The organism is Pseudoxanthomonas sp. SL93 (assembly GCF_026625825.1).
GTDB lineage: Bacteria > Pseudomonadota > Gammaproteobacteria > Xanthomonadales > Xanthomonadaceae > Pseudoxanthomonas_A.
Map to the genome: position 1 here is coordinate 3,277,501 of NZ_CP113065.1, position 56,673 is coordinate 3,334,173.

Sequence of the window (56,673 nt, forward strand, 5' to 3'; positions counted from 1 at the left end):
ACCATCCTCCAAGGCTAAATACTCCTGACCGACCGATAGTGAACCAGTACCGTGAGGGAAAGGCGAAAAGAACCCCGGAGAGGGGAGTGAAATAGACCCTGAAACCGTGTGCGTACAAGCAGTAGGAGCCCGCAAGGGTGACTGCGTACCTTTTGTATAATGGGTCAGCGACTTACTGTTCGTGGCAAGCTTAACCGTATAGGGGAGGCGAAGGGAAACCGAGTCTGATAAGGGCGCATAGTCGCGGGCAGTAGACCCGAAACCGGGTGATCTAGTCATGCCCAGGGTGAAGGTGCCGTAACAGGTACTGGAGGCCCGAACCCACTCCCGTTGCAAAGGTAGGGGATGAGGTGTGATTAGGAGTGAAAAGCTAATCGAACCCGGAGATAGCTGGTTCTCCTCGAAAGCTATTTAGGTAGCGCCTCGTATGAATCTTCTTGGGGGTAGAGCACTGTTATGGCTAGCGGGACATCGCGTCTTAGCAAACCATGGCAAACTCCGAATACCAAGACAGAATGTACGGGAGACACACGGCGGGTGCTAACGTCCGTCGTGAAAAGGGAAACAACCCAGACCCACAGCTAAGGTCCCAAATTCATCGCTAAGTGGAAAACGATGTGGAAAGGCACAGACAGCCAGGAGGTTGGCTTAGAAGCAGCCACCCTTTAAAGAAAGCGTAATAGCTCACTGGTCGAGTCGGTCTGCGCGGAAGATTTAACGGGGCTAAGCGATGAACCGAAGCTTGGGGTGCATAACTTTGTTATGCGCGGTAGAGGAGCGTTCCGTAAGCCGTTGAAGGTGACTTGAGAAGGTTGCTGGAGGTATCGGAAGTGCGAATGCTGACATGAGTAACGATAATGCGGGTGAAAAGCCCGCACGCCGAAAGCCCAAGGTTTCCTTGCGCAACGTTAATCGACGCAGGGTTAGTCGGTCCCTAAGGCGAGGGCGAAAGCCGTAGTCGATGGGAAGCAGGTTAATATTCCTGCACCTCGCGTGAGTGCGATGGAGGGACGGAGAAGGTTAGGTGTACCGGGCGTTGGTTGTCCCGGGGAAAGGCGGTAGGTTTGGATCTTTGGCAAATCCGGGATCCTTTAAGACCGAGCACCGAGACGAGTCCTTTTGGACGAAGTCACTGATACCACGCTTCCAGGAAAAGCTCCTAAGCTTCAGCTCACGCAGACCGTACCGTAAACCGACACAGGTGGGTAGGATGAGAATTCTCAGGCGCTTGAGAGAACTCGGGTGAAGGAACTAGGCAACATGGCACCGTAACTTCGGGAGAAGGTGCGCCCTTGATGGTGGCTACATGCGTAGCTGAGCTGTCGAGGGCCGCAGAAACCAGGCCGCTGCGACTGTTTATCAAAAACACAGCACTCTGCAAACACGAAAGTGGACGTATAGGGTGTGACGCCTGCCCGGTGCTGGAAGGTTAATTGATGGGGTCAGCCGCAAGGCGAAGCTCTTGATCGAAGCCCCAGTAAACGGCGGCCGTAACTATAACGGTCCTAAGGTAGCGAAATTCCTTGTCGGGTAAGTTCCGACCTGCACGAATGGCGTAACGACAGCGGCGCTGTCTCCACCCGAGACTCAGTGAAATTGAAATCGCTGTGAAGATGCAGCGTTCCCGTGGCAAGACGGAAAGACCCCGTGAACCTTTACTATAGCTTTACATTGAACGTTGAGTTCGTCTGTGTAGGATAGGTGGGAGGCTATGAAACCGAGGCGCTAGCTTCGGTGGAGCCAACCTTGAAATACCACCCTGATGTGCTTGACGTTCTAACCTAGGTCCGTAATCCGGATCGGGGACCATGTATGGTGGGTAGTTTGACTGGGGCGGTCTCCTCCCAAAGAGTAACGGAGGAGCTCGAAGGTACGCTCAGCGCGGTCGGACATCGCGCACTGTGTGCAAAGGCATAAGCGTGCTTGACTGCGAGATCGACGGATCAAGCAGGTACGAAAGTAGGACTTAGTGATCCGGTGGTTCTGTATGGAAGGGCCATCGCTCAACGGATAAAAGGTACTCCGGGGATAACAGGCTGATACCGCCCAAGAGTTCATATCGACGGCGGTGTTTGGCACCTCGATGTCGGCTCATCACATCCTGGGGCTGTAGTCGGTCCCAAGGGTATGGCTGTTCGCCATTTAAAGTGGTACGCGAGCTGGGTTCAGAACGTCGTGAGACAGTTCGGTCCCTATCTGCCATGGGCGTTGGAGATTTGAGAGGGGCTGCTCCTAGTACGAGAGGACCGGAGTGGACGAACCTCTGGTGTTCCGGTTGTCACGCCAGTGGCATTGCCGGGTAGCTATGTTCGGAAGCGATAACCGCTGAAAGCATCTAAGCGGGAAGCGCGCCTCAAGATGAGATCTCCCGGGGCACAAGCCCCCTAAAGGAACCATCAAGACTAGGTGGTTGATAGGTCAGGTGTGTAAGTGGGGCAACCCATTGAGCTAACTGATACTAATGATCCGTGCGGCTTGACCATATAACCTCAAGTGGCCTTGGACTCGACGATATCGTCAGAGAAAATCCAATGCCCGCTACGTCACAAGACCCTATGAGAGATTGGCGCCTTAATCCGTTCCTTGGATGGCGACGCTCCAACCCTCTCCCTGGTGAAATTAGCGCTGTGGTCCCACCCGTTCCCATCCCGAACACGGAAGTGAAACGCAGCCGCGCCGATGGTAGTGTGGCTTAAGCCATGCAAGAGTAGGTCATCGCCAGGGGCTTTACCCCAAACCCCCGTCCGTATGGACGGGGGTTTTTTATTGCTCCGCTTTCGCCAACAATCGAGGCTTGACCATCTCAAGGGCGATGCGCATGAAGTTTTCTCCGGGACTGGCGGCGGCGTTGGCGTTGCTTTGTTGCTCGCCCAGCGTGGCAGCCGTCGATCAGGTGTCGCCGCGCGCGCGTCAGGTACACGACGCGGCACTGGTGCTGGACACGCACCTCGATACGCCCGCCAATCTCCGCCGCCCCGGCTGGAGCATTGCAGACAACCACCAGCACGAAGGAGACCTGTCGCAGGTCGATCTGCCACGGATGAAATCCGGTGGCCTGGATGGCGGTTTCTGGGTGGTCTACACCGCGCAGGGTGCGCGCGACGTGGAAGGCAATCGCGCCGCCCGCGATCATGGCCTGGAGAGGCTCACCAGCATCCACGAGATGCTGGCCGCCCACGCAGACGCCTTGGAGCTCGCCCTGACGGCCGAGGATGCCGAACGTATCGCCGCATCCGGCAAGCGCGTGGCCTTCATCAGCATGGAGAACGCCGCACCCCTCGCCTCGGATCCCAGCCTGCTGACGGCGTACCACCGCCTCGGCCTGCGGATGCTGGGCATCACGCATGTGCGCAACAATGACTTCGGTGACTCCTCCACGGACCCCAAGGGTGCGGAATGGAACGGACTCAGCCCGGCGGGCAAGGCGCTCGTGGGCGAGGCCAACCGGCTGGGCATCGTGCTTGATGCATCCCATGCCAGCGATGCGGTGTTCGACCAGTTGCTGGCGTTGTCGCGGGCGCCGATCGTCCTGTCGCACACAAGTGCGGACGCGGTCTACGATCATCCACGCAACATCGACGATGAGCGCATCCGCCGCCTGGCAGCCAAGGGAGGCGTCATCCACGTCAATGCCTTTGGTGGTTACCTGATCCCGACGCCTAAGATTCCCGCGCGCGAGCAGGCGTTGGACGTGCTGAGCAAGGAGTATGGCCCCGAAGGGAAGATGCCGGTCGACCGCATACCCGCCTACCTTGCGGCACGACGCGCCATCGAAGCGCGCTACCCGGTGAAGCGTGCCACGCTCGACGACTACATGGCCCATCTGTTGCACATACTGAAGGTGGCGGGTCCGGAACACGTGGGCATCGGTGCCGATTGGGATGGCGGCGGCGGCGTGGTGGGGCTGGAAGATGTCGCCGCATTGCCGTTGATCACGGAGCGTCTGCTGCGCGCCGGCTACAGTGAGCAGGATGTCCGCAACATCTGGGGAGGCAATCTGCTCCGGGTGCTCCGTCAGGCGCAGGCGGCGGGCAGTGCAGGGAATCAGAACGCTCCGGGTTCGTCCTTGTAGCTCCACGCCGGCGTCGCTGGGCAGCGCGACCCCGCCTGCAACGGCGGGCGAGCGGTTACGGGCGCTTCGCCGTCCCGCCGATGCATGCGAGTGGAAATGAAGTCAGCTCATGATCGAAACCATCACGCCTCGCCGATTCGCACGGCCGTTTGCCGGCGATATCCCCAAGCACTGGCTGCCGGACAACGAGGTGGTGTCTTCCATTCTCAACGCCTACACGATTCTGGTGCCGGCAAACGAGAGCTTCTACATCCGCACCTTGAAGGCATGTCTGTCGCGCATCGACAGCAGCGAGCTGCGCGCCCGCTGCCAGGATTTCATCCTTCAGGAGGCGCAGCATGGCGTGGCGCACAAGCGCTACTGGCGCAATCTCGATGCGCAAGGCTATCGCTTCCGCGGCTTTGAGGCGCAGGTCGACAGGCTGGTGTTCCGCCTCATCGAACGGGTGGCACCGTTGGGGCTCCGCCTGTCGCTGGTGAGCTGCGTTGAGCACATCAACGCGTATCTGGGCCATGAGTTCCTGTCACAGCACATCCTTGCCGACGCCGATCCGCGCATGCGCGACCTGATGGAATGGCACTTCGCCGAAGAGATCGAGCACCGGCGCGTCGCCTTCGACGTGCTGCAGGCCGTCTCACCCCGTTACCCCACACGCGTGCTCGGGTTTGCGCTGACGGCGGGCCTGTTCTATGCGCTGCTCACCAGTCTGTCGATCGCCTTGCTGGCGCAGGACGGCATCCTGTGGCGCAAGGCGACCTGGGTGCAGTGGTCGCGGCACCTGGGCGCGTCGCACCACATGTTCCGCCGCACGCTGCGGCACCTGCGGGATTACCTCCGTCCCCGGTTCCACCCTTCCACCATGCAGAATGACGCCATGGCAGCGGCGGTGCTGGCCCGCCAGTTCTCCCAGCGCCCGCCTGCCGTGACGCCGCTACCTTCCCGGCCCGCGCGCGATCGCTCACGAGGCTGAACGCGCGGAAACCATGCCGCAGCTCGCTGCAGGTCCCTCTCGCTCACGTCGCCACTAAGTGCCTGATATCCATTGATTTTATCGTAGGGCGCAGGGAACTTCCGGCCGACGTCATCGTTCCAGTGGCGGGACGATACGGAACTTTCCATGCGGTTAGCAGTCGAACCACCCGACTGCTAAGATGAGTGCCATGAGCCAGAACACCCCCACTACCGCACTGGTTTCCCACAACCTCCCGATCCCCAGCGCGCTGGGCTCGCTGGACGCGTACATCAGCGCCGTGCACCAGATCCCGGTGCTGACGGTTGATGACGAACGCGCCTTGGCGACCCGCTTCCGCGAAGAGGAAGACCTCGATGCCGCCCGTGAGCTGGTGCATTCGCACCTGCGTTTCGTCGTGCACGTGGCACGCGGCTACAGCGGCTACGGCCTGCAACTGGGCGACCTGATCCAGGAAGGCAACATCGGCCTGATGAAGGCGGTGAAGCGTTTCGATCCCGACATGGGCGTGCGCCTGGTCAGCTTTGCCGTGCACTGGATCCGTGCCGAGATGCACGAATTCATCCTGAAGAACTGGCGCATCGTCAAGGTCGCGACGACCAAGGCGCAGCGCAAGCTGTTCTTCAACCTGCGCAAGTCCAAGACGCGCCTGGGCTGGATGAATGCGGCCGAAGTCAGTGCCGTCGCCAAGGACCTCAATGTGTCCGAGCGCGAAGTGCTGGAAATGGAGTCCCGCCTGTCGGGCCGCGACATCGGCTTTGATGCGCCTTCCGACGAGGATGAGGACCATGCGCCGCCGTCCCCGGCGAGCTACCTGGTCGCGCATGACGAGGATCCCTCGCAGGCCTACGAACGCGCGGACAGCCAGGACAACCAGCTGGAACTGCTGCGTGAAGGCCTGGCCGGGCTGGATGATCGCTCGCGCGACATCATCAAGCGCCGTTGGCTGGACAGCGAAAGCAAGATCACGCTGCAGGAGCTCGCCGACGAGTACGGCATCTCCGCCGAACGCGTACGCCAGGTGGAAGCCAATGCGCTGAAGAAGATGAAGGCATTGTTCGCCGCGTGACATCACGCTTCGCGTCATCCGGAAAAGGCCCCTCATCGGGGCCTTTTTCATGGGCGGAAAACGCACTCGCACGGCCGGAACTGTGCTCAACTACGCCACGATTTGCAGACCACAAGGAGCAGGCAATGCGTTTGGGGGAAGGAAGACTGGGGAATCTCTGTCGTGCGGCGCTGATCGCGCTGATGCTGCAGGTACCGATGGCCATGGCGGCCGACGCGGATTCCAATACGAAGACGGCACAGGGCGGCATCCGGTTCGGCATGGACCGCGAGGAGTACGACGCGCAGGCCCGCGCGGCGATGCAGGTGGACCCCATGGTGGCCGCGCACATCGGTGCGATCCGCAAGGCCACGCTGGACGAAGCCGCCAGCATGGACGCGCCCGGTCCCGACGTGCTGGTGTACGACGTGGAAGGCAACCGTGGCAAGGGCCGCGTGACCGCACGCTTCATCACCGTCAGCGCGAACGCCGAGGCGCTTGGGCCGGGCACGCTGGTGATGGCGGACGGTACCGAACACGCCATCGAAGGCGATGCCGACGCCGTCGCGAGTGAGCACGATGGCCATGACCACCACGAAGAGGTCGCGGCCGGCGAAGGCGAGGACATCTTCATCCGCCAGGCGCGCGAAGCGGCCCAGCGTTATCCGCTGGTGCAGCAGCATGTGGGCCAGATCGAGAGCTTCACGATCAACGCGCAGGAAACCGGTGCCGCGCCGGGGATCAACGAGTTCGTGTTCGATGTGGTGGGCAGCAAGGGGCGTGGCCGCCTGCAGGCGGACTTCATCACCGTGAGCGCGGAGACCGAACGGCTGGGCAAGGGCGTGCTGACGCTGGCCAACGGTCGGCGCTATCCGTTCGAAGGCGAAGCGCCGGGTCCGGATGAAGACGATGCCGCTTCCGACGACGATGGCCTGAGCGGCCTGCAGGACAACATCTTCACCCGCCAGGCGCGCGCCGCCGTGCAGCGCTATCCGCTGGTGCAACAGCATATCGGCGACATCACCGCGTTCGACCTCGACCTGATGGCCAGCGGTGAAGCCGAAGGCGCCACGGAGTTCGTGTTCGACCTGAAGGGCAGCAAGGGCAACGGCCGCATCCTGGCGGACTTCATCACCGTGGACGCCGACACCGAACGCCTTGGCAAAGGCGTGTTGACGCTGGCGGACGGGCGTACGTTCCCGTTTGAAGGAGAAACCGCCCCGGCGCGCAGCGCCGCCGATGCCATCCCGGCGACGTTCGCCACCCAGGATGGCATCTTCGTGAAGCAGGCGCGCGTGGCCATGCAGGCCAACACGACGGTGCGCCAGCACATCGGCGACCTGCGCCAGGTCGTGTTCGACCGCGAAACATCGTGGGCACTCGCGGGTGACCGGTATGTCTTCGATCTGGTCGGCAGCAAGGGAAGCGGCCGGCTGGAAGCCGAATTCATCACCGTGGATGCCGATACCGAAGCCCTGGGCGACGGCGAACTGGTGATGGCCAACGGGCGCAAGCACACCTTGTCCGCACAGTGACGCTCGCCTGGCGTGTCGCAAGATCCGGATAGCGACGCCGCTCCGCACGCAGGACCATGACGCCATTCCCTTCCCGGAGTGGCGTCATGCGTTTTACCGTCAGTGGATTGTCCGTGCAGCCCTTCCAGCCGCTGTTTGCGTTGGATGACGCGGCACTCGCTTCCCGCAACATCCGGCGCGTCACCGCCGACAGTGACCGCGGCTTCCCCTGCCGCATCTCGCTGCAGGACGCGGTCGTCGGGGAGTCGTTGCTGCTGCTGCCGTATCGGCACCACGATGCCGATGGACCCTATCGTGCCAGCGGGCCGATCTTCGTCCGCGAGGCCGCCACCGTCACCGCCGTGTTCGACAACGAGGTGCCGCCCTTCCTGTCGCGGCGCCTGCTCTCGCTACGCGCCTACGACATTGGCGGCTGGATGCATGCAGCCGACGTCGTGGAAGGCGTCGATGCGGACGCGTGCCTGCGGCGCATGTTCGCGGATGAGCGCATCGCCCGCATCCATATCCACAATGCGCGGCCGGGATGCTACGCCTGTCGCGTCGATCGCGCCTGATCGTCGCGGTCCGCGCCCAGGATGATGCGTGCGCCGCGCTGGTAGCTCCAGTACGCCCAGAACCAGTTCAGCAGCACGATCATCCGGTTGCGGAAGCCGATAAGGAAGAACACGTGCGCGGTCAGCCAGAACCACCACGCCAGCAGCCCCGAGAATTTCAGTCGTCCGAAATCCACCACGGCGGCCATGCGGCCGATCGTGGCGAGGTTGCCGTAGTCCTGATAGCGGAACGCACTGGTTGCCTGGCCGGCGAGGCGCGCGCGCAACGCCTGCGCCACATGGCGCCCCATCTGCTTGGCGGCCGGCGCTACGCCGGGCACCGGCTTGCCGTCGGACGCCACCGCGGCCAGATCGCCGGCCACGAAAATGTCCGGATGCCCCGGCACGCTCAGGTCGGGCAACACCGGCACACGCCCCGCCCGATCCAGCGGCACGCCCAGTGAACGCGCCAGCGGCGAAGCCGCCACGCCCGCCGCCCACACCACGGTCTTCGCGGGGACGAAGGTGTCGCCCAGCCGGTAGCCGTCGCCGGTGATGTCGCTGACCGGCGTGCCGGTCGACACGTCGACGCCCAGCTTTTCCAGCTGCCGCCGCGCTTTTTCCGACAGCGCGTCGGGAAACGACGCCAGCACGCGCGGTCCCGCTTCGATCAGCCGCACGCGGGCCTGCGAGGGATCGATGTGGCGGAACTCGTTCTTCAAGGTATGCCGCGCGATCTCGGCCAGCGTGCCGGCCAGTTCGACCCCGGTGGGGCCGCCACCGACGATGGCGAAGTTCAGCCACGCCGCGCGCCTGGCGGGGTCGGGCTCCGCTTCGGCGCGTTCGAATGCCAGCAGCAGGTGGCGACGCAGGCGCAGGGCGTCATCCAGCGTCTTCAGGCCCGGCGCATGCTGCGCCCATTCGTCGTGGCCGAAGTACGCGTGCGTCGCGCCGGTAGCCAGCAACAGATGATCGAAGGCCACCGTGTCGCCGTCGGCCAGCGTGATGCATTTGTCGTGCGGTGCGATCGCCACCACGTCGGCAAGGCGGACTTCCACGTTCTTCTGCCTGCGCAGGATATGGCGCAGCGGCGCGGCGATGTCGGGTGCCGACAGGCCCGCCGTGGCCACCTGGTACAGCAAGGGCTGGAACAGGTGGTGGTTGTGGCGGTCGATCAGGGTGATCCGCACGGGCAGATCGGCCAGGGCCCGCGTGGTCCAGAGGCCGGCGAAGCCACCACCGACGATGACGATGTGGGGAAGTGCTGCTTGCATGCTCCGTGCTCCAGTCATCGGGTGCGATTGTCGCATGCCGTCAGCCGCCATCCCGGTCGATCAGCGATGTCCTGCGCGTATCGGGCATCCACAGGTACACCAGCAGCGAGCAGGCGATGCAGGCGGTGACATACCAGTAGAAGCCGGTCTCCATGCCGGCCTGCTTGAACCACAGCGCCACCATGTCCGCCGTGCCGCCGAAGGTGGCCACGGTGAGCGCGTAAGGCAGTCCCACGCCCAGTGCGCGGATCTCCACCGGGAACAGTTCCGCCTTCACCACCGCGTTGATCGCGGTGTAACCGCTCACGATCACCAGTGCCGCCATCACCAGCCAGAACGCCTGCGTGGCGCTCTGTGCGTTCTGCAGCTGGCTGAGGATCGGCACGGTGAACAGGGTACCGAGCACGCCGAACGCGATCAGGATGGGACGCCGGCCGATGCGGTCCGACAGTGCGCCGACCACCGGCTGCAACAGCATGTAGAAGAACAGCGTGGAGGCATTGATCAGGCTTGCCGTTTCCGCCGCCATGCCGGCGCTGTTGACGAGGAATTTGTGCACGTAGGTCGTGTACGTGTAGAACGCCAGCGTGCCGCCCATGGTCAGGCCCACCACCGTCAGCAGGGCGCGCGGATGACGCATCAACTGGCGTAGCGTGCCCTGCCGTTGCTGCTGGTCGCCGGACGCATCGGCTTCGGCGCGCACGAAGGACTCGGTCTCGCTCATGTTCCGTCGCAGCCAGAGCGCGATGACCGCTGCCACGGCGCCGATGAAGAACGGGACGCGCCAACCCCATTCGCGCAGCTGGTCGTCGGTGAGGAACACGCGCTGCAGCGCGATCAGCACGCCCAGCGCGATCAGATGACCCATCACCAGCGTCACGTACTGGAAGCTGGACCAGAAGCCCCGATGCCCGCGCGTCGCCATCTCGCTCAGGTAGGTGGCCGACGTGCCGTACTCGCCGCCGACCGACAACCCCTGCAGCAGCCGCGCCAGCACCAGCAGGACCGGCGCGGCGATGCCGATGCTGGCATACCCCGGCGTGCACGCGATGATCAGCGAGCCCGTGCACATCATCAGCACCGAGAGCATCAGGGCGCGCCGGCGGCCGTGGCGGTCGGCATAGCGGCCCAGCAGCCAGCCGCCCAGCGGCCGCATCAGGAAGCCCACCGCGAAGACCGCCGCGGTCTTCAGCAGCTGGCTGGTGTCGTCGTCGCCGGGGAAAAAGACATCGGCGAAGTAAAGCGAGAAGGCGGCGTAGACGTACCAGTCATACCACTCGACCAGGTTGCCCACCGAGCCGCTGAAGATGCTGCGCAGGCGCTGTGCGGGTGTCATCGGGGGAACGGTCGTGAACGTCGCTGTCATCAGTACAGGTCCATCGGATCGATATCGAGCGACCAGCGCGTGCGCCGCGCTTCGGGCAATGCGTGGATGTCGGGCAAGGCCGCGTCCAGCAGGCGATGCAGTGGCCGGCGCTCCGGCGACGACAGCAGCAGCTGCACGCGATGCAGGCCGGCGCGGCGCGGCATCGGCGCGGGCAGCGGGCCGTGCATCTCCAGCGAGGCATCGTGCTTGCGCAGCGCCTGCTTGGCCGCCTGCAGGAACTGGTGCGCCGCGTCCACGTGCTGGGCTTCGGCGCGCATCAGCGCCAGGTGCGCGAACGGCGGGAAGCCGGCGGCTTCCCGCTGCTCCAGTTCGGTTTCGGCGAAGGCGTGGTAGCCACCGTTGATGAGGGTGTTGAGCAGCGGATGGTCGGGGTGGTGCGTCTGCAGCCAGACCTGTCCGCGCTTGCCGGCGCGGCCCGCGCGGCCCGCGACCTGGATCAGCTGCTGCGCGAGCTTCTCGCCCGCGCGGAAGTCGGTCGAGAACAGGCCTTCGTCCACGCCCACCACTGCCACCATCGTCAGGTGCGGAAGGTCGTGCCCCTTGGCCAGGATCTGCGTGCCCACCAGGATGCCGGGGGCTTCACCGAGCTGCGCCAGTTGCTTGGCCAGGCCGTCGCGGCGTTGCGTGGTGCCGCGGTCCACGCGCAGCACGGGCACGTCGCCGAAGCGTTCGGCCAGCATTTCCTCCAGCCGTTCGGTGCCGATGCCCTGGGGTTGCAACGCCAGGCCGCCACAGTCGGGGCACGCGGGCGGTGCGGGTTGGCGCGCGCCGCAGTGGTGGCATTGCAGGCGGCGTCCCGCGCCATGCACGGTCATCGGGGTATCGCAGCGCTTGCAGCGCGCGCTCCAGCCGCAGTCGTGGCACAGCAGCACCGGCGCGTACCCGCGACGGTTCTTGAACACCAGCACCTGTCCGCCCGCATCCAGCGCGGCGCGGATCGCCTGCAGCGTGTCCGGCAGCAGGCCGGCATCCTGGTGCCGCTTGCGCATGTCCAGCACCCGCACGCCGGGCGGCTGTGCTTCGCCGGCGCGGCGCGACAGCCGCAGGTGCGCATAGCGTCCGCTGCGCGCGTTGTGCAGCGTTTCCAGCGACGGGGTGGCGCTGCCCAGCACCACCGGCACGTCCAGCGCCTTGGCGCGCACCAGGGCGAAGTCGCGGGCGTGGTAGCGGATGCCGTCCTGCTGCTTGTAGCTGCCGTCGTGTTCCTCATCCACGATCAACAGGCCGGCCTGCGGCAGCGGCGAGAAGATCGCCGAGCGGGTGCCGACGATGACCCGCGCTTCCCCGCGCAGGCAGGCGGCCCAGGTGCGTGCGCGTTCGTTGTCGTTGAGCCCCGAATGCAGCGCGTGCACCGGAATGCCCAGGCGCTCGCGGAAACGCGCCAGCGTCTGCGGGGTGAGCCCGATCTCGGGCACCAGCACCAGCGCCTGCCTGCCGCGTGCCAGGCAGGCGGCGATGGCCTGCAGGTAGACCTCGGTCTTGCCGCTGCCGGTGACGCCGTCCAGCAGCAGGGCGCCAAAGCCCTGGGTGGACGTGATGGCATCGGCCGCCACCTGCTGCTCGGCATTCAGCGCGGGACCCGCGCGCGGCGCGGGCACGGGCGGGTTGGCCGGCACGGCGTGCCGTTCGGCCAGGTCGCGTTTTGCCAGTGCGCGTGCCGCGGTGCGCCAGTCGTCCATGCGCAGGTCGAGTGCATCCTCGCCCAGGGCTTCGGCTTCCAGCAGGTCGGCCAGCCGGCGGGGGCGGCTGCCGGTGCGCAGGCGCTCGCGCTGCACGACACCCTCGGCGGTCAGCCGCCAGGCCCAGGCATGGGTCTCCGGGAGGGGCTCGCCCAGACGCAGTGGGGTCGGCAGCGCGGTGGCGACCACCTCGCCCAGGGGCGCGTGGGTGTAACGGGCCAGCCAGCGCAGGGAGTCGAGCAGTTCGCCGGCCAGCAGGGGCGCGGGGTCGAGCAGGGCCAGCGCCTGGCGCAGCTCGGGGCCCTCGGCGGTGGCGGCGCCCACGCCGGCCACCAGCCCGGTCAGCTCGCGGTTGCCGAACGGCACCTGCACCCGCCGGCCGACGTCCTGGCCGGAGACGGCATGGCCGTCCGGGGGCAGGTAGTCGAAGGTGCGGGGCAGCGGTACCGGCAGGGCGACGTGCAGGACGGAAGGGGTGGGCATCGCGCGCAGTTTATCGGGCCTGCCGGGTCCCGGTGAGGGCATGTGCAGTTGCACCCACTAGCTGCCAATAAATTGACGAAGATCACGCAAGTGCCGGCCAGCTAAGGGGATTCCGGTTTATCCACACAATCTGTGGATAAATCTGTGCATGGCGGCTTTGCTTCACGCCGTGAAGAGCCAGTTGCAAGCGTGCGCGCCGGGTTGGCGAAAAAAACGCCAAACAGATATTTCCCTTTAGAATCATCAAGTTGGGCGTGAAACCGGTTTGCAACAAAGCGCCTGCACCTGTCCCCGGGTCACAAGGTGACAGTGAAGTGACGGCTGTGCACAACGCATTTCCCGGAAACCCTTGTGCCGCCGAAGAGAGCAGATTCCGGACGGCTGTCAAGCGTTCGTTGGAGGGGCCCGGCTGGCTATGATCCGGGGGTCCGCCACCGGTTCCATGATGACGTCCTCGCCCGCTTCCACCCCCCCGCCGCCGGCCGCCCTCTCCGCCTTCCTGCGGGGGTGCGAGCGGCGTGGCGCCGTCTTTGCCGAGTTGCAGGCCGGGGACCCGGAGCGCGGTGACGTGGCGCTGGCCGCCACCCTGAGGGCCTTCCGTGCCCACGCCGCGGCACTGCCCCTGGCGGACTGGCCGCGTCGCTTCTGGGCGCTGCTGGTGGCCACCCCGCCGCTGCGGGCCGCCGCACCGGGCGCCCGCTGGCCGCCGGCGCTGCAGCCGCTGTCGCTGGCGGCACCGGCGGACCGCGCCGCGCTGCTGCTGCGGCTGGTCGCCGGCCTGCAGGAAGACGATGCGGCGGCCGTACTCGGCTGGACGATGGAGGCCTACCAGCAGGCGCTGGCGCGCGCGTGTCCCCGCGGCGCTGCCGGCGAGCCCGACGCGGTGGCCTGGCGTGGGCTGGCCGACGCGGTACAGCAGCACCTGCGTGACCTGCCCCCCGCGCGGCTGACGCGTCTGGCGCGCCTGCGCGAAGACGCCCTGGCCGGCACCCGGATTCCCCCCTCCGCGCCGGCCCCGTTACGCGCCCCACCGCCGCAGGGGATGGAGCGCCTGCCGGCCGCGCGCCGCCGTTGGCCGTGGGTGGTGCTGGTGCTGGCCCTGGTGGCGGCCGCGCTGGCCGCGACCTGGTTCTGGCCGCCGGCGGTGCCGGGCGCGCGCTCGCCGTCCGGTGCGGCGCGTGCCGGGGAAGGCGTGCCGGAGGCCGCACCCGCACTGACGGAGCCCCTGCCTGCCGCGGAAGCCCCCGCGGCCCGCTTCGATGCCCAGGTGGCCATCACCACCCACGCCGATTTCGAACTGCTGGCCGATCCGGACGGTGAGGCCATCGCCCGCCAGGCGGATTTCCTCGCCTGGTACATCGCCCAGGCCGGCAACGATCCGGCCGTGCCGGCGCAGGAGGTCCCGCATGCGGCGCCGTGATGCCAACGCAGGGCGGCTGGCCTTGTGCCTCGCGCTGTCGGTCCTGTGGCCCGTCGCCGCCCAGCAGGGCGACCCGCAGCGGCAGTGGGACACGATGAGCGCGGAACAGCGCCAGGCATGGCAGCTACGCCAGCGCGCCTGGGATGCCCTGCCGCTGGCAGAGCGCGAAGACCGGCGCGCGCGTTATGCCGCCTGGCGCGGGCTGGACAGCGTGCAGCAGGCGCGGCTGCGCACCGCGGCCGAGGCGTTCGCTGCGTTGCCGGTGGCGGAACAGGCGGCCTTGCGCGCGCGCTTCGACACGCTCGACGCCATGCAGCAACGCGGCTGGCGCCTGGGGCCCGCCCTCGGCGCGGACTGGCCGCGGCTGCAGCCATTGTTCGCCTTCGTCCCGCCCGACGAGCGCGTCGCGTCGCTGTCGCTGCTGCGCCAGTTGGATGCGGAACAGCGCGATGACCTGGCGGCGTTGGCGCAACGGCTGCCGCCACAGGATCGCGAGGCCTTCCGTCGCGACCTGCTGGCCGTGCCGACGGAGCAACGCGGCGCCTGGCTGCGCGCGCGACGCGCGCAGTAACGGTCAGGCGTTGCCGAAGCGGTGCAGGATGCGCCGGCGCGCGCGGAAGCGATCCCCGAAACGCTGCTGGGCGTCCGCGCGCATGCCGGCTGCGTGCGTGCGCAGGTAATCGTCCAGCGCCGCGCGGTCGCGCAGGTGGTACTGCACGCAGAAGACGACGCGGTCGGGGTCGGGCGCGGGGTCGTGCTGTTCGTAGAGGGAAGCACCGGTGAAGCCGGGCAGGGCCAGCATCTGCTCGACGTGCCCGCGCAGCCAGGCGACGTAGGCATCGCGGACAGCGGCTTCGACGTCGAGCGTCACTTCATAGATGACGGGCTGCATGTTCAGGCATTCATGAACGTGCTGAAGACCAGGAAGACGATCGCCGACACCAGCATCATGAAGTAGAGCGTTCCCAGCAGCGTGTACTTCACCAGCGTGATGATCCAGAGCTGGCGATAGACGCGCTGTTGCATCCAGAAGAGGTACACCGGCATCCAGGCGCAGATCAGCATCTGCATCAGCGTCATCGGCAGCCGGGCCAGCGACTGGGTCTCGGGGATCAGCGCGTTCAACGCGGACAGGATGCAGATCACCAGCACGCACAGGCAGAGATACGCGTGGCTGTACAGCGCCACCACCAGGTGTTCCAGGTATACCCGCCGCGTTTCCACGTAGAAGATCTTCAGCAGCAGCGCGAAGACCGGCACCAGCACGAACAGGGCCGACGGGATGGAACCGATCAGCACGTTCTTGAAATGCTCGCCGTCGCTCTGCAGGCGCGGGATGTTCTTCTCGGCACGCGCGATCTTCTTGTTGAGCCAGCGATTGGCGAAGTCCGGCCACCAGCCGATGCGCACCGGGTTGTCGGTCGGGTGGAAGGGCTTGCCCTTGTGGCTGAAGAGCGAGCCGTCCACTTCGCTCGGCAACGGCTGGCCTTCGATGTACCTGTCGGGTTGCGCGAGCGCGGGATGGCCAGGCTGCAGCTCGGCGATGCGTTCCCGCGCGCGTCGCTGCGTGGCGTAGATGTTGCGCTCGATGGGCGCGCGCACGAAGCCCAGCGCGCCGGGCACGCTGGCATGCGCCGACAGCAGGTCGGCCAGGGTCTTGTCGCGCAGGCGGATGACGTCGTCGACCGTCGTCAGCGGGCGGAAATCCACGCCGCCATCGTTCGGTTCGGCCACCAGGTTCGTCTGCGCGGTGCCGTCCGCCTTGGCCGGCACGGGCGGCGGCGTCGGCAATTCGCCCAGGTGCACGGTGAACTTCGCCACGAAGAACGTCAGCACGCTGATGATCACGAACAGCCGCAGCGGCGCCACGTACGGCGCGCGGTGCCCGGCCAGGTAGGCATTGGCCAGCCTGCCCGGCGACATCAGCGTGCGCAGCGTGCGGAAGATGCGGCCGTCCAGGTGCCAGAACGATTCGAACACCTCTTCCACCGCATGCCCGAAGCTGCGCAGCGGGTTGTGCGCGTTCTGTCCGCACTGGTGGCAGAAACCGCCCTGCAGCACGGTATGGCAGTTGTCGCACGCGCTGGCGTGCGCCGGGTCGGCAGTCGGGGTCATGTGGCGTTTGGGGTCGACGGGGTGCGAGCGGGTAAGATACCGGCCTCCCGTGACCCGGTGCCAGCGCGCAACCGCGCGACCGTAGTCCGGCGGTCTCTTTCCATGTCGTCCCCTGCCCTGCTGTCCCCGCCCTTCCGCAAGGAAGTGCGCGCCACGGCCACCCTTGCATTACCCCTGGTCCTGGGCCACGTGTCCACCGGCCTCATCGGCTTCGTCGACAACGTCATCGCCGGCCACCACGGCACGCAGACGCTGGCCTCGGTGACGGTGGGCACCGCGCTGCTGTGGCTGCCGATGATGGTGCCGATCGGCACGCTGATCTCGCTGACCGCCTCGGTGTCGCAGCTCGATGGCGCCAACCGCCGCGACGAGATCGCGCCGCTGTTCCGCCAGGCGCTGTGGCTGGCCCTGGGGTTGGGACTGCTGATGTTCGCCTTCCTCAGCGCCGCGCCGCTTGCGCTGGCGTCGTTCGGCATCGCGCCGGAGATCATCCCGGGCGCGACCGCCTTCCTGCACGGCATCCGCTGGGGCGTGCCGGCGCTGACGCTGTACTTCTGCATGCGCTACCTGAGCGAAGGCATGCACTGGACGCTGCCGACCATGCTGATCGGTTTCGGCGGGCTGTTCGTGCTCGGGCCGGTGGGCTACGTGCTGACGTTCGGCAAGCTCGGCTTCCCGGCGATGGGTGCGGGCGGGCTGGGCATCGCGTCGGCCCTCACCATGTGGCTGCAGGCAACGACCTTCGCGGTCTACCTGTGGAATACCAAGCGCTTCGCGCACCTGCAGCTGTTCGCGCATTTCGAATGGCCGCGCCGTGCGCCGATCGCCCAGCTGCTGCGCACCGGCCTGCCCATCGGCATCACCGTGCTGATGGAAGGCAGCCTGTTCATCGTCACCGCGCTGCTGATCGCGCGCCTGGGCGCGTTGCCGGCGGCGGCGCACCAGATCGCCATCAACGTCTCGGCGCTGTGCTTCATGATCCCGATGGGCGTGGCCGAGGCCACCACCGTGCGCGTGGGCCACGCGCTGGGCTCGGGCGAACGCGACGGCATCCGCCGCGCGGCGCACGCCGGCTACGCCATCGTGCTGGCCACGCAGGCGCTGTCGGCGCTGTTCCTGCTGCTGGGCCATGACCTGGTGGTGTCGCTGTATACCGACGACCTGGCCGTGGCCGCCCTGGCCGGCACGCTGCTGCTGTACGCGGCGGCCTTCCAGTTTCCGGACGGCATCCAGGTGCTGTCGGCCGGCGCGCTGCGCGGCCTGAAGGACACCCGCGTGCCCATGTGGCTGGCGGCGGTATCGTACTGGGGCCTGGGCATGCCGCTGGGCGCCGGACTGGGGCTGGGCCTGGGCTGGGGCCCGCAGGGCATGTGGCTGGGACTGATCCTGGGCCTGACCGCCGCCGCCGTGCTGCTGGGCTGGCGCTTCGAGCGCAGCAGCCGGCGCCCGCCCGCATCCCTGTCGCTTGAACGCGCGTAGACCCGCTGACGGGCACGGTGACTAAAGGGGCATGAATCCCTCACGTCCGACACGGTAAAGTGCCTGCAGTTTCCCGGAGTTGCCCATGAACCAAGTCGTCCGTCGCGGCCCCATCGCCACCTTCTTCGTCGGCCTGTGGGATGTGATGAATTTCACCCGCAAGCTGGTGCTGAACCTGATCTTCTTCGGGCTGCTGTTCCTGTTGCTGATCCTCTTCGTGGTCGCGGTGGGCAGTGGCGGCGGCGTGCAGCCGCTGACCGAGCGCACCACCTTCGTGCTGGCGCCGGAAGGCCGCCTGGTGGAGCAGTTCACCGCCGACCCGGCCACGCGCGCGCTGGCCAAGGCGCTGGGCGACAAGAGCGCCGAGGAAGTGCAGCTGCGCGACCTGCTGCGGGCCATCGAGGGCGCGCAGAATGACAAGAACATCGAACGCATGCTGCTGCGCGTGGACGAGCTGCAGCCCACCGGCTACGCCTCGCTGCGCGAAGTCGCCGCCGCGCTGGCGAAGTTCCGCGCCTCGGGCAAGCAGATCGTCGCGTTCGGCGAGAACATGACCCAGGCGCAGTACCTGCTGGCCGCACAGGCCAACGAGGTCTACATCGACCCGATGGGCAGCCTGCTGCTGGAAGGCCTGGGGCGCTACCGCCAGTACTACCGCCAGGGCCTGCAGGAAAAGCTCGGCGTGGACGTGCACGTGTTCAAGGTGGGCGAATACAAGTCCGCCGTCGAACCCTATGTGCTGGACGCCGCCTCCAAGGAAGCCAAGGAAGCCGACCTGTACTGGATGAACGACGTCTGGCAGCGCTTCCTCGCCGACATCGCCAAGGCCCGCAAGACCACGCCCGAAGCCCTCGCGGCCGGCATCGACACGCTGCCCGAAGGCGTGGCCGCCGCCGGCGGCGACCTGGCCAAGTACGCCCTGCAGCAGAAGCTGGTGGACGGCCTGAAGACGCAGGAAGAAGTGGAAAACCTGCTGATCGAGCGCGGCGTGGCCGATGAGGATTCCGAGACCGGCTTCCGCCACGTCACCCTCGGCGGCTACCTGCTGCAGCTGGATGGCAAGCGCATGCCGCTGGACAAGCGCCCGCAGGTCGCCGTGGTGGTGGCCGAAGGCGAAATCACCGACGGCGACCAGCCGGCCGGCCGCGTCGGTGGCCTGTCCACCTCGGCGCTGCTGCGCGAGGCACGCGACGACGATGACGTGAAGGCCGTCGTGCTGCGCGTGGATTCGCCGGGTGGCGGCGTGTTCGCCTCCGAGCAGATCCGCCGCGAAGTGGCCGAGCTGAAGAAGGCCGGCAAGCCCGTCGTCGTGTCGATGGGTGACCTGGCCGCGTCCGGCGGTTACTGGATCAGCATGAATGCCGACCGCATCTACGCCGACCCGTCCACCATCACCGGTTCCATCGGCATCTTCGGCATGATCCCCACCGTGCCGCGCACGCTGGAGAAGATCGGCGTGCGTACCGACGGCGTGGGCACCACCCGCTTCGCCGGCGCGTTCGACATCACCCGTCCGCTGGACCCGGCCGTGGGCCAGGTGATCCAGTCGGTGATCGACAAGGGCTATGCGGATTTCACCGGCAAGGTCGCCGACGCGCGCAAGAAGCCGGTCGAAGAGATCGACGCCGTGGCGCGTGGCCGCGTGTGGAGCGGTGCGCAGGCCAAGGAACGCGCGCTGGTCGACGAGCTGGGTGGCCTGGACGCCGCGCTGGCCGACGCCGCCAAGCGCGCCAGGCTGGGCGATGCGGACGCCTACCGCGTGCGCTACATCGAGAAGATGAGCTCGCCGTTCTCGCAGTTCATGTCCGGCTTCGCCAGCAGCCGCCTCGGTGCGGCATGGCTGAAGGATTCCGGCTTCGCCCGCGGCCTGCTGGCCCGCAGCCTGCCGGAGATGGACGCGCAGCTGCGCTTCGTCGACGAAGCGGTCAACAACCGCCACGGCGCGCCGGTGAAGACGCTCGCGTACTGCTTCTGCGGCTTCTGACGCGCAACGCGCCGGGGGCCCACCTCCCGGCGCACTGACGCCCATCGATCAGCAGAAAGCCCGGCATGTCCGGGCTTTTTGCTGGGCGTGGCCAGGGCGAAGTATCGCGTGCGGGGCTCGCCGGCATCGCACGCACGGCGGGAGCGTGGTGCCAGGGTCCTGCAACCCGGTGGCGCCACGTAGCCCGGGTAAGCGCGGCGCACCCGGGGCATCGGGACATGTCGCTCGCCCGTGTCCCCGGATGCGGCCGCTGGCCTTATCCGGGCTACCCCGCTCCCGCCCGGAGCGCGAGGCGGAAAGCCCCGCGCGTGACGCCCCCCAGCACCGCGCGTCGGGCTGCTTCACTCCAAGCGTCAGGTTCGTCTGCATGAAGCGCGAGGCTCAACAGCCGGAGTGCGGTGCTTTCCCACTCGGAACGCGATGCGGAAAGCCTCGCGCGTGACGTTCCCGATCCCCGGGCGTCGTGCTGTTTCACCCCAAGCGTCGGGTTCGTTTGCCTGAAGCGCGAGGCTCAACAGCCGGCGTGCGGTGCTCGCCCGCCCGGAGCGCGAGGCAAAAAGCTTCGCGCATGACGCTCCCGAGCCCCGTGCCATGAACCCTTCTCCCCGCGGGCGGGGAGAAGGTGCCCGCAGGGCGGATGAGGGCGGGCGGAGAGGTGGTGCTGAAGCCACGTAGCCCGGGTAAGCGCAGCGCACCCGGCGCATCGGGACATGTCGCTCGCCCGTATCCCCGGATGCGGCCGCTGGCCTTGTCCGGGCTACGCCGGCTTCGAAGACGTCATGCACGGGCGACATGGGTGGCTCCGGCGCCGCCCACCCGCCTTCGGCACCCTCTCCCCGCAAGCGGGGAGAGGGGAAATCCCGCCCTGCATCCGTCTACGCAGACGATGCGGGAAGAAGAACGCCGTGCGCGGTGAAGGCCTGCCCGCAGGCGGGGAGCGGGCAGGGCAACGCCCCCGCACCGCCGGCATGGCCGCCGCCGCACCGGTCTGCGTTCAACAGGGCATCCCTGTATGGCTGACGGAACCCATCGCATGAACTGGCTGCTGCCCTGCGTGATCTGCATGCTCTGCTGTCCACTGCCGTTGTCGGCGCAGTCCGCGGCGCGCACGCAACGCGCGCTGTTGCCCGCCGACCCGTCGTGTGCGCTGCTGGATGCGCCAGCAGATGCAGGCGCCGTGGTGACGCCGGGGGGCTTCCTGCTGGTGCATCCGCGCAATGCGCAGCTGCCGGCGCGCTACTCCGGCTGCAAGACGCTGTGGATCATGGATGCCGAGCCGGCACCGCGGCGCTGGTCGACGTTGTGGTTCCGCGAGGGCCGGCTGCAGCGGGCGGTGCTGTGGCAGCGGGATGCGCCGCAGGACGTGGACCGCGTGTGCGACATGCCGGGCGGCACGCCGCCGGGGGCGACGGCGGCGGAACCGTGCACGGGCGTGGAGGGCAACGAACTGATGGGGTTGCTGCTGCCCAGCTGGCCGCGCGCCTGCACGGTGGACACCACGCTGACCGCGTGTGCGGGTGCGCCGGAATGAGGCGCGACGATCGCGGAGGGCGTGCCGGTACGCACGCATCACCTGCCATGGCGCGTTGGAAAGGCACGCCATGGAGGGTGGCGCTGCTGCTGGCGGTGTCGATGGCAACGGCGCGCGCCGACGACGGGTTCGCCGTCTTCATGACGCAATGGCGCGAGGCGCTCGTGCGCCGTGATGCGGTGGCGCTGGCGTCCCTGGCGCAGACGCCGTTCCTGTTCGACGGGCGTGCGCAGGACGAAGCGGGCGTGGCGCGCGTGGTGGTGCCGGCGCTGATCACCGACGAGGTGCGCGCGTGCCTGCTGGATGCCGTGCCGGTGGCGGAGGACGACCGCCAGGTGCTGTTCTGCGCGCCGTACGCGTTCTACCTGGGGCGCGTGGCGGGGCGCTGGCGCTGGGTGGAGTTCGCCGCCGACGGCGAACCGTAGGCGTCAGGGCGCGACGTCGTTGCCGATCGCGGCGGCATCGGCGGCATCGGCGGCGTCCTTCGCCGCATCGGCGGCTGCCTGCACCTGCGCTTCGACACCCTGCGCCTTCTGCAGGGGCGCCTGCATCGCATCGCGCAGGTCGGTGTCCGCGCCGGTGGCGGCCGTCGCCTGCGGTTCCGGCGGCTGGTCCTTCGGCGGCGGTTCCGGTGCGCGGCAGCCGGTGGCGAGTGTGGCCAGGGCCAGCAGTGCAACGACGCGGCATGCGGTCTTCATGGCGGCAACCCTCGGTGATGGCGTGACGCTATGCTACGCCCAACTGCAGAGGAGCGACCCGTGTCGGCGAACCGTTGGCGTCTGGACGGACAACGTGCCCTGGTCACCGGCGCCAGCGCCGGCATCGGCCTGGCCATCACGCGCGAGTTGCTGGGATTCGGCGCCGCCGTGCTGATGGTGGCGCGCGACGCCGATGCGCTGGAAGACGCACGGCACGACCTGGGCGAGGAATTCCCCGAGAGCGAGATCGGCATCCTGGCCGCCGATGTCGCCGACGACGAGGATCGCCGCGCCATCCTCGACTGGGTGGAAGACCACCCCGACGGCCTCAACATCCTGGTCAACAATGCCGGCGGCAACATCACCCGTGCCGCGGTGGACTACACCGAGGACGAGTGGCGCGGCATCTTCGAGACCAACCTGTTCTCGGCGTTCGAACTGGCGCGCTATGCGCATCCGCTGCTGACGCGCCATGCCGCATCCAGCATCGTCAACGTGGGCAGCGTGTCGGGCATCACCGCCGTGCGCAGCGGCGCGCCGTACGGCATGACCAAGGCCGCGCTGCACCAGCTGACCCGCAACCTGGCCGCGGAGTGGGCCGAGGACGGCGTGCGCGTGAATGCGGTCGCGCCGTGGTACATCCGCACGCGCCGCACTTCCGGCCCGCTGTCGGACCCGGACTACTACGACGAAGTGGTGGCGCGCACGCCGATGGGCCGCATCGGCGAGCCCGAGGAAGTCGCCGCCGCCGTCGGTTTCCTGTGCCTGCCCGCCGCCAGCTACATCACCGGCGAATGCATCGCGGTGGATGGCGGTTTCCTGCGGTACGGGTTCTGACGCCGTCACGCGCGGCGCGACGCGCCGATTGAAGTTGGTTTCACATCCTTGCCCTACGGTGCCTGCCCTGGGCTGACGGAAGGATGTGCACATGAAGCGATGGATCAGGCGGGGCGTGCTGGCCGGCGTGGCCGCGATGCTGGTGGTGGGGTTGGCGGCCGTCGCCGGCTGGCGTGCACTGGATCTGGAGGGCCAGCCGCGGGCCGACCCGCGCAGCACGCCCGCCGACCTGGTGTTCCTGCGCGACGCGGCGGCGCCGGCACGCGGGCGGATCCTGGCGGTGGTCACCAGCGCTGCGCATTTCCCCGACGGCGTGAAGAAGGCGGGGTTCGAACTGACCGAACTGGCGCGCGCGTACTACGTGTTCCAGGCCAACGGCTACCAGGTGGACATTGCCAGTCCGCGGGGTGGCTTGCCGCCGATGCGGTTGGACGACGAGGACATGGAGGATGCCGACCATGCCTTCCTCAACGACGCGGCGGCGCAGCGGAAACTGGCGGCCAGCCTGCGCATCGCCGACGTCGATCCTTCGCGGTATGACGCGGTGTTCTTCGTGGGCGGCAAAGGCACGATGTTCGATTTCCCAGACGACCCGGCCATCCAGCGGGTGGTGCGCCAGGTCTACCAGGCCGGCGGCGTGGTCGGTGCGGTGTGCCATGGCCCGGCGGCGTTGCTGGAAGTGCGGCTGGGCGATGGCACGCCGCTGCTGCGCGGCCGCCGCGTTACCGGCTTCAGCAACGCGGAGGAGCTCTTCCTGATCAAGGACGCGCGCGCGCGGTTCCCGTATCTGCTGCAGGACCGCCTGCAGGCGAAGGGTGCGCACTACGTGGAAGCGCCGATGTACCTGGACAACACTGTGGTCGATGGTCGACTGGTCACCGGGCAGAACCCGTGGTCGACGTGGTCCACGGCGGACGCGATGGTGAGGGCACTGGGCCATGCGCCGGTGGCGCGGTCACGCACGCGCGCGGAATACGCGGTCGAGGTGCTGGCCATCTACCACCGCGATGGCCCGGCCGCGGCACGCCAGGCACGCGCTGCGCGGCCCGATGCGGACAGGCGACTGCTGCTGATGCACGCGCTGGTGGCAGGCATGCAGGGACGCCTCGGCGATGCCTGGCGCCTGCAGCGGCTGGCGCACGGGTGAGCGCACCGCGCTGCGCTGCGCGCGCTACGGTGCGCCGCAGGTGCTCTCGTTGACGATGCGGGCGACGCGCTCGTACTCGGCGCGGTGCTTGTCGAGGTTCTCGGGGCGCGAGAAGCGGAAGGCCACCTCGGTTTCGTCGCGGCGCTTCTTCCAGGCATCGCACAGCGCGCCATCGGCGACGCGCGCGCAGGTGTCCTTCACCACTTCGCAGGCCTGGCCCGCGCCGGCCTGCGGATTGCCATCCAGGCCGACGGTGCGCAGCGGCACGCAGCGCGACGCGGGAACACTGTCCTCGGTGACGAACGTGTCCTTGTCATGGGTGGTGCACTGGTAGACCACCGGCGGCGGCAGGCGCGGCGCATCGGGATCGCGCGCGGGCAGGGTGGGCAGGGCGGTGGCGGCGGCCGCCGGCGCGGCCGGTGCACGCGGTGCGCTGGCGGCGGGCGCAGCCGTGGGTGTGCTGGCGGGCGACGGCGACATCGGCACGGTGGTGATGCCCTGCATGGTCCGCTTTTCCTGCTTCTGGTCCTTCGGGCAGGGCATGTTCTGCACGGTCAGGCTGCCGGCGGCATCGGTGCAGCGGTAGAACACGACTTCCGCGGCCGCGGCGTGGCCGGCAACGGCCAGCAGCAGGCAGAGGGAGCGCGCGCGCCAGGGGGACAGGGTGCTACGGATGTTCATCGGGTTCCACAATCATCGGCCATGCGCGCATCGATGCCGCGCTGTTCCAAGTCTATCCTGTCGCGCTCGCTGGGCATCGCGCTGTGGTAGCGCCGCAGGATCTCGTAGCGGCGGTCGGACAGCCGCGCGCAGACTTCCTGCTGCGGCAGGGCGTGGCATTCATCGCGCACCCATGCGCCACCGGCCGGCACCACGCCGGCCACGGGCGACGGCGGCGGTGGGCGCACCAGCGGCGGCGTGGGCGGCACGCGGATCGGGCCGCCGCCACTGGTGATGGACAGGTGGCCGTTGCCGATGCCGGCCGTGCCCGACACGCTGGCGCCGCCACCGCGCCAGCCGCCGTAGCCGTAGGCAGGCACCCAGTACGGCACCCAGCGCGGATTGCCGTCGCCGTTGTCGCTGGTGTACGCGTCGCCGTCGGGGGTGACGCATTCGTACATGGGCCGCGGTGGCGAGCGGTAGACCACGCGTTCCTTCACCGTGGGTGCGGACGCGGGTGCCGGTGCGGCGGTGACGGCCGCGGCAGGCAGGGGCGCGGGATCGCGTGGACGCTGCATCGAACGCACTTCCTGCCGTTCGCCTTTCCGGCAGGGCGAATCGCGCAGGGCCACCGCGCCGTCTGCACCGATGCAGCGGTAGATGGTGACCGCCGCGGGCGCATCGGTGGCCGGCGCCTGTGCCGCATGGGCGGGAAGGGCCAGGCACAGCGACACGGCAAGGACAACGTGCGGGCGGAGGCGCGACATGCGCGGATAGTGCGCCGTGGTGCGGGTGATGGAAAGTCCGGCGCGTTCAGCGCCGCGGAATCACTCGCGCAGTGCCTGGCCGGTGAGCGCGTCGCGGATGGGCGTGGGCCGCGACAGCCCGCCGGTCGCACCGGCCACCACGGCGTCCACCCGTTCCAGCATCACCGGGTCCAGCGCGTCGCGGCTGCTGACGGCGGGCTGGCCGCTGAGGTTGGCACTGGTGGAGACCAGTGCGCCGCCAAAGGCGTTGCACAGGCTGACGACGACCGGATGCTGGCTGACGCGCACGGCGATGCTGGCGTGCCGGCCGGTGATCCAGCGCGGCGCCTGGCTGCTGGCCGGCATGGTCCACGTATGCGGCCCGGGCCAGCTGGCCAGGACCTCGGTCAGGCGATCTGTCGGCAGCGCGGTGACATCGATCAGCGGCCGCAGCTGGTCGAGCGTGGCGGCGATCAGGATCAGGCCTTTTTCCACCGGCCGCTGCTTGATGGCCAGCAGCCGGTGCACTGCGCCTTCATCGAAGGGATCGCACCCCAGCCCCCAGACCGCTTCGGTCGGGTAGGCGATGATGCCGCCGCTGCGCACGACTTCGGCGGCTTCCTCGATGGTCCGTTCGATGGGCATGCGCGCGATTCCAGTGCGAAGTGAAGAGACGGGTCCGAGGCTCAGAAGGGCGCGTCGTCCCCGGCGCCGGCGGCCACGGTCTTCTTCGCTGCCGTTTTCTTGGTGGCCTTCTTGGCGGCGGTTTTCTTGGTCGCGGCCTTCTTGGCGGCCTTCTTGGCCGGCGCCTTCTTCGCGGCCGCCTTCTTGGTGGCGGCCTTCTTCGGCGCGGCTTCCTTCTTCACCGCGGTCTTCTTGGCGGCGGCCTTCTTGGCACCGAAGCCGCGACGCACGGGCTTGCCGGTTTCCTCCAGCAGCTTCTGCACTTCTTCCAGCGTCAGCGAGGCGGGCTCGCGGTCCTTCGGGATCTTGCCGTTGAGCTTGCCGTCGCTGATGTACGGGCCGAAGCGGCCGTTCAGCACCTGGATGTCGCTGCCGTCGAATTCCTTGATGATGCGGTTGCGCGCGATCTCTTCCTTCTCTTCGATCAGGAACACCGCGCGTGCCAGGTCGATGGTGTACGGGTCGTCTTCCTTCTTCAGCGACGCGTACACGCTGCCACGCTTGGCGAACGGACCGAAGCGGCCGATGCCCACGCTGACTTCCTCCTCCTTGTCCAGGCCCAGCTTGCGCGGCAGCTTGAACAGTTCCAGCGAATCTTCCAGCGTGATGGTGTGCATGGACTGGCCGGGGCGCAGCGAGGCGAACTCCAGCTTCTCGTCGGTGTCCTTGTCGCCGATCTGCGCGTACGGCCCGTAGCGGCCCAGGCGCACGCTGACCGGCTTGCCGGACTTGGGGTCGGTGCCGAGTTCGCGCGCGCCGGTGGCTTCGCTGCGGTCGACGGATTCCTTCTTCTCTTCGATGAGCTCCTTGAACGGGCCCCAGAAGCGTTCCATCAACGGCAGCCAGTCCTCTTCGCCGCGCGAGACGGCATCGAGTTCGTCCTCCAGCTTGGCGGTGAAGTCGTAGTCGACGTACTGGGTGAAGTGTCCGGACAGGAACTTGGACACGGCGCGGCCGACGTCGCTGGGCTTGAAGGCGCGGCCTTCCATTTCCACGTACTTGCGGAACTGCAGCGTCTGGATGATGGAGGCGTAGGTGGACGGACGGCCGATGCCGTATTCCTCCAGCGCCTTGACCAGCGCCGCTTCGGTGAAGCGCGGCGGCGGCTGGGTGAAATGCTGGTCGGCATGGATGCGGTCCAGCGGGATGCGGTCGCCGGGTTTCATCGGCGGCAGCTTGCGGCCTTCGTCTTCGTCCTCGGCGGCCTTGGTGTCCTTGCCTTCCTCGTAGACGGCCAGGAAGCCGGGATCGATCACGGTGGTGCCGCTGGCGCGGAAGCTGTGCGCGTTGCCGGCGGCGAGGTCGACGCTGACGGTGTTGAGCGTGGCCGGCACCATCTGGCAGGCGACGGCGCGCTTCCAGATCAGTTCGTACAGCTTGCGCTCGTCATCGGTCAGGTAACGCGACACCTGGCTGGGCGTGCGCAGCGCGCTGGTCGGGCGCACGGCTTCGTGCGCTTCCTGCGCGTTCTTGGACTTGGTGACGTAGACGTTGGGCTTGTCGGGCACGGCCTGCGTGCCGAAGTCGCGCGCGATGACGTCGCGGATCTCGGCGACGGCCTCGGCCGACAGGCTGACCGAGTCGGTACGCATGTAGCTGATCAGGCCGACGGTGCCTTCTTCGCCGATGGTCACGCCTTCGTACAGTTTCTGCGCGACCTGCATGGTCTTGCGCGTGGTGAAGCCCAGCTTGCGCGAGGCCTCCTGCTGCAGTGTGGAGGTGGTGAACGGCGGCGAGGGGCGGCGCTTGCGCTCCTTGCTGACCACGTCGGTGACATGCAGCGCGCCCTGCGCGGCCTGCTGGATGCGCAGGCGTGCGGCTTCGGCGGTGTCGCCGTCGGTGACGGTGAACTGTTCGAATTTCTGTCCGTCCAGCTTGGTCAGCTTGGCGGTGAAGGACTGGCGCGGATGCGCGCACTCGGCTTCGATGGACCAGTACTCGCGGGCGATGAAGGCTTCGATCTCCTCCTCGCGCTCGACGATCATGCGCAGCGCCGGCGACTGCACGCGGCCGGCGGACAGGCCGCGCTGCACCTTGCGCCACAGCACCGGCGACAGGTTGAAGCCGACCAGGTAGTCCAGCGCGCGGCGCGCCTGCTGGGCATCGACCAGGTCGCCCGCGATCTGCCGCGGGTGGTTCATGGCTTCCTTGATGGCGCGCGGGGTGATCTCGGTGAACACCACGCGGTGCAGCGGCTTGTCCTTCAGCAGGCCGCGTTCCTTCAGGATCTCGGCGATGTGCCAGCTGATGGCTTCCCCTTCGCGGTCCGGGTCGGTGGCCAGGAAGATGTCGTCGGCGGTCTTGGCGGCCTTGGCGATGGCGTCGACGTGCTTCTCGTTCTTGTCGATCAGTGCGTAGGACATGGCGAAGCCCTGGTCCGGGTCCACCGCCCCTTCCTTCGGCACCAGGTCACGCACGTGACCGTAGGACGCCAGGACGGTGAAGTCCTTGCCGAGGTATTTGTTGATCGTCTTGGCCTTGGCCGGCGATTCAACGATGAGCAGGTGCTTGGGCATGTCAGGGGTTCAGGGGGAGTCGGGGGGGGGGCCGTCCGGGGCCGGCAAGGGTGGCGCAAATGCGGCCGCCAGAGAAGCCGACGCCCGGGGTGGGGACCCCGGGCGTTCAGTTTTCCTATTTATAGTGGAATCACGCCCGGGGGCCGGCTGTCAAGCGGCCGACCCTGCCGTTGGGCGGTTTCTGCCGGGGCAGTGCCCGTTTCCGGCGCCCGCCTCAGCGGGCCATGGAGGCCAGGCCGATGGCGGCGAAGATGCCGATGGCGATGCCCAGCAGCAACAGCACGCCGAACAGCGCCAGGACCACGACGGTGGCGGTGCCCAGTTCTTCGCGCTGCCGCTCCGGCTGGCGGGTGAACGCCCACTTGTCCACCACCAGGGTGTCGCACATCAGGTCATGCAGGCCCTGCTTGCGCTCGGTGAAGGCGGCCATGATCAGGCCGATGCACAGGATGAACCCGCTCAGCAGGTAAGCCCAGTAGCGGCCGAAACCGCGCAGGAAGCTGATCTTCTCGCCATCGGTGCGCACCACCTTGATGCCGATGGCCAGCTTGCCCGGCGTGGCCATCAGGCCCGCACTGGAGTGGAACCACGCGAACACCAGGGCAGTGAGGACGTAGGACGCAATCGTTTCGCCAGGGTTGAAGGGGTCCTGCAGGCCACCGAAGCCACCGCCGAACAGCCCGCCGAAGATCGCCAGGATGATGGCGATCGGAATGCCGATGACGAAGCCGTCGATGATGCTGGCGGCCACGCGTTTCCAGAAGCCCGCGTAGACCACGTATCCGTCGGTCACCGGCTGCGCGGAGGCATACACCTCCGCACTCGGCGCGGCGTAGGGCGAGGCGGGTTCGCCCAGCGGGCGTGCCGGGCTGTAGGTCGCCTGCGCAGTCGCGGCCGCGGCCACGGCCTCCGCCTGGCTGGCGTGCGCCGGCGCATGCTGGGCGTAGCTGGGCTCGCGCGCGGTGAACACGGCGCGGCCGGTCAGCGGGCGGTCTTCCTCGGGTTCCGCCTGCGGGATGATCGAGGGCGGCGCCGGCGTGGCGGCGGCGGGCTGGAGGTGCAGTTCCGCCGCCATGTCGCGCAGGGACTGCCACTGGCCCATGCCTTCGCGCCACACCAGCGAGGCCCAGGTGAGCACCCCGGTATGGAACTGCTGCGTCAGGGCTTCCGCGGTCACGGGCCCCTGGCGCTGCTGCTGCGGATCAACGTAGTACCACTGCGTCATGTCGGGCCTCCTTGGCCGGTCAGTTCTGGGTAGCGAGGGGAATGAGGATGGCCGCCAGCACGGCAATGAAGGCCAGTCCGTAGATGACGCCGGCGATGGCCAGGATCACCTTGGTCACGGTGCCCAGGCCGCGTTCCTGCCAGTCGGGATGGGCGGTATACGCCCAGCGGTCGACCACCAGCGTGGCGGCGACTTTGTCGTGCAGGCCCTGCTTGCGCTCGGTGAAGGCGACGATCAGGTAGCCGATGTAGAGCGTCAGGTAGTTCAGCGCCACGGCCAGCCAGCGGCCCAGCGCGCGGCCCAGGGTGAGCCGCCGCCCGTCGATGTCGGTGACCTTGATGCCCACCGCCATCTTGCCCAGCGTGGCCTGCTTGCTGGAGGACTCGAAGCCGGCGTAGTACGCCGCGCTGATCAGGGGATACGTCAGGTAGATCATCCCCATGATGCCGAACATGGCGGCCATCCCGCCGGCGCTGTCCGCGTCGCGCATCAACACGCTGCCACCGATGCCCAGCACCACGACGCCGACGATCATCACCAGATACCACGCGAAGGTGACCACCATCGAGTCGATGAACAACGCGGCCGCCCGTCGCCAGAAACCCGCCAGCACCACGTCCGTGCCGTCGACGTACTGCTGTTCGGAGGCGATCTGCGCGGCCGGCGGGGCATAAGGCGTATCGCCACTCTCGGCGGCGGTCGGTAGCGCGGGCGCGGTGGCGGGCGGCGGCTGCAGCGGCATGTCGAGTTCGCCGGCCACGGTACGGAGCGGCTGCCATTCGCCCAGGCCATCGCGCCACACCAGCGTTTCCAGGCCGATCCGGCCGTGCTGGAAATGGCTGGCGAGTTCTTCACCCGTCCACGGGCCCTGCCGTTGCCGGGAGGCATCGGCGTAGTACCAGTCCGTCATGTCGTTCCCCGAGAGCTGCGCGGCATGCGTCGCCGCGCGGACGTGAATCAGCCGCGGCAGTTCTGCGGCAGCAGTCGATCATCGATTTCGGACGTGCAGGTCCAGGCCGTGTCGGCCGTGTCCAGTTCGAACCAGATCTTCTTGCCGTCCAGCCGTGTGTCGCCGGTATTGCCCATCTCCAGCTCGAAGCCACAGGTACCGTCATCGAACTGGCCGATGCTCGCCCGGGTGACATAGGTGCTGGCGTAGCTTTCCGGTTCGCCCAGACCGCCTTCGCCGTTGCGCGGGCACTTGCCTTCGCCCAGGTACTGCTCGGTGACCACGCTCTTCAGCATGGCGCCGTTGGCGATTGCATCCGCGGTCTTCGCTCGCAAGGTGTAATCGTTGTAGGCGGGCAGCGCGATGGCGGCCAGGATGCCGACCACGCCGATGCACGGCACCACGATCACGGCGGCGACGATCAGCGCGATCTTGCCACCCGACATGCCCTGGCGCGGTGGGGCGGCATGAACGCCGCCAGTGGCGCGGGGCGCCATCGGCGCCCGCACGGAAGACGCCGCCTGGAGCGGCGGCGGTGGCGGCGGAACCGCGGCGTCGGCTGTCACCGACGCGGTGGCCAGCAGCCCGAGCTCCTCGGCGAAATCGCCCAGGCGCTGCCATTGCGCCATCCCTTCGCGCCAGACCAGGGTTTCCAGTCCGACGCGCCCGACACGATAGTGAGTCCCCAATTCCTCAGCCGAGACCGGACCGTGCTGCTGACGGTCCCGGTCGGCATAAAACCAATCCGACATGCTTCCCCCTGAAGCGGATCAACGCCTCAGTGTACCGGCTCCGGCTCGTCGGCAAACATCTGGGTTTCCATCCATGCATACGCAGCTTCGGAGCCCGGCTGGTTGAACAGCACCATCAGCACGACCCACTTCAGGTCGTCCAGGTCCAGTTCGTCCTGGTCCAGCGCCATGGCGCGATCCAGCACCAGTTCGCGCTGGTTGGCGTCCAGCACGCCGTGCTGTTCAAGGAACAGCAGGAAGCCCCGGCATTCGACATCGAGTTTTTCCAGCTCCGGGCCATGGAAGACACGGGTGGGGCCGCCCACGCGGGGCTGCGACGCGGCAGGCCGTTGGTCGGCCAGGGCATCGAGCCAGTCGAAGGCTTTGCTGATCTCGGCGGGGCTGAAGCCGGCCTGGATCAGGCCGTTCTGGAGAGAGTCGCGGTCGCGGACCGGGTCCGCGTCTTCGGTGAAATAGTGTTCGAACAGGTACAGCAGTACATCCAGGATGCTCTCTTTCATTGCCCCTCGGCCTGCGTCAACGACGCTGTGGAGGTGAAGAAACCGGTCTTTCTGAGGTATCGGCCGTGTTCGACCGTTACTAAACCATCCAGTTCCATGACCAGCAGCATGGAGGACAGTTCGGCAGCCGTCAATCCAGTGCGTGCAACCAACTGATCCATACCTGTTGGGTCGTGGCCCAGTGCTTGCCACAACTGCTGGTAGTCGGGGTCCAGGCTGGGGAGTGTCGCGGAGGCGCTGGAGATTGCCGCGGATTCAGTTTCGCCGAGCCGTTCGCGCAGCGCCGACGCCAGTTCGTGGGCCAGTGGCGCGATGGCCGCGATCACCTCCTGGGCGCTTTCCACCAGGCCGGCCCCCTCGCGGATCAGGCGATGGCAGCCGCGCGCCATGGGGTTGTGGATGGAGCCGGGCACGGCGAACACCTCGCGCCCCGCTTCCCCGGCCTGCCGCGCGGTGATGAGGGCACCGGAGCGCTCCGCCGCCTCGATCACCAGGGTGCCCAGGGTCAGCCCGGCCAGGATCCGGTTGCGGCTAGGAAAGTGCGAACGGATCGCCAGGGTGCCCGGGGCATGTTCGCTGACGATGGCGCCCTGGGCCGCGACACGGTCGCGCAGGTCGGCATGCGAAGGCGGATAGGCCACGTCGGGGCCGGTGCCGACGACGGCCACCGTGATGCCGCCGGCAACCCCGAGCGCGGCTTCGTGGGCGATGGCATCGATGCCGGCGGCCAGTCCGCTGACCACCGCGATGCCGGTGCTGGCCAGCGCGCGCGAAAACGCATGCGCATTGTCGCGACCGCCGGCGGTCGGCGAGCGGCTGCCCACGACCGCCACGGACGGGTGCCACAGCAGGCTGGGGTCGCCCTCGACGAACAGCGCCAGGGGCGGGCTGGCGATCCGTCGCAGGTGGGCCGGGTAGTCCGGGTCATGCCAGCCGATCAGGTGGTGCTGTGCCGCCTGCAGCCAGGAGAGCGTGCGCTGCAGGATCGCCGGGTCCGGGTCGCGCATCGCCTTGATCTGCGCATCGCCCAGGCCTGCCGCGCGCCAGGTGCTGGCGCCGGCGGCGAGCACGGCGGTGGGGGTGCCCAGTTGATCCAGCAACTGGCGCCGGGGCAGCACGGGGCCGCCGGCCAGGGTCAGGCGGGCCAGCGCGGTCGGTTCGTCGAGGGGCATGGGCACAGCCTAGGGTGGAAACGACGACGGCGCCCTAGGGCGCCGTCGTGGCAGAACGTAGGAAAAGCCTGACGTCAGTAGGTGGCGTCGGGGTGCTTCAGTTCGTATCCCACGCGGGTGGCTTCCACGCCTTCCATCACCAGCGCGTAGCTGACCTTGTCGAAGGTGCGGAACACCATGACGTGGCTGGCGTACTCATCCGGCAGGCTGACGCGGCCGGCGCCGGTCTTCGGCGACTCGCTGACGCGCGAGGATTCCGGATACGCCATGCGGTTGGCGGTGTGGCTGCCGTTGCGCCACACCGAGAACACGGTGCCGTTGTCGATGCCGTCCAGACGGCCGGCGGAGATCGCGATCACGTCGCGCGAGCCACCCGACGTCAGTGCATCGGCGACGGCCAGCACGCGCAGCTTGCCTTCCGCTGCCTGCGTGGCGGGCGGGTGCGGGAAGAAGTGCAGGTCGTACGGCTGTGCGTCCACCGGGATCAGGCGGTCGCCCACGCGGACTTCCTTGCCGCCGATGTCCGCCACCAGGGTGCTGACTTCGGTGCCCGGCACCACGCCACGGGTAAAGGTGGCGACGTTGACCGTGGCCAGTTCATAGCCGAGGAATTCACCCTTGCCGGTCTGCTCGGTGACTTCCTTCCACTGGTCGATTTCGCCACGGATGGTCTTGCCACGGAAGTCCAGGTCCTGCGCGCGCGGATTGTCGGTGAACCGGGCGGTGGGCCGGACGACCAGATAGCGCTGGCCGGGCTGTCCACCGTCCAGGCCGCGAACGTAGATGTTGTGGCCGCCGGAACCGCGCAGGCGGTCCTCATCCAGGCCCGCCACGTGCGGCAGTTCCTCGAAGCTGTCCACCACGCGGCGGTCCTTCAGGAACGGCTCGATGTCGCCCAGCGGAATGGCGTTGAGCGGCGCTTCCTCGCGCGGACCCGGCTGCACCGCGACGCGGTCCAGGTAGGCCAGGCTGATGACGTCGCCCGGATAGATCAGGTGCGGATTCTTGATCTGCGGATTGGCCTGCCAGATCTCCGGCCACAGCCACGGCTTCTTCAGGAAGCGCGCGGAAATGTCCCACAGGGTGTCCCCCCGCTTGACCACATAGGTGTCGGGATGGCTTTCCGCCATCTCGGCGGCAGCCGCGTAGGTCCCCATAGTGAGGATCGCGACGGTTAAAACCGTACGAATACTTTTGAACATGGCGGTATCTACCTGATTCCCCGACAGGTGGTCAGCACTATAGTCCAGAAAACCCGACGCAAAGCAAGCGCTCGCGTTAGAATTCGTGAGGCCTTGCCGGATTCCACTGGCGCCCCCATCCCGATATCACCATGGCACTGCTCCCCATCCTCGAATTCCCCGACCCCCGACTGCGGACCAAAGCCGTACCGGTGGACGCCGCCCGCGTGACCACGCCCGAGTTCCAGCGCCTGCTGGATGACATGTTCGACACCATGTACGACGCGCCGGGCATCGGCCTGGCCGCCAGCCAGGTCGACGTGCACCAGCGCTTCATGGTCATCGACATCAGTGAAGAGAAGAACCAGCCGCAGGTTTTCATCAACCCGGAGATCGTCGACAAGGTCGGCGAGCAGGTCTATCAGGAAGGCTGCCTGTCGGTACCCGGCATCTTCGCCGACGTGGCTCGCGCCGATGCGATCACCGTCCGCTTCGTCGACCGCCAGGGCCAACCGCAGGAGTTGCATGCCGATGGCCTGCTGGCGGTCTGCATCCAGCACGAGATGGACCATCTGGAAGGCAAGCTGTTCGTCGACTACCTGTCACCGCTGAAGCGCGAGATGGTGCGCAAGAAGCTGGCCAAGCAGCGTCGCCAGGCCGCTGCCTGAGAGTGCAGCGCTGATCGGGACGGGCGAGGCGGAAGGCGTGAGAAGCGATCCGCGGTAGCCGTCGCGACGCCCGTTTCCCCACTTCCGAGTCCCGGCCCTCCATGAGAATCGTCTTTGCCGGTACGCCGGCCTTCGCCGTCCCCAGCCTGCGCGCGGCCCACGCACGCAACGAAGTGGTGGCCGTCTACACGCAGCCGGACCGCCCGGCGGGGCGCGGTCGCGGGTTGACGGCATCGCCGGTCAAGCTGGAGGCGATCCAGCGTGGTATTCCGGTGCTGCAACCGCTCTCGCTGAAGAAGAAGGCTTCGCAGGATGCCCTGCGCGCACTGGCGCCGGACCTGATGATCGTCGTCGCCTACGGCCTGATCCTGCCGCAGGCCGTGCTGGACATTCCCACCTACGGCTGCTGGAACGTGCATGCGTCGCTGCTGCCGCGCTGGCGTGGCGCCGCGCCGATCCAGCGCGCGATTGAGGCCGGCGACGACGAGACCGGCGTCTGCCTGATGCAGATGGAGGCGGGTCTGGACACCGGGCCGGTGCTGCTGTCGCAACGCACGCCCATCGGGGCGGATGAAACCGGCGGCCAGCTGCATGACCGGCTGGCCGAGCTGGGCGCGCAGGTGCTGCGCGACGGCCTCGGTCTGCTGCGTGCCGGCATCCGGCCTGTCGCACAGCCGCAGCCCGAGCAGGGTGTTGCGTACGCCCACAAGCTGGACAAGGCCGAAGCCAGGCTCGACTGGTCGCTGTCGGCGGAGGCGCTGGCGCGCAAAGTGCGCGCCTTCGAGCCGTGGCCCGTCGCCGAGGCGGTGGTGGCCGGCGAGCGCCTGCGCATCCATGGTGCCGTCGCTGTCGCGCAGTCGCATGCGGGGTCGCCCGGCCAACTGCTCGCCGCCAGTCGCCAGGGACTCGACATCGCTTGTGGTGACGGCGTGCTTCGCCTGCGCGTCGTACAGCGCGAAGGCGGCAAGGCGATCACCGCGGCGGACTACCTCAACGCGCGTCGCGACCTGGCGGGCGCATGACCACGCAGGCCGGCGTCGCCATCCGCGTACTGGCCATGCGCGTGCTGGATGCGGTGATGCATCGCGGACGTTCGCTGAAGGCCGAACTGTCCGCCACCCTGCCGCAGGTCGCCGATACGCGCGACCGTGCGCTGCTGGAGGCCATGTGTTTCTCCGCGTTGCGCCAGCGCGCGCAGGCCGATGCCGCGCTGCGCCTGTGGATGGCCAAGCCGCCCGGCCCGCAGGACGGCGAACTGCGCGCGCTGCTGCACATCGGTTTCGCCCAGCTGACCGCCCTGGACCTGGCGCCGCACGCCGCGCTTTCCGCCACCGTCGAGGCGGCACGCACGCTGGGACGTCCGCACCAGGCCAACCTGATCAATGCGCTGCTGAGGCGTGCCCAGCGCGAAGGGCTGCCGCCGGCGGACGTCGCCCTGCTGTGGCCGGCCTGGCTGCGCAAGCAGGTTGAAACCGACTGGCCGCAAGATGCTGCCGCCATCTTCGATGCGAGCCAGCACGAAGCTCCGCTCTGGTTGCGCGTGAATCGCGCGCGCGTGGCGCGGGACAGCTACCGGGTGCAGCTGGCGGAGGCCGGCATCGAGGCCGAGACGGCTGCCGGATTGCCGGATGCGCTGCTGGTGCGTTCGCCCGTGGCCGTGGGCCGGCTACCCGGGTTTGCCGAAGGGGACGTCTCGGTGCAGGACGGTGCCGCGCAATCGGTGGCGGACCTCTTCGAATTGCCACCGGGGGCACGTTTGCTGGACATGTGCGCCGCGCCCGGCGGCAAGGCCGCGCACCTGCTCGAACGCGACCCCACGCTGCAGCTGACGGCGCTGGACGTGGATGCGCGGCGACTGTCGCGCGTGCAGGAAACCCTGGCGCGCCTGGGTGTTTCCGCCTCAACCCGCGTTGCCGACGCGGGCGAACCGGCTACCTGGTGGGACGGGCAACCCTACGATGCGGTGCTGCTGGATGCGCCGTGTTCCGCCACCGGCATCGTCCGGCGCCAGCCGGACGTGCTGTTGCACCGACGGCCACAGGATCTGGCTGCACTGACCGCGCTTCAGGCGCGGTTGCTGGACGCGGCCTGGGCCGTGCTGCGCCCGGGAGGCACGCTGGTGTATGCGACGTGTTCGGTGCTGCAAGCCGAGAATGCCGACCAGGTTGCGCGATTCCTCGCTCGCATGCCGGATGCGCGGGCGGAGGCCCTGGACGATGCGTTCGGCCAAGCAGCGGGTGTGGGCAGGCAGCGGCTGCCGGGCGACCGGAAGATGGATGGCTTCTTCTACGCCCGCCTGCGCAAGGCCGCCGCAGCGGGCCTGGGAGGCTGAACTGATGCTGCCCGTCCCGCGGCACTGGAATGTCGCGCACTTTCTCGGGCCACGCCGTCCGGCATACTTCACCGTCGTCCAGCCGTTGGCTGGCAATGGGCGTCGATGCGACGTTCCCTCCGCCAACGAATCCTTGACACGCTGCTGACAGTGCCCGGCACACACTTCGTGGGTCGCTGCAGACTGCCGCGCGGATGGTGCGCCGGATGTCCGAGTTCCCGAGCTTCCTGCAGAGACGCAACACGATGGTTTCATGGATGAACAAGCGCCAGCCGGTCGCACGGGGCCTCATGTGGCTGGCAGCCTTCAGCGCTGCCGCGTGCCTGGTGGTACCCAAGGGATTGGCACTGTTCGCGGCCTGCCTGTTGCTGGCTACCCTGTTGGTGCCGGATGCCATCGTATTCGCGCTGCGCCACGCCACGCCTGCCATCCGGTGGTTGCTGGCCATGGTGGCGCTGGTCCTGACGGTGGCGATCGCCTCCATGGTGTATGCCGGACAGGGCTGGCATGTACTCGACAATCCTTCCCGTCTGCTGCTGATCCCCTGGGGTGCATGCCTGGCCTGGGCGATCCGGCTGCCGCGGCGCGCCTTGTGGTACGGCGCACTGGTGGGCCTGCTGGTCGCATTCATCGTGGCGACGGTCCAGTTGGCCGGGGGCACCGCGCGTGCCGATGCAGGCACCAATCCCATTGTCTTCGCCAATGCGGTGCTGGTGCTGCTGGTGCTGGCGGTGTTCTGCCGTCCGTTGGGGCGCGATCCGCGCGTGCTGGCGGTGCTGACGATCGCCCTCGTGCTGGGCGCGGTAACGATCGTGCTGAGTGGCAGCCGGGGTGCGCTGCCTGGGCTGGGGCTGGTGCTGCTCATCGTGCTGGTGGGGGGCGATGCACGCCGGCGCTGGCTGCGCCTGGGCATGGCGGTCAGTGCCGTCGTCCTGCTGTTCGTCATGCTGTGGAGCATTCCGTGGCTGTCCGCCCAGACCCGGTTGGACGCGGTGCATTCCGATTGGGATGGCTATGCACAGGGACAGGTGGACACGCCGATCGGGGCACGCCTGGCACTGCTGTCGCTGGCCGGCGACGCCTTCCTGCGGGCACCGTGGACCGGGGTCGGCATTGACGGGTTCGGCCAGGAAGTGGACCGGGCTTCCTACTGCCAGGCAGCCCCACGGCACCTGTGCGATCTGGCGCACGCCCACAACGACATCGCCCAGTGGGCGGCGACGATGGGCGTACCGGGCCTGCTGGCGTTGCTGGCGATCTACTTCGTCCCCCTCGCCATCGCCGCCCGGCAGCTGTCCCGCAAGCCGCCGTCGTCGCCGGTCGGGGCGGCCTGGGCTGCAGGGGTGATGGTGGTGGTCTATCTGCTGTCAGGCCTGACCCAGTCGATGTTCGCGCATGCGATGACCACCAGTGCCTACGCGGTGTTCATTGGTCTGCTGCTCGGCATCGCCTTGAGGGAAACGGAAGCGTCCCGCGACCGTTGAGGCGGTCGGAAAGCGCCACCCCGGGCTGGGGTAGACCACCCGGAATGAGATGGGCACCGCGTTTCTGCGCGTGAATGTGAATCGTCGTGGAACCGTTTCTCCGTATCCGGCGCTGCCTCACATTCGAGTCAGAAAGCCGTCCCTACAATCGCGCCGCTCCGACCCCCTCCCCACCTGCCGGCGACTCCCTGCCCATGCTGCGCGTCAACCTGATTGCATGGGACAACGGCGTTGGCCTGAGCCGCGACCTGCGGCTGATCGCCACGGTACTCCGGGACGCCGGCATGAGTGTGGACATCCAGCCGGGCCAGGGGCGCGGCAAGTTGCGCAAGTGGTTCGGGCCCTGGGCGCGTCGCCTGCGGATCGGTTGGCATCGGCTGCGGCGGCGACCGCGCTTCGACCTGAACCTGATGCTGGAACACATCCGCCCCGAGCTGCTCGGGGCCGCGCACTGCAACGCTTTCATCCCCAATCCGGAGTGGTGCCTGCCGCGCGACGTGAAGCGCCTCAAGCGCATGGACCACGTGCTGGCCAAGACAGACCATGCCGTCGACATTTTCGGGCACCGGGGGTGTCGCGTGGCACCCATCGGCTTCACCAGCGTCGATCGCCATGACGCCGGGGTGCCCAGGCAGCGTACCTTCTTCCATCTGGCCGGGCGCAGCAGTGCCAAGCGCACCAGGCTGGTACTGGAAACCTGGGCGCGCCATCCCGAATGGCCCACCCTGACGGTGGTGCAGCACCCGCACAAGGCACGCTACCGTCCCGTAGCGGCCAATATCGTGCATCGCATCGACTATGTCGACGACGCGGAACTGCAGCAGCTGCAGAACGAAAACCTGTTCCATCTGTGTCCATCGGAAACCGAAGGGTTCGGCCACTACCTGGTCGAAGCGCTCAGCGTGGGCGCGGTGACGCTGACCACGGATGCCGAACCGATGAACGAACTGGTCACGCCCGAGCGCGGATTGCTGATCCCGTTCGCGACCACGCAGCCACAGCAGCTCGCCACGCGCTACCAGATCGATGCCGATGCGCTCGAGGCGGCCGTTGAAGCGGCGCTGGCCTTGAGTGACGAGGACATCGCCGCCCGATCCCAGGCGGCACGGGCGTTTTTCCTGGACAACGATGCCGCGTTCCGCGGCCGGCTGGTGGAAGCGGTCGCAGCGGCAGCCAGGCGTCCGGACATGCTGGGCGCAGGCGTCCGAGCGACGACGGGTGCCGGCTTGCAGCCACAGGTTGCCCCGACGGCCTGACGCGTCGCCCGCCGGGCGGCCGCTGCATGGAAGCCACGCGTGTGCGATGGCTTAGAATCCCGCCATGCCGCTCTTGCCGATTTCCCTGGTCGTCATCACCCACAACGAAGCCGCCAGGATCGGGCGGTGCCTGGACAGCGTGCCATTCGCAGCCGAAAAGCTGGTGGTGGACAGTGGCAGCACGGACGACACGCGCGCCGTCGCGCAGGCCCACGGCGCACGCGTCGTGCACCAGGACTGGCTGGGCTTCGGCCCGCAGCGCAATGCCGCCTCCACCCATGCCGCCCATGACTGGATCCTGGTGCTGGATGCGGATGAATTCCTTTCGGAAGAACTGGCCCGTCAACTCGAGGTCGGCCTGCCCGCGCTGATGGCGTCGTCGCGCGCGGGCGCGTGGCTGCGTCGCCGTACCTGGTTCATGGGCGCGCCGATGCGCTGGTACCGGCCGATGGTCGGCGAACGCTCGGCGCGCATCTACCACCGCGACCGCGCGCGCTGGTCCGACGCGCGCGTGCATGAATCCCTGCGTTTCCAAGGGGAGACCATCGAGTTCAAGGCGCCGTTCAACCATCTGCACAACCCCACGCTGGTGCACAAGCAGCTGAAAGTGCTGCGCTACTCCGAACTGAAGACGCGCGACTGGTACGAACGCCGCCGGCCTGTCCGCATGTGGATGAGTCCGCTGGTCTTTTTCGCCGCGTTCGTGAAGGACTACGTCATCCGGCTGGGCATGCTGGACGGCTGGCGTGGCTTCGTCATTTCGCAACTCGGTGCCAGCTATGCCATCTACAAGCGCATGCGCTACTACGAGATGACCCGCAACCCGCACTCGCGCGAGCTGGCGCGGCAGGAACTGGTCAAGCACGGGCTGGAGCGCGAATGAGCGGGCATGACTACCTGCTCTATGGTTCCGAGCGTTATGCATTGCCCATCCTGCAGCCCATGGCGGACGCACTGCTGCGCCAGGGGCATCGGGTGCATGCGTGGTTCGTGGAGGGCGCGGCCGGGCTGAGCCTGCCGGCGCCGGTGCGCGACATCGGCCTGCGCGAGGCCGTCGCGTTGCGGCCCCGCGCGGTCTTCAGCGCGTCCAATGAAGTGCCCGGCTTCGTCAGCGGCGCCAAGGTGCAGCTCTTCCACGGGTTCAACGTGCAGAAGCGCGACGATGCCCGCGGCCATTTCCGCATCCGCGGCCTGTTCGATCTGTACTGCACGCAGGGGCCTGCGACCACGCGGCCGTTCCGCGAACTTCAGCAGCGGCTGGGCCACTTCGCCGTCGTCGAAACCGGTTGGCCCAAGCTCGATCCACTGTTCCGCGACGACGGCGGGCAGGCGGCGCGGATGCGCGCAGCAGCCGATGGGCGTCCCGTGGTGCTGTCCGGGTCGACCTTCACCGAGCGCCTGTCGGCGGCACCGCACCTGCTGCCGGTCATCGCCGACGAGATCGCGCGCGGCCGCTTCTACTGGCTGCTGACGCTGCACCCGAAATGTCCGCCTGCCCTGTTTGACAGCTACCGGGTACTGGCCGGCGCGAATGCGTGCTTCGTGGAGCCCGAACAGCTGGTGACCGCCGAGCGTGCCGCGGACGTGCTGGTCGCCGACACCAGCTCGATCGTGTCGGAAATGCTGGCCCAGGCCAAGCCGGTGGTGACGTTCCGCAACCGCGCGCCGAAACCACACATGCTCGACTTCACCGATCCCGCCGCATTGCCGGCAATGCTGGACCAGGCATTCGCACCGGACGAGGCGCTTCGTGCACGCATCTCGGCCTATGCCGACGAGATCCATCCCTATCGCGACGGCCTGTCGTCCGAACGGGTCATCGAGGCCACCGAGGCGCTGCTGGCGGGCCGGCTGGGCGCGTTGAAGCGCAAGCCGCTCGCCGCCGCCTGGCGGAACCTGCAGATAAGGCATGCGCTGGGGTACTGGGGGCCGGGTGCGTGAGCGGATGGCGACGGATGGCGATGTCCTGTCATCCCATGATTCGATAATTGGCACGGACAACCTTGGCCTGCCATCCGATCTGGGGATCACACCGGTGGAACGCGTCCTCCCGGTCTCTGTCATTGTCAGTACCTACAACGCCGAGGCCTGGCTGGAAAAGGTCCTGCACGGCTATCTGCACCAGACGTGGCCGCACTTCGAGCTGATCATTGCCGACGATGGTTCACGGCCGTCCACCCGCGCGCTGGTGGAGCGGTTCGCCGCCGGTTTCCCGGTGCCGCTGCGCCATGTCTGGCATCCGGACGAGGGATACCGGCGGCAGGAAATCCTCAACCGCGCCATCCCGCTGGCCGCACACGACTACCTGCTGTTCACCGATGGTGACTGCATACCACGCAGGGATTTCGTGCAGGTGCACGCGCGACTGGCCGAGCCGGGGCGTTTCCTGTCCGGGGGTTACTGCAAGCTGGGGATGGCGGTGAGCGAGGCGATCGAGGCCGACGATATCCGCGCGGGACGCTGCTTCGACCTGGGGTGGCTGCGTACGCGCGAGCAGCCGGGATTCTCGAACACGATGAAACTGGGGGCGGGCCGCGTGGCGGCGCTGCTGGACCACGTCACGCCCGCGCGCGCGACGTTCAACAACTGCAATTCATCGGTGTGGAAGGCGGACCTGCTGGCGGTCAACGGCTACGACGAGCGCATGAAGTACGGCGGGCCGGATCGCGAACTCGGCGAACGCCTGGAGAACCGCGGCATCCGGGGCAAGCAGATCCGGCACCGCGCGGTCTGCGTGCACCTGGATCACGCCCGCGCCTACAAGACGCAGGAGTCCCTGCAGCGCAACCGCGAGATCCGCGCGCAGACCCGTGCCACGCGCGCCACGTGGACCGCTTACGGCATCAGCAAGTCGACCTGAGGCCGTACCGGCAGCCGGCGCCAGGCGGCCACCACGTCCGCCACGGGGATGTCCCGCACGCGACTGGCTTCTCCCTTCTCGCCACCCAGGACGTGGATGGGCCCCGGTCCGATGGGGCGCCACTTCTCCGGCGACGCCGCGCCGAACATCACCACCAGTGGGCAGGCGAGTGCGGCAGCGGCGTGGGCCGGGCCGGTGTCCACCGACACCAGGCTGTGCGCCTGCTGGAGCAGCGCCAACAGGCGCGGTACCGGCAGTTCGCGCGCCGCGTTGAACATGCGCGCATCCTTGCCGGCCGCGTCACGGATTTCTTCCAGCACGCCATGTTCGGCCGGCGAGCCGCACAGCACGATCTTCGTGAGCGGCTGTTCCTGCCAGATCGCGTCGGCGACCGCCGCCCACGATGCGGGGGGCCAGTACTTGGGGTGCGACGAGGTCGCGATGTTGCCGCGCTTGTGGGTGCGCTTGTTGCCAGGCTGGAACAGCACCACCGGTCCTTCCAGCCGATTGACCGTGCGCCATGACGCCAGGTCGCGCCGGTCGTCGTCGGTCACGTGCAGCAGGGGGAAGCGGAAGACGCCCGGGTCCGGCACCTCGCGCGTCGGGTAGGGCTGCATCGGGTCGCGCATGCCCATCTGCAACCAGCGGTCCGGCCACAGGTGCAGGCCCGCCCTCGCGACGTCGTCGGGCGAGGGCCGGTGCACGATGTCCTCTGGCGGAATCCCCGCCCGCGCCACCAACGCCAGCATCGCCGGGTTGCTGTCGCAGCAGTAGACCGGGCCGCGCCCGCGCTTCTTCAGCCAGTGCACCAGCGCCCACTGGCTGGGACACAACCAGTAAGGCGTGTTGCGGCTGGTGATCAGCTGCAGGCGGCCCACTGCCGGCTCGCGCTCCAGGAGCGGTCGCGTCCAGTCGCCCGCTCCCACCACGTCGATCTTCTCGCCGTAGCGTGCATGCAACAGGCGGAGGATCGGGGTCAGCAGGACCACGTCGCCCAGCGCACCGCAGCGGATCACCAGTGGACGCGCACTCATGCGGCACAGCCCTGCAGGGCGAAGGCATCAGGAATCAGGGTCATCATGTCGGCCTTCCGAGTGCGTGCAGGTGCTGGTACTTCTCTATCACGGCGCGTGCGTGGCTGGCGTGGAAGAGCCAACCCTCGCGCCCGTCCCGCCACGCCGCGCGCAGCACATACATCTTGAGCCAGTAGGCCGCGGCGTGTGTCCACGGACTCATGCGCCCGCAGCGCTTGCCGTCGGCATGGCGCTGCTCGGCCCAGAGCCGGGCATAGCGGCTGTTCTTGGCGCGGTGCGCCTGCAGCGAGCGGGCTGTGTTGTGCTCGATGACCGCTTCGCACGCCGCCACGCGCTTGCCGCGCAGGTCGGGACGTTCGTGCACGCGCATGGGCAGGTAGCGATGGTCCGGGCGGACAAGGCGTTCGGTCCACTCATGCCCGCTCAGCCGCCTGCCCAGGAACCAGTTGCGACGGCGCAACCGCCAGACGTCGGCCTGCTCGACGCGTCCGCTGGCGAACAGCTCGCGCAGCTGTCGCGCGCCGCCCTCGGCCAGCCATTCGTCTGCATCCAGCAGCAGCAGCCACGGCTGGCGCGCGCGTGCGATGGCCTCATTCTTCTGGGCGGCAAACCCGAGCCACGCCTGGTGCTCGACCCGTGCGCCTGCGCGCCGCGCCACCTCGACGGTGTCGTCATCCGAACCGCAGTCCAGCACCAGGATCTCGCTGCAGATCTCCTGCATGGACGCGAGGCAACGACCGATGCGGTCGGCCTCGTTCCTGGTGATGACAACGCCGGAGAGGGGAAGCAGCATGGGCAGGACCTGTTCGGTTGCCCCATTTTCGCCTGCCGGATGCGTCAGTGGCGAGACGGCGCCGCCCGTTCCGGGCCGGCCCGTCGTCACCAGCGCAGGCGACGATGGGCGAGGGCGGCGGACAGGCGTTGGTAAAGCGCCTGGGCTTCGGCTTCCGGCAGGAAGCGCAGGCGCAGCGGTGGCGCCAGGCCATTGGCACCCGCCGTATCCAGCCATAGCGTGGACGTGCCGCAGCGTCGGTCCAGCGGCGAACGGGTCAGTCGCAGTGCCTGCAGCTTGTCGACTTCCGCGAAGCGCCAATAGCGCGACCACCAGCCGATGCGCACGGCGACCAGGTGCTCGTCCGCGGCGTAGCCCATGCGCTGCGCGCTGCGCCAGGAGGCATAGGCGGCGAACGCCAGCCATGCCAGCGCCAGCAACGACCATGCGCCGACATGCCACCAGGCCGTGATGCCGAGCGGAAGCACGACGACCGCAGTGGGCAGGAACAGGCGCCAGCGACTGGACGGTGGCACCCCCTTCCAGTCGTCGCGCGGCCATTGCGCGCCGGGGAGCAGGTGCCTGACCAGTGCATCGCAGGCACCGGGCGTGGCGACGGGCGCCAGGTCCTTCAGTGCACGCTGGTCGCCCTGGTTGGCTTTCTCCGCCACGGCCGTGTCGATGCGCAGCGAGCGGCGGTGGAAGAACCGGTGCAGCACGCCCTCGTGCAGCGTCCACGCCTGGATGCGCCGGCGCGACACGCTGGTGCGAAGTCGTGCCAGCAGGCCGCGCTCCACCATCAGCCGGCGCGCATCCTCGCTCAGTCGGAATCCGTGGAACTGCAGCAGTGCCAGCGCCACGGAGAGCAGGCGCACCAGCAGCATGGCCAGGCCCACCAGGCCGATGGCAGTGGCAGCGGTGGCCATCCAGCCCAGTTGCAGCCGATCGGCGTAGCCGAAGATTTCCCGGCCGGACTGCTTGATGGCGTCTTCAATGACATTGTCGGGCAGGACCTGCCACGCGGCGCCGAAGGCCGCCGCCACCACGATCATGCCGCGGTTGGAGATCAGTCCCAGCCGCACCACGTCGGCGGTGGACATCACCAGCAGGGTATCGTCGGGCGCCGCGTGCGCGTGCGTCGCGTCGGCCAGCGTGGCGTGTTCGCCCTGGTGGCGGACGAGATGTTCCAGTGCCAGCGCATCCGCCATGCCCAGCACGCGCATCTGGGCTTCGGGTTTCTGGCCACCCGCGGATTCGAGGCGTACTTCGGCGACACCGAATACCCGGTGCAGCAGGGACTGGTGCACCACCACGTTGTGGATGCGCGAGAACGGAATCTCGCGCTGCGTGCGGTGCAGCCATCCCTCGCGTACGGTCAGGCCGTCGCGCCCCACCCGGTAGCGGTAGGTGAAGTACTGCACGATGGACAGCAGGACCAGCACGCCGATGCCGATGACGGGCGCGAATTCCGCCCAGAGGCCGCCACGGTCATTGCGGCCCCCGAAGATGACCAGCGCCACCAGCGGAATGATGAACTGCTTCAGCTGTTGCAGCAGCACGAACAGCCACGACCAGGCATGCAGTCGGCGCTCCGCGCCGGAAGGGTGTGCGGCGCCTTCCATCACAGGGCGTCGTCGTGGTCCAGCTGGTGGGCCAGCCGGTCGCGCAGGCGTTCCGCATCGGCGGCGTCCAGCCCGGGGACGGACAGCGCGGCCATCCTGGTGCCCGCGGTGTGCACCACCAGGGTCGACAGGGTCAGGCTGCGCTCCAGCGGACCGCGCTTCAGGTCCAGGTGCTGCACGCGCGAGAGCGGGACGAGTGTTTCGCTGCGCCACCAGTTGCCCCGCCGCAACGCGAAGCCTTCGTCATCCAGCTTCCACGCTATCCGCCGGTGCCGGCGGATGCCCACCCATGCGCCGATCACCGCACCCAGCAGGACGGCGACCGGGACGACCAGCCAGGGCGAGGCCACGTGGCTTGCCCGGCTCAGGAAGAACGACAGGAAACCGAACGGAAACACCAGCGCCATCGCGCTGCCGAGCGCGGCCAGCGTGGCGCCGCGCGGAGGCAGCGGTTGCCAGGTGGCGCCGGCATGCAAGGCGGGTTCGGCAGCGGACTCGCGCTGCGCTCCGGAGTCGGTTGGGATGATCATTCGTGTGGAAGCTCGTACATGTTGTAGTCCTGCACCCAGTCCTGCCCTTTGCGATAGATCGCAAGGCGCTGCTGCATGCGCCGGAGGGTAGCCGGTTTGGCATCCTCCAGGCGGGCGATGGCGCGTTGCTGATAATCGACCGCCTCGGCCGAGCGACCGGCGGCGGCCAGCGCGGCGGCCACGGTGTCGAGTTCGCTCGAGCTCAGGGTGTCGCGGGTGGCCATCATGTGGTCGGCCAGGGCGACCGCGCGCTGCGCATCGCGCTGCTCCTTCACCGGGCAGGTTGCCAGCACCCACACGCGGTTGTTGCGGGCACCGGTGACACCGGCGTCTTCGGCGCGGGCGCCCCACTGCTCCGCCAGCACGCAGTCGCGCGCCATCCCGCCCGCACCGTTGAAGTAGAGGCCACTGAGGTTGAGCATCGCCTCGGCGATGCCGCCCTCGGCCGCGCGCTGGGTGTGCACGGCCAATCGCTTGACCAGGTCGGGCGACATCGGCTTGCCCTTCTGCGGCGGATTGTCTTCCACCAGCAGGTGGATCAGCGCCGCCGCGGCGCGCGGCTGGCCGGCTTCGCTGGCCTTCTCCAGCCACTCGATGCCCCGTGGCCGATCCTGGGGAGCGGCGGCGGGAAGGCTGCCGGTGGCCAGCAGTGCACCGAGGCCCAACTGGGCCAGGCTGTCGCCCTCGGCGGCCTTCTTTTCCATCACCGCCACGCGTGTCTTGAGCACATCGTCATAGCGCGGCCAGCGCTCGTTGAGGCGCGTACGCGCGGCGGCGTCATCGCGCATGGGCTGGCCCAGCAGCGCCAGCAGCGGCGCTTCGCGATCAGGTCCCATGAAGTACGACAGGATCGCCTGCATCATGTCGTCCTCGCTGATGCCGCTGCGCTGCATCTGCTGCTGCAGCAACGTGGTCTCGTTGATGACCATGGACTCGACGCGCACCTTCCAGCGGCCCCCGTCACGCACCAGTTCGGGGCCGAACATGAACTGCGTGCCGTTGGGTGGGCCCATTTCACCCATGGCCAGGTCCTCGCCGATCACCGTGACGTGGCTCAGGGAGGCCAGCGACTCGCCTTCATCCGGCGCGGCGACACCGCACCAGTTCTCGCGCGTGCACAACGCCGCCACGGCCGTGTCGTCCAATGCGGCCAGTGCATCCGCCTGCTGGGTCGCGCGGAAGGCATAGACGATGGCGCGGTCGGACATCGGCACCCGGCGCAACTGCGCGGACGATGCGTACAGCGCCGCGTCCCGCAGGAATCCGTAGTGCTTCAGGCTGGAGGGTGCCAGCCATTCGACGGAGGCCTCCTTGCCCTCGCTGCTGAGGCTGGCGTAGCGGTCCCACGCCTTGCTGACGGCATTCATCTGGGCCAGGTCGTCCCCGGCCGTCGCCGGCGCGGCCATCAGCCACGCCAGCAGTATCCATCCACGCATTCCGATCCCCCGATCCCCGACTATCGATAGAGGTCGTGGTAAGGATTCTCCTCGCCACTCCCTGGTGGCCGCAGCGTATAGCGTTTATAGGTCCACTGGTACTGCGCCGGGTCGCGTGCCGCGATGCGTTCCACCGCCAGGTTGAGCGCGGCCACGGCGACTTTCGGATCGGCATCGGCGATGGCCGGCGGTGCCGGCTGCACGTGCAGCGCGAAGTCCGGCCCAGGGCCGATGCGCTCGCACCAGGCGAACAGCACCGTCGCGCCGGTGCGCTCGGCCAGTCGCGACACCAGCGTCATCGTCAGCGCCTGCTTGCCGAAGAACGGCGCGAACTCGCCGTCCCCCGCCTTCGGTTGCTGGTCGGGCAGGATGCCGACCGCGCCGCCGTCCTTGAGTACCTTCCACAGCTGCCGGACCGCCGGCCCTTCGGCGCGCACCTGGCGGATGTTCTCGGCGCCCCGCACGCGCAGCAGGAAGGCATCACCGGCCGCGGAGTCCGGCGGCCGGTAGACGATGGCGATGGGGCCGCGCGATGCCAGCCACTGGTTGAGCAGCTCCCAGTTGCCGAAATGCGGCGCCGCCACGATCACGCCCTTGCCGCTGGCCAGCGCGGCGTCGTACAGCGCCTCGCCGTGCCGCTCGCGCAGGCAGGCCAGGTTCTCTTCCACCGGCCGTGTCCAGAAGCGCAGTGTCTCCAGGGCCTGCCGCGCGGTGGTGCGCAGGATCGCGCGGTGCAGCTCCTCGCGCTGGCTCGGCAGCAGGTCCGGGTAGGCCAGTTCCAGGTTGCGGCGGGCGACGCGGCTCTCGCGCGCGTCGGCCTTGCGCCAGGCCCAGGCCATCGCGTCGCCCAGGGCACGCAACCAGGGCCAGGGCAATCGGCCGATCAGGGCGGCGGCGTGGTAGCCGAGGGCGGCGAGGAGGCTGGGCTTCATGCTGGGCAGTTTAGCCGGCGAGGGCGGGTGCGCTCCCGCCGGAAGGCTTTCCGCGGCAGGCGGCTATGCTTGCCTTCCTTTTCCGCGAGGCTTCGACGCCACCATGCTGTCCCTCATCCAGCGCGTCACCCGGGCATCGGTCACGGTCGAAGGCCAGGTGGTCGGCACCATCGGTCCCGGCCTGCTGGCGCTGGTCGCGGTGGAGCCCGGCGACACCGGGGCGCAGATCCAGCGCATGGCGGAGCGGCTGCTGGGATACCGCGTGTTCGCCGATGACGCCGGGCGCATGAACCGTTCCCTCGCCGATACAGGGGGCGGCCTGCTGCTGGTGAGTCAGTTCACATTGGCGGCCGACACGCGTTCAGGCATGCGCCCCAGCTTCACCACGGCCGCGCCGCCGGACGAGGCTGAACGCGGCTTCAACCAGCTGGTCGAAGCCTGCCGGCAGGCGCACCGGGGAGGGGTGGAAACCGGGCGCTTTGGCGCCCATATGGTCATCAGCCTGGTGAACGACGGGCCCGTGACCTTCCTGCTCCGCCCCTGACGTTGACCCACCAAGGGGCAGCGTTACGGGACTTGGAGCGGCCCGGGCTGGTATAATACTAGGTTCCTCCTTCTTCCCTGCCGGTGGCGCAACCTACATGGCCAACGAACGTCCTGCCCAGCAGTCCGACATCAAGCTCTTGATCAGCAAGGGCCTGGAGCAGGGCTATCTGACTTACGCCGAAGTCAACGATCATCTTCCCGACGACCTGGTCGATCCGGAACAGATCGAGGACATCATCGGCATGATCAACGGCATGGGCATCGATGTCCATGAAGTGGCACCCGATGCTGAAACCCTGCTGCTCGCCGATGGCAACACCGGCAACCGCGAAGTCGATGAAACCGCCGCCGAAGAAGCCGCGGCCGCGCTGACCTCGCTGGATACCGAAGGTGGTCGCACCACCGACCCGGTGCGCATGTACATGCGCGAGATGGGTACCGTCGAACTGCTGACGCGCGAAGGCGAAATCGCCATCGCCAAGCGCATCGAGGAAGGCCTCGGCCAGGTGCAGGCCTCGCTGGGCAACTTCCCGTGGTCGATCGAACTGCTGCTGGAAGAGTACGAACTGCACAAGACCGGCAAGAAGCGCCTGGCCGAAGTCGTGGTCGGCTTCAACGACGTCGAGGAACCGGTGGAAGAAGTGCCGGTGCCCGAAGAAGCCGTCGAAGCCGCTGACGACGCCGCCGACGACGAAGAAGAAGCCGCCGACGACGTGGCCGAGGAAGCGGGCCCGACCGGTCCGGATCCGGAAGAGGTCGCGCGCCGCATGCAGGCGCTGGCCGATGGCTATGCCAAGTTCAAGAAGTCGTACGCCAAGAACGGCGCCGACAACAAGGCCGTGGCCAAGCTGCGCACCGACCTGGCCGAAGTCTTCGTCACCCTGAAGCTGCCGCTGGCGCTGACCGACACGCTGGTGCGCAAGCTGCGCGAGGTCGTGGCGCAGGTGAAGGACCACGAGCGCCGCGTGCTGCACCTGTGCGCCAACGTCGCCAAGATGCCGCGCAAGGAATTCCTGCGCGCGTGGGAAGGCAACCAGACCAACCTGGGCTGGGTGGACGAAGTGCTGAAGCGCAAGCAGAAGTGGTCCTCCGGCCTGCGCGACGTCAAGGACCAGATCGTGTCCGAGCAGGAAGCCACCATCGCCATCGAACAGGCGATGCACCTGACCCTGGCCGACATCAAGGAAATCAGCCGTGCGATGGCCTATGGCGAAGCCAAGGCACGCAAGGCGAAGAAGGAAATGGTCGAGGCCAACCTGCGCCTGGTCATCTCCATCGCCAAGAAGTACACCAACCGCGGCCTGCAGTTCCTCGACCTGATCCAGGAAGGCAACATCGGCCTGATGAAGGCCGTGGACAAGTTCGAATACCGCCGCGGCTACAAGTTCTCGACCTACGCGACCTGGTGGATCCGACAGGCCATCACCCGCTCGATCGCCGACCAGGCGCGCACCATCCGCATCCCGGTGCACATGATCGAGACGATCAACAAGCTCAACCGCATTTCCCGCCAGATGCTCCAGCAGTATGGCCGCGAGGCCACGCCGGAAGAACTGGCCAAGGAAATGGACATGCCCGAGGACAAGATCCGCAAGGTGATGAAGATCGCGAAGGAACCGATCTCCATGGAAACCCCGATCGGCGACGACGAAGACTCCCACCTGGGCGACTTCATCGAGGACACCAACGTCGAATCCCCGATCGAGAACACCACCAACATCAACCTGTCGGAAACCGTCCGCGACGTGCTGGCCGGCCTGACGCCGCGCGAGGCCAAGGTGCTGCGCATGCGCTTCGGCATCGACATGAACACCGACCACACGCTGGAAGAAGTGGGCAAGCAGTTCGACGTGACCCGCGAGCGCATCCGCCAGATCGAGGCCAAGGCCCTGCGCAAGCTGCGTCACCCGAGCCGCAGCGAACAGCTGCGCAGCTTCCTCGACATCGACTGACGCGCCGTCCAGCGCGGCTGAAGAACGCGGCCCTCCGGGCCGCGTTTTTTTTGCCCCGTCGAAGGCACGGTTGAACCCGTCGGAAAGGTCGCCCTTGTCGCCATCCTCACGCGATCTTCACTAGACTCGCGCCTGTTTCCAACTACCCGGGGGATGCGTGGAGCGGAGAACCGTACTGCAAGCTGCCATGTCGTGTGCGCTGCTGGGCGCCGTGCGTCCGTTGCCGGCGTGGGCGATGGCGGGCCAGGCGTCGCCGGCGTCTTCCGCCTTCGACGCAGAGACGGTGCCGACCCTGGCACGCGAACTGTCCCGGCAGCCGTACCGTGCGCCAGACGAGTCCCTGCCCGCGTCGCTGGATACCGGATACGACGGCTACCGCGGCATCCGTTTCGATCCACGGCAGGCGATCTGGCGGAAGGAAGGCCTGCCTTTCCAGTTGCAGATGTTCCCGCGCGGCTTCCTGTTCAAGCAGCGGGTGGACCTGTGGCGCGTGGACCAGGCGCGCGCCTACCCGATCACCTATTCGTCGCGCCTGTTCGACTTCCCGGATGACGTGCGTCCCCCGCGGGGCGATGCGCTGGGGTTCGCGGGGCTGCGCGTGCACGCACGCCTCAACCGCCCGGACTATTTCGACGAGCTGATCGCGTTCCTGGGGGCGAGCTATTTCCGCGCGCTGGGCAAGGGACACGCTTACGGGCTTTCCGCGCGCGGCCTTGCCCTGGGCAGTGGCGACGCCACGCCGGAAGAGTTCCCGATATTCCGTGCATTCTGGGTGGAGCAGCCGACTCCGGCCGCCGATCACCTGGTGGTGCATGCATTGCTGGACAGTCCGAGCGTGGCCGGCGCGTTCCGTTTCGCGATCCGGCCCGGCGACGAGACGGTCATCGAGGTGCAATCGCGCCTGTATCCCCGCGTGGAGCTCACGCGTGCGGGCATTGCGCCGTTGACCAGCATGTTCGAGTTCGATGCCGGCGACCGCGTCGGCACGGATGACTATCGGCCCGCCGTGCATGACTCCGACGGGCTGGCCATCTTCAACGGCCAGCAGGAGCAGATCTGGCGGCCGCTCAGCAACCCGCCGCGCGTGCAGGCCAGCGCGTTCCAGGACGACAATCCACGCGGCTTCGGCCTGATGCAGCGCAAGCGCAGCTTCGCCGAGTATGTCGACATCGAGGCGCGCTACCACGAACGCCCCAGCCTGTGGATCGAACCGCAGGGCGCTTGGGGCAGGGGCGCGGTGACCCTGGTCGAGATACCCACGGGCAACGAGTACCACGACAACATCGTTGCCTTCTGGCGACCGGAAGAGCCCTTGCGTGCGGGCGGGGAATATCGCTTCGACTACCGCATGCACTGGTGCGACCAGCACAGCTGGCAGCCCGCGCTGGCTGTCGTCAGCGACACGCGCGTGGGTGCCGCACCCGATCCCGCCCGGCGTCTGGTCGTCATCGACCTGGCAGGGGGACGCCTTGCTTCCTTGCCGGAGGACGCGGCGGTGAAGACCGACGTCTGGGCCACGCGGGGCGAGATCTCCAACCCGGTGGCGTACCGCAACCCGCAGACCGGCGGCTGGCGGCTGAGCTTCGAGTTCCGGCCGAACGTGGAGCGCGAGGATGGGCGTGATGTCGAACTCCACGCGCGCCTGATGGATGCGCAGGGACCGCTTTCCGAAACCTGGCTGTACCGCTGGAGCATCTGACCTGATGGCTGAAACCGCACCCACCGTCACCGGCGATTGGCTGCCGCCGGAGTCGCCACTGGACATGCCCGTGCAGGACCTGCGTGACGGCGGACTCGCGCGACGCCACCTGGCAAGCACGCCCCGCGGCATGGCCTGGCGACGCGCGACCGTGCTGGGCGGCGCCGCGCTGTTGACCCTGGTGGCCACGTACCAGATCTGGTGGGTGCTGCGCGGCGACGGCATCGACATGCTGGAAGGCGTGCTGTTGGCGCTGTTCGTCGCCTTGTTCGCCTGGATCGCGCTGTCGTTCGTCAGCACCGTGGCGGGCTTCATCCTGGTGGTGGGGGGCTATCCGAACCGGCTGGACATCCAGGACGAGGGTCCGTTGCCCGTCCTTTCCACTCGCACCGCGTTGCTGATGCCGACCTACAACGAAGACCCGCACCGGTTGCTGGCGGGGTTGCAAGCCATCCACGAATCGGTGGCCGCCACCGGCCAGCTGGCGCAGTTCGATTTCTTCGTGCTCAGCGATACCACGCGCATGCAGGTCGCGCAGGAAGAGGCGCAGGCGTTCCGCGAACTTCGCGCGCGGCTGGGTGAGCGCCTGTTCTACCGGCGCCGCACGCAGAACACCGAACGCAAGGCCGGCAACATCGCCGACTGGGTGCGGCGTTTCGGCGGAGCCTATCCGCAGATGCTGATCCTGGATGCGGATAGCCTGATGACCGGCGACACCATCGTCCGGCTGGCGTCGGCGATGGAACGCCATCAGGACGTGGCGCTGATCCAGACCCTGCCGATGATCGTCAACGGACGCACGCTGTTCGCACGCATGCAGCAGTTCGCCGGGCGCGTATACGGGCCCGTGCTGGCCTACGGCGTGGCCTGGTGGCACGGTGCGGAAAGCAATTACTGGGGCCACAACGCGATCATCCGCACCGCGGCCTTCGCCGCCCACGCCGGACTGCCCGAACTGCGCGGCGGCAAGCCCTTCGCGGGCACCGTACTGAGCCATGATTTCGTCGAGGCCGCACTGCTGCGGCGGGGTGGGTGGGCGCTGCACATGGTGCCCGGCCTGGGAGGAAGCTACGAAGAAGGCCCGCCCTCGCTCAGCGACATGCTGGTACGCGACCGGCGCTGGTGCCAGGGCAACCTGCAGCACGGCGCGGTGCTGCCCACGCGTGGCCTGCACTGGATAAGCAGGATGCATCTGCTCATCGGCATCGGCCACTACTTCACCGCACCGATGTGGGCCATGCTCATGCTGATCGGCCTGGCGATTCCACTGCAGCAGGCCGGCTTCTCGCTTCACCAGGTCCATCTGGATGGCTTCACGCCGTCGACGTACTGGCGTGGTGGCAGCCCGGAACGCTTCCTGTGGGTGTTCTACTTCACGATGGGCGTGCTACTGGCGCCCAAGGTGATGGGCTGCCTGGCCACGATGCTGCAGCCGGCGACGCGACGCCTGTGTGGCGGCGCGCTGCGCATCGCGTTGGGTGCCGTGCTGGAGACGGGGCTGGCCGCACTGATGGCGCCGGTGACCATGTACGTGCAGTCGCGCGGCGTGGCGGAAGTGCTGGCCGGCAAGGATTCCGGCTGGGAAACGCAACGGCGTGACGACGGCAGCGTGCCGCTGTCCAGTCTGGTGCGCCGCTATGGCGGGCTGGGCGTGTTCGGGGCACTGGTCGGTACGCTGGCCTACTTCGTGTCGCCGGCATTGGCAGCGTGGATGTCGCCGGTGGTGCTGGGCATGGTGCTGGCCATTCCCGTCAACGTGCTGACGGCATCGCCTGCCATCGGCCAACGCCTTCGCCAATGGGGCCTGTTGCGCATCCCCGAAGAAATCGACCCGCCGCCGGTGCTGGCCCGCGCCATCGAACTCCGTACCCAACGCGCACCCGGCATCCCGTCGGCGGGGGCCTCCAGTACAATGGCCGTCACGGGGGGCCTATAGCTCAATGGTTAGAGCAGAGGACTCATAATCCTTTGGTTCCAGGTTCGAGTCCTGGTGGGCCCACCACGCATTGCACTGCAGTCGAAAGTTGGTTGTGCGATCAACCATGGTTTGCCCGTAATGGCCAAACTATCACGGACGTCCAAAAACACCGCCTCTTCACTGGATCGCAGCAGGGAATTGCGCCGGGCGGATCGCCGCTTCAGACCCATCGTGGACATCGATCGCGTCGGAGCTTCTCCGACGCGAAAGCGGCGCCCCTAGTGCCTGGATTCTCGAGCCTGAGACGCTTGGCGAATGAACGTGCCGAGACCCTCGCAAGAGGCTCGCAGAGTCGCATCACCCTGTTTCGATCGCGAACGCCCGCAGCTCTGCCAACTTGCCATCCTGGATGCGCCACAGGTCGCAATACCTGGAATGAACGCGACCGCGCTCCGGATCCTGCACCGTGATCTCGCCGTGCACTGCCAGCCAGTCATCTTCCACGATCCAGAGGTCCGCAGTGAAATGAGGAGGAGCGACGGCATAGGTGCGCTTCGCCCATGCCAACACCTCAGCTTTGCCGGTCAGGAGGGTATCGCCAACCATGTCCCAGCGGATGTCGTCGGTGCAGTACGCAAGAAATCCCTCTGGATTGCCCGCCGCCATCTCGGCATTTGCAGCCTCAAGGATCTCTTTCGCTGAATTCTTCATCGTGAACACTCCGGCATTGGTTGCCCGATCTTGCGCCTTCCACGGTGGACGCGACGTCATCATTTCGTGAGATGGAACCGGGCTGGAGGCTCGTGCCTTCGGGAAGGGAGGCCGTGGGCGTTCGAAAGGCGTATGGTTGGCGCAAGGGTCAAGCCAGGCCGATCATCCAAGCAGCACATTTCCAGCGGTCTGTGGCCAGGAAACTCAAACTGCTTCTGCGATCTGCTCGCGCAGCCATCGATGCGCCGGGTCGCGATGCACCCGTTCAGGCCAAACCATGACCATCTCGAAACCCGGCACGTCCAGTGGCGGCTCGACAACGCGCAGGGATGTATTGCCTTGTA

The 56,673-nt window shown here is 67.8% G+C and carries 49 protein-coding genes, 1 tRNA gene and 2 rRNA genes (2 of these 52 cut by a window edge); 28 read left to right on the forward strand and 24 right to left on the reverse strand.

The features are described 5' to 3' along the window. The 7 genes from OVA13_RS15355 to OVA13_RS15385 form a co-directional block, all read left to right on the forward strand. Nucleotides 1-2,483 (forward strand): 23S ribosomal RNA (locus OVA13_RS15355); it begins 397 nt to the left of the window's first position. Between the two features lie 126 nt (nt 2,484-2,609). Continuing rightward, nucleotides 2,610-2,724 (forward strand): 5S ribosomal RNA (gene rrf / locus OVA13_RS15360). Between the two features lie 88 nt (nt 2,725-2,812). Then, nucleotides 2,813-4,072, forward strand: a complete 1,260-nt coding sequence (locus OVA13_RS15365; RefSeq protein WP_267793548.1) for a dipeptidase — start codon at nt 2,813-2,815, stop codon at nt 4,070-4,072. Between the two features lie 109 nt (nt 4,073-4,181). Further along, nucleotides 4,182-5,042, forward strand: coding sequence for a metal-dependent hydrolase (locus OVA13_RS15370; protein WP_267791329.1), 861 nt, complete (start codon nt 4,182-4,184; stop codon nt 5,040-5,042). A 190-nt stretch (nt 5,043-5,232) separates the two neighbouring features. Beyond that, nucleotides 5,233-6,111 (forward strand): RNA polymerase sigma factor RpoH, encoded by an 879-nt coding sequence (rpoH, locus tag OVA13_RS15375; protein ID WP_267791330.1) that lies wholly within the window; start codon nt 5,233-5,235, stop codon nt 6,109-6,111. 125 nt (nt 6,112-6,236) lie between these two features. Next, on the forward strand, nt 6,237-7,625 hold the full coding sequence (locus OVA13_RS15380; protein WP_267791331.1) for a hypothetical protein: 1,389 nt from the start codon (nt 6,237-6,239) through the stop codon (nt 7,623-7,625). Nucleotides 7,626-7,711: 86 nt separating this feature from the next. Next, nucleotides 7,712-8,179, forward strand: coding sequence for a DUF1203 domain-containing protein (locus tag OVA13_RS15385; protein ID WP_267791332.1), 468 nt, complete (start codon nt 7,712-7,714; stop codon nt 8,177-8,179). Here OVA13_RS15385 and OVA13_RS15390 read toward each other — a convergent pair. From OVA13_RS15390 to OVA13_RS15400, 3 genes are read right to left on the reverse strand one after another with little or no spacing between them, the layout of a single operon-like run. Beyond that, nucleotides 8,152-9,450: an NAD(P)/FAD-dependent oxidoreductase gene (locus tag OVA13_RS15390; RefSeq protein ID WP_267791333.1), complete on the reverse strand. Its 1,299-nt coding sequence runs from the start codon at nt 9,448-9,450 to the stop codon at nt 8,152-8,154. The two genes, OVA13_RS15385 and OVA13_RS15390, sit on opposite strands and share 28 nt — an antisense overlap. Before the next feature lie 22 nt (nt 9,451-9,472). Continuing rightward, a complete protein-coding gene (locus OVA13_RS15395; RefSeq protein WP_267791334.1) occupies nt 9,473-10,798 on the reverse strand; it encodes an MFS transporter in 1,326 nt (441 codons plus the stop codon). Next, nucleotides 10,798-12,981, reverse strand: coding sequence for a primosomal protein N' (locus OVA13_RS15400; protein ID WP_267791335.1), 2,184 nt, complete (start codon nt 12,979-12,981; stop codon nt 10,798-10,800). Before OVA13_RS15400 ends, OVA13_RS15395 begins: the two co-directional genes overlap by 1 nt. Nucleotides 12,982-13,426: 445 nt before the next feature. Between OVA13_RS15400 and OVA13_RS15405 the strand changes: the two genes are divergently transcribed. Both OVA13_RS15405 and OVA13_RS15410 read left to right on the forward strand, forming a co-directional pair. Then, nucleotides 13,427-14,401 (forward strand): hypothetical protein, encoded by a 975-nt coding sequence (locus OVA13_RS15405; RefSeq protein WP_267791336.1) that lies wholly within the window; start codon nt 13,427-13,429, stop codon nt 14,399-14,401. Further along, nucleotides 14,388-14,972: a DUF3106 domain-containing protein gene (locus OVA13_RS15410; RefSeq protein ID WP_267791337.1), complete on the forward strand. Its 585-nt coding sequence runs from the start codon at nt 14,388-14,390 to the stop codon at nt 14,970-14,972. The genes OVA13_RS15405 and OVA13_RS15410 overlap by 14 nt, the downstream gene beginning before the upstream one ends. Nucleotides 14,973-14,975: 3 nt before the next feature. Here the strand turns inward: OVA13_RS15410 and OVA13_RS15415 are convergent, their stop codons facing one another. Both OVA13_RS15415 and OVA13_RS15420 read right to left on the reverse strand, forming a co-directional pair. After that, on the reverse strand, nt 14,976-15,293 hold the full coding sequence (locus OVA13_RS15415; protein ID WP_267791338.1) for a DUF4286 family protein: 318 nt from the start codon (nt 15,291-15,293) through the stop codon (nt 14,976-14,978). Nucleotides 15,294-15,295: 2 nt separating this feature from the next. Then, entirely contained in the window at nt 15,296-16,516 is a 1,221-nt protein-coding gene (locus OVA13_RS15420) for a DUF3667 domain-containing protein (RefSeq protein WP_267791339.1), read from the reverse strand. Between the two features lie 102 nt (nt 16,517-16,618). Between OVA13_RS15420 and OVA13_RS15425 the strand changes: the two genes are divergently transcribed. From OVA13_RS15425 to OVA13_RS15440, 4 genes are all read left to right on the forward strand, one after another. Then, the gene (locus tag OVA13_RS15425) at nt 16,619-17,995 is read left to right on the forward strand and encodes an MATE family efflux transporter (RefSeq protein WP_267791340.1); all 1,377 of its coding nucleotides are present in this window, start codon (nt 16,619-16,621) and stop codon (nt 17,993-17,995) included. 85 nt (nt 17,996-18,080) lie between these two features. After that, a complete protein-coding gene (gene sppA / locus OVA13_RS15430) occupies nt 18,081-19,979 on the forward strand; it encodes a signal peptide peptidase SppA (protein WP_267791341.1) in 1,899 nt (632 codons plus the stop codon). 1,033 nt (nt 19,980-21,012) lie between these two features. Then, entirely contained in the window at nt 21,013-21,510 is a 498-nt protein-coding gene (locus OVA13_RS15435) for a hypothetical protein (protein ID WP_267791342.1), read from the forward strand. A 47-nt stretch (nt 21,511-21,557) separates the two neighbouring features. Continuing rightward, nucleotides 21,558-21,935: a hypothetical protein gene (locus tag OVA13_RS15440; RefSeq protein ID WP_267791343.1), complete on the forward strand. Its 378-nt coding sequence runs from the start codon at nt 21,558-21,560 to the stop codon at nt 21,933-21,935. A gap of 3 nt (nt 21,936-21,938) precedes the next feature. On the opposite strand, the gene OVA13_RS15445 is transcribed toward OVA13_RS15440, so the two are convergent. Next, complete coding sequence (locus tag OVA13_RS15445; protein WP_267791344.1) at nt 21,939-22,208, reverse strand: hypothetical protein; 270 nt, start codon at nt 22,206-22,208, stop codon at nt 21,939-21,941. Nucleotides 22,209-22,268: 60 nt separating this feature from the next. On the opposite strand from OVA13_RS15445, the gene OVA13_RS15450 reads away from it, so the two are divergent. Next, on the forward strand, nt 22,269-23,045 hold the full coding sequence (locus OVA13_RS15450) for an SDR family oxidoreductase (RefSeq protein ID WP_267791345.1): 777 nt from the start codon (nt 22,269-22,271) through the stop codon (nt 23,043-23,045). A 91-nt stretch (nt 23,046-23,136) separates the two neighbouring features. Further along, the gene (locus OVA13_RS15455) at nt 23,137-24,192 is read left to right on the forward strand and encodes a type 1 glutamine amidotransferase domain-containing protein (protein WP_267791346.1); all 1,056 of its coding nucleotides are present in this window, start codon (nt 23,137-23,139) and stop codon (nt 24,190-24,192) included. 24 nt (nt 24,193-24,216) lie between these two features. On the opposite strand, the gene OVA13_RS15460 is transcribed toward OVA13_RS15455, so the two are convergent. The 10 genes from OVA13_RS15460 to OVA13_RS15510 form a co-directional block, all read right to left on the reverse strand. Beyond that, entirely contained in the window at nt 24,217-24,873 is a 657-nt protein-coding gene (locus OVA13_RS15460) for a DUF4124 domain-containing protein (RefSeq protein ID WP_267791347.1), read from the reverse strand. Next, on the reverse strand, nt 24,870-25,619 hold the full coding sequence (locus OVA13_RS15465) for a DUF4124 domain-containing protein (protein WP_267791348.1): 750 nt from the start codon (nt 25,617-25,619) through the stop codon (nt 24,870-24,872). The genes OVA13_RS15460 and OVA13_RS15465 overlap by 4 nt, the downstream gene beginning before the upstream one ends. A 60-nt stretch (nt 25,620-25,679) precedes the next feature. Next, nucleotides 25,680-26,243: an L-threonylcarbamoyladenylate synthase type 1 TsaC gene (locus OVA13_RS15470; protein ID WP_267791349.1), complete on the reverse strand. Its 564-nt coding sequence runs from the start codon at nt 26,241-26,243 to the stop codon at nt 25,680-25,682. 41 nt (nt 26,244-26,284) lie between these two features. Then, a complete protein-coding gene (locus OVA13_RS15475) occupies nt 26,285-28,798 on the reverse strand; it encodes a DNA topoisomerase I (RefSeq protein ID WP_267791350.1) in 2,514 nt (837 codons plus the stop codon). Nucleotides 28,799-29,012: 214 nt separating this feature from the next. After that, nucleotides 29,013-30,023 (reverse strand): RDD family protein, encoded by a 1,011-nt coding sequence (locus tag OVA13_RS15480; protein ID WP_267791351.1) that lies wholly within the window; start codon nt 30,021-30,023, stop codon nt 29,013-29,015. 19 nt (nt 30,024-30,042) lie between these two features. Next, the gene (locus OVA13_RS15485; RefSeq protein WP_267791352.1) at nt 30,043-30,933 is read right to left on the reverse strand and encodes an RDD family protein; all 891 of its coding nucleotides are present in this window, start codon (nt 30,931-30,933) and stop codon (nt 30,043-30,045) included. A 47-nt stretch (nt 30,934-30,980) separates the two neighbouring features. After that, a complete protein-coding gene (locus tag OVA13_RS18030; RefSeq protein ID WP_324288222.1) occupies nt 30,981-31,724 on the reverse strand; it encodes a GYF domain-containing protein in 744 nt (247 codons plus the stop codon). Nucleotides 31,725-31,750: 26 nt separating this feature from the next. After that, complete coding sequence (locus tag OVA13_RS15500; RefSeq protein ID WP_267791353.1) at nt 31,751-32,224, reverse strand: DUF494 family protein; 474 nt, start codon at nt 32,222-32,224, stop codon at nt 31,751-31,753. Further along, nucleotides 32,221-33,396, reverse strand: coding sequence for a DNA-processing protein DprA (gene dprA / locus OVA13_RS15505; protein WP_267791354.1), 1,176 nt, complete (start codon nt 33,394-33,396; stop codon nt 32,221-32,223). The genes OVA13_RS15500 and dprA overlap by 4 nt, the downstream gene beginning before the upstream one ends. Nucleotides 33,397-33,470: 74 nt before the next feature. Then, nucleotides 33,471-34,598, reverse strand: a complete 1,128-nt coding sequence (locus OVA13_RS15510; RefSeq protein WP_267791355.1) for a LysM peptidoglycan-binding domain-containing protein — start codon at nt 34,596-34,598, stop codon at nt 33,471-33,473. Between the two features lie 131 nt (nt 34,599-34,729). Between OVA13_RS15510 and def the strand changes: the two genes are divergently transcribed. From def to OVA13_RS15550, 8 genes are all read left to right on the forward strand, one after another. Beyond that, nucleotides 34,730-35,245 carry a peptide deformylase gene (gene def / locus OVA13_RS15515; RefSeq protein ID WP_267791356.1) on the forward strand — a complete coding sequence of 172 codons (516 nt, stop codon included), beginning with the start codon at nt 34,730-34,732 and terminating at the stop codon, nt 35,243-35,245. Nucleotides 35,246-35,346: 101 nt separating this feature from the next. Then, nucleotides 35,347-36,267: a methionyl-tRNA formyltransferase gene (fmt, locus tag OVA13_RS15520; RefSeq protein ID WP_267791357.1), complete on the forward strand. Its 921-nt coding sequence runs from the start codon at nt 35,347-35,349 to the stop codon at nt 36,265-36,267. Further along, entirely contained in the window at nt 36,264-37,577 is a 1,314-nt protein-coding gene (gene rsmB / locus OVA13_RS15525; RefSeq protein ID WP_267791358.1) for a 16S rRNA (cytosine(967)-C(5))-methyltransferase RsmB, read from the forward strand. The genes fmt and rsmB overlap by 4 nt, the downstream gene beginning before the upstream one ends. Nucleotides 37,578-37,783: 206 nt before the next feature. Beyond that, entirely contained in the window at nt 37,784-39,061 is a 1,278-nt protein-coding gene (locus tag OVA13_RS15530; RefSeq protein WP_267791359.1) for an O-antigen ligase family protein, read from the forward strand. Between the two features lie 194 nt (nt 39,062-39,255). After that, entirely contained in the window at nt 39,256-40,317 is a 1,062-nt protein-coding gene (locus OVA13_RS15535; RefSeq protein ID WP_267791360.1) for a glycosyltransferase, read from the forward strand. Nucleotides 40,318-40,381: 64 nt separating this feature from the next. After that, nucleotides 40,382-41,200 carry a glycosyltransferase family 2 protein gene (locus OVA13_RS15540; RefSeq protein ID WP_267791361.1) on the forward strand — a complete coding sequence of 273 codons (819 nt, stop codon included), beginning with the start codon at nt 40,382-40,384 and terminating at the stop codon, nt 41,198-41,200. Then, the gene (locus tag OVA13_RS15545; RefSeq protein WP_267791362.1) at nt 41,197-42,258 is read left to right on the forward strand and encodes a CDP-glycerol glycerophosphotransferase family protein; all 1,062 of its coding nucleotides are present in this window, start codon (nt 41,197-41,199) and stop codon (nt 42,256-42,258) included. The genes OVA13_RS15540 and OVA13_RS15545 overlap by 4 nt, the downstream gene beginning before the upstream one ends. A gap of 94 nt (nt 42,259-42,352) precedes the next feature. Then, nucleotides 42,353-43,177: a glycosyltransferase family 2 protein gene (locus OVA13_RS15550; RefSeq protein WP_267791363.1), complete on the forward strand. Its 825-nt coding sequence runs from the start codon at nt 42,353-42,355 to the stop codon at nt 43,175-43,177. Here OVA13_RS15550 and OVA13_RS15555 read toward each other — a convergent pair. The 6 genes from OVA13_RS15555 to OVA13_RS15580 form a co-directional block, all read right to left on the reverse strand. After that, on the reverse strand, nt 43,153-44,211 hold the full coding sequence (locus OVA13_RS15555; protein WP_267791364.1) for a glycosyltransferase family 9 protein: 1,059 nt from the start codon (nt 44,209-44,211) through the stop codon (nt 43,153-43,155). The two genes, OVA13_RS15550 and OVA13_RS15555, sit on opposite strands and share 25 nt — an antisense overlap. A 43-nt stretch (nt 44,212-44,254) precedes the next feature. After that, nucleotides 44,255-45,004, reverse strand: coding sequence for a glycosyltransferase family 2 protein (locus OVA13_RS15560; RefSeq protein ID WP_267791365.1), 750 nt, complete (start codon nt 45,002-45,004; stop codon nt 44,255-44,257). Between the two features lie 86 nt (nt 45,005-45,090). Then, nucleotides 45,091-46,605, reverse strand: coding sequence for a PH domain-containing protein (locus OVA13_RS15565; RefSeq protein ID WP_267791366.1), 1,515 nt, complete (start codon nt 46,603-46,605; stop codon nt 45,091-45,093). Then, the gene (locus OVA13_RS15570) at nt 46,605-47,135 is read right to left on the reverse strand and encodes a PH domain-containing protein (RefSeq protein WP_267791367.1); all 531 of its coding nucleotides are present in this window, start codon (nt 47,133-47,135) and stop codon (nt 46,605-46,607) included. Before OVA13_RS15570 ends, OVA13_RS15565 begins: the two co-directional genes overlap by 1 nt. Further along, complete coding sequence (locus OVA13_RS15575; protein WP_267791368.1) at nt 47,132-48,571, reverse strand: SEL1-like repeat protein; 1,440 nt, start codon at nt 48,569-48,571, stop codon at nt 47,132-47,134. Before OVA13_RS15575 ends, OVA13_RS15570 begins: the two co-directional genes overlap by 4 nt. A gap of 20 nt (nt 48,572-48,591) precedes the next feature. Then, nucleotides 48,592-49,503 carry a lauroyl acyltransferase gene (locus OVA13_RS15580; protein ID WP_267791369.1) on the reverse strand — a complete coding sequence of 304 codons (912 nt, stop codon included), beginning with the start codon at nt 49,501-49,503 and terminating at the stop codon, nt 48,592-48,594. Nucleotides 49,504-49,606: 103 nt separating this feature from the next. Between OVA13_RS15580 and dtd the strand changes: the two genes are divergently transcribed. From dtd to OVA13_RS15605, 5 genes are all read left to right on the forward strand, one after another. Further along, complete coding sequence (gene dtd / locus OVA13_RS15585) at nt 49,607-50,047, forward strand: D-aminoacyl-tRNA deacylase (RefSeq protein ID WP_267791370.1); 441 nt, start codon at nt 49,607-49,609, stop codon at nt 50,045-50,047. Between the two features lie 97 nt (nt 50,048-50,144). Further along, nucleotides 50,145-52,001 carry an RNA polymerase sigma factor RpoD gene (rpoD, locus tag OVA13_RS15590; RefSeq protein ID WP_267791371.1) on the forward strand — a complete coding sequence of 619 codons (1,857 nt, stop codon included), beginning with the start codon at nt 50,145-50,147 and terminating at the stop codon, nt 51,999-52,001. A gap of 187 nt (nt 52,002-52,188) precedes the next feature. After that, a complete protein-coding gene (locus OVA13_RS15595; protein ID WP_267791372.1) occupies nt 52,189-53,700 on the forward strand; it encodes an OpgD/OpgG family glucan biosynthesis protein in 1,512 nt (503 codons plus the stop codon). A gap of 4 nt (nt 53,701-53,704) precedes the next feature. Then, nucleotides 53,705-55,636, forward strand: a complete 1,932-nt coding sequence (gene mdoH, locus OVA13_RS15600) for a glucans biosynthesis glucosyltransferase MdoH (protein ID WP_267791373.1) — start codon at nt 53,705-53,707, stop codon at nt 55,634-55,636. Then, a tRNA-Ile gene (locus OVA13_RS15605) sits at nt 55,627-55,702 on the forward strand. Before mdoH ends, OVA13_RS15605 begins: the two co-directional genes overlap by 10 nt. A 273-nt stretch (nt 55,703-55,975) precedes the next feature. On the opposite strand, the gene OVA13_RS15610 is transcribed toward OVA13_RS15605, so the two are convergent. Together OVA13_RS15610 and OVA13_RS15615 are read right to left on the reverse strand one after the other, a co-directional pair. Then, entirely contained in the window at nt 55,976-56,329 is a 354-nt protein-coding gene (locus OVA13_RS15610) for a nuclear transport factor 2 family protein (RefSeq protein ID WP_267791374.1), read from the reverse strand. Between the two features lie 204 nt (nt 56,330-56,533). Continuing rightward, nucleotides 56,534-56,673, reverse strand: the end of a protein-coding gene (locus OVA13_RS15615; protein WP_267791375.1) for a LysR family transcriptional regulator. It continues 757 nt past the right edge of the window; 140 of the gene's 897 nt are visible here — the last part of the coding sequence; its start codon lies beyond the right edge, outside the window; the stop codon is at nt 56,534-56,536.

Bases quoted from the DNA above. Each gene is read 5' to 3' on its own strand.
- OVA13_RS15595 (WP_267791372.1), top strand. From the start codon at position 52,189: ATGTCGTGTGCGCTGCTGGGCGCCGTGCGTCCGTTGCCGGCGTGGGCG.
- OVA13_RS18030 (WP_324288222.1), bottom strand. From the start codon at position 31,724: ATGTCGGATTGGTTTTATGCCGACCGGGACCGTCAGCAGCACGGTCCG.
- OVA13_RS15580 (WP_267791369.1), bottom strand. From the start codon at position 49,503: ATGAAGCCCAGCCTCCTCGCCGCCCTCGGCTACCACGCCGCCGCCCTG.
- OVA13_RS15565 (WP_267791366.1), bottom strand. From the start codon at position 46,605: ATGGAAGGCGCCGCACACCCTTCCGGCGCGGAGCGCCGACTGCATGCC.
- OVA13_RS15365 (WP_267793548.1), top strand. From the start codon at position 2,813: ATGCGCATGAAGTTTTCTCCGGGACTGGCGGCGGCGTTGGCGTTGCTT.
- OVA13_RS15575 (WP_267791368.1), bottom strand. From the start codon at position 48,571: ATGCGTGGATGGATACTGCTGGCGTGGCTGATGGCCGCGCCGGCGACG.
- OVA13_RS15545 (WP_267791362.1), top strand. From the start codon at position 41,197: ATGAGCGGGCATGACTACCTGCTCTATGGTTCCGAGCGTTATGCATTG.
- OVA13_RS15465 (WP_267791348.1), bottom strand. From the start codon at position 25,619: ATGTCGCGCCTCCGCCCGCACGTTGTCCTTGCCGTGTCGCTGTGCCTG.
- OVA13_RS15435 (WP_267791342.1), top strand. From the start codon at position 21,013: ATGAACTGGCTGCTGCCCTGCGTGATCTGCATGCTCTGCTGTCCACTG.
- OVA13_RS15470 (WP_267791349.1), bottom strand. From the start codon at position 26,243: ATGCCCATCGAACGGACCATCGAGGAAGCCGCCGAAGTCGTGCGCAGC.
- OVA13_RS15540 (WP_267791361.1), top strand. From the start codon at position 40,382: ATGCCGCTCTTGCCGATTTCCCTGGTCGTCATCACCCACAACGAAGCC.
- OVA13_RS15390 (WP_267791333.1), bottom strand. From the start codon at position 9,450: ATGACTGGAGCACGGAGCATGCAAGCAGCACTTCCCCACATCGTCATC.
- OVA13_RS15410 (WP_267791337.1), top strand. From the start codon at position 14,388: ATGCGGCGCCGTGATGCCAACGCAGGGCGGCTGGCCTTGTGCCTCGCG.
- def (WP_267791356.1), top strand. From the start codon at position 34,730: ATGGCACTGCTCCCCATCCTCGAATTCCCCGACCCCCGACTGCGGACC.
- OVA13_RS15485 (WP_267791352.1), bottom strand. From the start codon at position 30,933: ATGACGGACTGGTACTACGCCGATGCCTCCCGGCAACGGCAGGGCCCG.
- OVA13_RS15395 (WP_267791334.1), bottom strand. From the start codon at position 10,798: ATGACAGCGACGTTCACGACCGTTCCCCCGATGACACCCGCACAGCGC.
- OVA13_RS15480 (WP_267791351.1), bottom strand. From the start codon at position 30,023: ATGACGCAGTGGTACTACGTTGATCCGCAGCAGCAGCGCCAGGGGCCC.
- OVA13_RS15510 (WP_267791355.1), bottom strand. From the start codon at position 34,598: ATGTTCAAAAGTATTCGTACGGTTTTAACCGTCGCGATCCTCACTATG.
- OVA13_RS15380 (WP_267791331.1), top strand. From the start codon at position 6,237: ATGCGTTTGGGGGAAGGAAGACTGGGGAATCTCTGTCGTGCGGCGCTG.
- OVA13_RS15440 (WP_267791343.1), top strand. From the start codon at position 21,558: ATGGCGCGTTGGAAAGGCACGCCATGGAGGGTGGCGCTGCTGCTGGCG.
- OVA13_RS15415 (WP_267791338.1), bottom strand. From the start codon at position 15,293: ATGCAGCCCGTCATCTATGAAGTGACGCTCGACGTCGAAGCCGCTGTC.
- OVA13_RS15475 (WP_267791350.1), bottom strand. From the start codon at position 28,798: ATGCCCAAGCACCTGCTCATCGTTGAATCGCCGGCCAAGGCCAAGACG.
- OVA13_RS15570 (WP_267791367.1), bottom strand. From the start codon at position 47,135: ATGATCATCCCAACCGACTCCGGAGCGCAGCGCGAGTCCGCTGCCGAA.
- OVA13_RS15405 (WP_267791336.1), top strand. From the start codon at position 13,427: ATGACGTCCTCGCCCGCTTCCACCCCCCCGCCGCCGGCCGCCCTCTCC.
- OVA13_RS15500 (WP_267791353.1), bottom strand. From the start codon at position 32,224: ATGAAAGAGAGCATCCTGGATGTACTGCTGTACCTGTTCGAACACTAT.
- OVA13_RS15460 (WP_267791347.1), bottom strand. From the start codon at position 24,873: ATGAACATCCGTAGCACCCTGTCCCCCTGGCGCGCGCGCTCCCTCTGC.
- OVA13_RS15535 (WP_267791360.1), top strand. From the start codon at position 39,256: ATGCTGCGCGTCAACCTGATTGCATGGGACAACGGCGTTGGCCTGAGC.
- dprA (WP_267791354.1), bottom strand. From the start codon at position 33,396: ATGCCCCTCGACGAACCGACCGCGCTGGCCCGCCTGACCCTGGCCGGC.
- rpoD (WP_267791371.1), top strand. From the start codon at position 50,145: ATGGCCAACGAACGTCCTGCCCAGCAGTCCGACATCAAGCTCTTGATC.
- OVA13_RS15420 (WP_267791339.1), bottom strand. From the start codon at position 16,516: ATGACCCCGACTGCCGACCCGGCGCACGCCAGCGCGTGCGACAACTGC.
- OVA13_RS15530 (WP_267791359.1), top strand. From the start codon at position 37,784: ATGTCCGAGTTCCCGAGCTTCCTGCAGAGACGCAACACGATGGTTTCA.
- OVA13_RS15370 (WP_267791329.1), top strand. From the start codon at position 4,182: ATGATCGAAACCATCACGCCTCGCCGATTCGCACGGCCGTTTGCCGGC.
- OVA13_RS15610 (WP_267791374.1), bottom strand. From the start codon at position 56,329: ATGAAGAATTCAGCGAAAGAGATCCTTGAGGCTGCAAATGCCGAGATG.
- OVA13_RS15445 (WP_267791344.1), bottom strand. From the start codon at position 22,208: ATGAAGACCGCATGCCGCGTCGTTGCACTGCTGGCCCTGGCCACACTC.
- OVA13_RS15385 (WP_267791332.1), top strand. From the start codon at position 7,712: ATGCGTTTTACCGTCAGTGGATTGTCCGTGCAGCCCTTCCAGCCGCTG.
- OVA13_RS15425 (WP_267791340.1), top strand. From the start codon at position 16,619: ATGTCGTCCCCTGCCCTGCTGTCCCCGCCCTTCCGCAAGGAAGTGCGC.
- dtd (WP_267791370.1), top strand. From the start codon at position 49,607: ATGCTGTCCCTCATCCAGCGCGTCACCCGGGCATCGGTCACGGTCGAA.
- sppA (WP_267791341.1), top strand. From the start codon at position 18,081: ATGAACCAAGTCGTCCGTCGCGGCCCCATCGCCACCTTCTTCGTCGGC.
- rpoH (WP_267791330.1), top strand. From the start codon at position 5,233: ATGAGCCAGAACACCCCCACTACCGCACTGGTTTCCCACAACCTCCCG.
- rsmB (WP_267791358.1), top strand. From the start codon at position 36,264: ATGACCACGCAGGCCGGCGTCGCCATCCGCGTACTGGCCATGCGCGTG.
- mdoH (WP_267791373.1), top strand. From the start codon at position 53,705: ATGGCTGAAACCGCACCCACCGTCACCGGCGATTGGCTGCCGCCGGAG.
- OVA13_RS15400 (WP_267791335.1), bottom strand. From the start codon at position 12,981: ATGCCCACCCCTTCCGTCCTGCACGTCGCCCTGCCGGTACCGCTGCCC.
- fmt (WP_267791357.1), top strand. From the start codon at position 35,347: ATGAGAATCGTCTTTGCCGGTACGCCGGCCTTCGCCGTCCCCAGCCTG.
- OVA13_RS15455 (WP_267791346.1), top strand. From the start codon at position 23,137: ATGAAGCGATGGATCAGGCGGGGCGTGCTGGCCGGCGTGGCCGCGATG.
- OVA13_RS15555 (WP_267791364.1), bottom strand. From the start codon at position 44,211: ATGAGTGCGCGTCCACTGGTGATCCGCTGCGGTGCGCTGGGCGACGTG.
- OVA13_RS15560 (WP_267791365.1), bottom strand. From the start codon at position 45,004: ATGCTGCTTCCCCTCTCCGGCGTTGTCATCACCAGGAACGAGGCCGAC.